Annotated in this window: 51 protein-coding genes and 1 tRNA gene (2 of these 52 cut by a window edge); 15 read left to right on the forward strand and 37 right to left on the reverse strand. The window is 69.9% G+C overall.

Annotated features, from left to right (window positions below; translation table 11 throughout):
- Positions 1-535, reverse strand: partial view of a glycosyltransferase family 2 protein gene (locus ACI2L1_RS10475; protein ID WP_404738909.1) — the 5' portion only. 374 nt of this gene lie to the left of the window's left edge; the window shows 535 of its 909 coding nt (coding positions 1-535); it begins with the start codon at positions 533-535; the stop codon falls past the left edge of the window.
- Entirely contained in the window at positions 532-2,568 is a 2,037-nt protein-coding gene (locus tag ACI2L1_RS10480; RefSeq protein WP_404738910.1) for an O-antigen ligase family protein, read from the reverse strand. Before ACI2L1_RS10480 ends, ACI2L1_RS10475 begins: the two co-directional genes overlap by 4 nt.
- A gap of 80 nt (positions 2,569-2,648) precedes the next feature.
- Here ACI2L1_RS10480 and ACI2L1_RS10485 point away from each other — a divergent pair, with 80 nt between their 5' ends.
- Positions 2,649-3,311, forward strand: a complete 663-nt coding sequence (locus ACI2L1_RS10485; protein WP_404738911.1) for a hypothetical protein — start codon at positions 2,649-2,651, stop codon at positions 3,309-3,311.
- Positions 3,312-3,334: 23 nt separating this feature from the next.
- Here the strand turns inward: ACI2L1_RS10485 and ACI2L1_RS10490 are convergent, their stop codons facing one another.
- From ACI2L1_RS10490 to ACI2L1_RS10525, 8 genes are all read right to left on the reverse strand, one after another.
- Positions 3,335-4,381, reverse strand: a complete 1,047-nt coding sequence (locus ACI2L1_RS10490; protein WP_404738912.1) for a glycosyltransferase — start codon at positions 4,379-4,381, stop codon at positions 3,335-3,337.
- A 72-nt stretch (positions 4,382-4,453) separates the two neighbouring features.
- The gene (locus tag ACI2L1_RS10495) at positions 4,454-8,014 is read right to left on the reverse strand and encodes a DUF4082 domain-containing protein (RefSeq protein WP_404738913.1); all 3,561 of its coding nucleotides are present in this window, start codon (positions 8,012-8,014) and stop codon (positions 4,454-4,456) included.
- A gap of 117 nt (positions 8,015-8,131) precedes the next feature.
- A complete protein-coding gene (locus ACI2L1_RS10500) occupies positions 8,132-9,250 on the reverse strand; it encodes a DegT/DnrJ/EryC1/StrS family aminotransferase (RefSeq protein WP_404738914.1) in 1,119 nt (372 codons plus the stop codon).
- Positions 9,247-9,936 carry an acetyltransferase gene (locus tag ACI2L1_RS10505; RefSeq protein WP_404738915.1) on the reverse strand — a complete coding sequence of 230 codons (690 nt, stop codon included), beginning with the start codon at positions 9,934-9,936 and terminating at the stop codon, positions 9,247-9,249. The genes ACI2L1_RS10500 and ACI2L1_RS10505 overlap by 4 nt, the downstream gene beginning before the upstream one ends.
- Positions 9,933-11,072 (reverse strand): DegT/DnrJ/EryC1/StrS family aminotransferase, encoded by a 1,140-nt coding sequence (locus ACI2L1_RS10510; RefSeq protein WP_404738916.1) that lies wholly within the window; start codon positions 11,070-11,072, stop codon positions 9,933-9,935. The genes ACI2L1_RS10505 and ACI2L1_RS10510 overlap by 4 nt, the downstream gene beginning before the upstream one ends.
- Positions 11,069-12,055, reverse strand: a complete 987-nt coding sequence (locus ACI2L1_RS10515) for an NAD-dependent epimerase/dehydratase family protein (protein WP_404738917.1) — start codon at positions 12,053-12,055, stop codon at positions 11,069-11,071. Before ACI2L1_RS10515 ends, ACI2L1_RS10510 begins: the two co-directional genes overlap by 4 nt.
- Positions 12,056-12,085: 30 nt before the next feature.
- The gene (locus ACI2L1_RS10520; protein WP_404738918.1) at positions 12,086-13,141 is read right to left on the reverse strand and encodes a Gfo/Idh/MocA family protein; all 1,056 of its coding nucleotides are present in this window, start codon (positions 13,139-13,141) and stop codon (positions 12,086-12,088) included.
- A 23-nt stretch (positions 13,142-13,164) separates the two neighbouring features.
- Positions 13,165-14,604 (reverse strand): sugar transferase, encoded by a 1,440-nt coding sequence (locus ACI2L1_RS10525; protein ID WP_404738919.1) that lies wholly within the window; start codon positions 14,602-14,604, stop codon positions 13,165-13,167.
- 248 nt (positions 14,605-14,852) lie between these two features.
- Here ACI2L1_RS10525 and ACI2L1_RS10530 point away from each other — a divergent pair, with 248 nt between their 5' ends.
- Genes ACI2L1_RS10530 through ACI2L1_RS10540 form a run of 3 tightly spaced genes read left to right on the forward strand, consistent with a single transcriptional unit; the run spans position 14,853 to position 18,159 of the window.
- Complete coding sequence (locus tag ACI2L1_RS10530) at positions 14,853-15,704, forward strand: glycosyltransferase (RefSeq protein ID WP_404738920.1); 852 nt, start codon at positions 14,853-14,855, stop codon at positions 15,702-15,704.
- Positions 15,705-15,731: 27 nt separating this feature from the next.
- Entirely contained in the window at positions 15,732-17,078 is a 1,347-nt protein-coding gene (locus tag ACI2L1_RS10535; protein ID WP_404738921.1) for an MFS transporter, read from the forward strand.
- Between the two features lie 58 nt (positions 17,079-17,136).
- Complete coding sequence (locus ACI2L1_RS10540; RefSeq protein ID WP_404739018.1) at positions 17,137-18,159, forward strand: TolB-like translocation protein; 1,023 nt, start codon at positions 17,137-17,139, stop codon at positions 18,157-18,159.
- A gap of 15 nt (positions 18,160-18,174) precedes the next feature.
- Here the strand turns inward: ACI2L1_RS10540 and ACI2L1_RS10545 are convergent, their stop codons facing one another.
- Positions 18,175-19,287, reverse strand: a complete 1,113-nt coding sequence (locus ACI2L1_RS10545; RefSeq protein WP_404738922.1) for a sensor histidine kinase — start codon at positions 19,285-19,287, stop codon at positions 18,175-18,177.
- The gene (locus tag ACI2L1_RS10550; protein ID WP_404738923.1) at positions 19,280-19,975 is read right to left on the reverse strand and encodes a response regulator transcription factor; all 696 of its coding nucleotides are present in this window, start codon (positions 19,973-19,975) and stop codon (positions 19,280-19,282) included. Before ACI2L1_RS10550 ends, ACI2L1_RS10545 begins: the two co-directional genes overlap by 8 nt.
- Before the next feature lie 165 nt (positions 19,976-20,140).
- Between ACI2L1_RS10550 and ACI2L1_RS10555 the strand changes: the two genes are divergently transcribed.
- Both ACI2L1_RS10555 and ACI2L1_RS10560 read left to right on the forward strand, forming a co-directional pair.
- On the forward strand, positions 20,141-20,707 hold the full coding sequence (locus ACI2L1_RS10555) for a M15 family metallopeptidase (RefSeq protein WP_404739019.1): 567 nt from the start codon (positions 20,141-20,143) through the stop codon (positions 20,705-20,707).
- Positions 20,708-20,811: 104 nt separating this feature from the next.
- Positions 20,812-21,816, forward strand: a complete 1,005-nt coding sequence (locus ACI2L1_RS10560) for an endonuclease/exonuclease/phosphatase family protein (protein ID WP_404739020.1) — start codon at positions 20,812-20,814, stop codon at positions 21,814-21,816.
- 64 nt (positions 21,817-21,880) lie between these two features.
- On the opposite strand, the gene ACI2L1_RS10565 is transcribed toward ACI2L1_RS10560, so the two are convergent.
- Positions 21,881-23,722, reverse strand: coding sequence for an ABC transporter ATP-binding protein (locus tag ACI2L1_RS10565; RefSeq protein ID WP_404738924.1), 1,842 nt, complete (start codon positions 23,720-23,722; stop codon positions 21,881-21,883).
- A gap of 433 nt (positions 23,723-24,155) precedes the next feature.
- The gene (locus ACI2L1_RS10570; RefSeq protein ID WP_404738925.1) at positions 24,156-25,055 is read right to left on the reverse strand and encodes a hypothetical protein; all 900 of its coding nucleotides are present in this window, start codon (positions 25,053-25,055) and stop codon (positions 24,156-24,158) included.
- A gap of 508 nt (positions 25,056-25,563) precedes the next feature.
- Between ACI2L1_RS10570 and ACI2L1_RS10575 the strand changes: the two genes are divergently transcribed.
- The 4 genes from ACI2L1_RS10575 to ACI2L1_RS10590 are packed head-to-tail and all read left to right on the forward strand — an operon-like array spanning position 25,564 to position 29,151.
- Complete coding sequence (locus tag ACI2L1_RS10575) at positions 25,564-26,529, forward strand: branched-chain amino acid ABC transporter permease (protein WP_404738926.1); 966 nt, start codon at positions 25,564-25,566, stop codon at positions 26,527-26,529.
- Between the two features lie 12 nt (positions 26,530-26,541).
- Positions 26,542-27,534 carry a branched-chain amino acid ABC transporter permease gene (locus tag ACI2L1_RS10580; protein ID WP_404738927.1) on the forward strand — a complete coding sequence of 331 codons (993 nt, stop codon included), beginning with the start codon at positions 26,542-26,544 and terminating at the stop codon, positions 27,532-27,534.
- A complete protein-coding gene (locus tag ACI2L1_RS10585) occupies positions 27,524-28,405 on the forward strand; it encodes an ABC transporter ATP-binding protein (RefSeq protein ID WP_404738928.1) in 882 nt (293 codons plus the stop codon). Before ACI2L1_RS10580 ends, ACI2L1_RS10585 begins: the two co-directional genes overlap by 11 nt.
- A 5-nt stretch (positions 28,406-28,410) precedes the next feature.
- Complete coding sequence (locus tag ACI2L1_RS10590; protein WP_404739021.1) at positions 28,411-29,151, forward strand: ABC transporter ATP-binding protein; 741 nt, start codon at positions 28,411-28,413, stop codon at positions 29,149-29,151.
- Between the two features lie 24 nt (positions 29,152-29,175).
- Here ACI2L1_RS10590 and ACI2L1_RS10595 read toward each other — a convergent pair whose 3' ends face one another.
- Complete coding sequence (locus tag ACI2L1_RS10595) at positions 29,176-30,432, reverse strand: ABC transporter substrate-binding protein (protein ID WP_404738929.1); 1,257 nt, start codon at positions 30,430-30,432, stop codon at positions 29,176-29,178.
- A gap of 234 nt (positions 30,433-30,666) precedes the next feature.
- Between ACI2L1_RS10595 and ACI2L1_RS10600 the strand changes: the two genes are divergently transcribed.
- The gene (locus ACI2L1_RS10600) at positions 30,667-30,897 is read left to right on the forward strand and encodes a hypothetical protein (RefSeq protein ID WP_404738930.1); all 231 of its coding nucleotides are present in this window, start codon (positions 30,667-30,669) and stop codon (positions 30,895-30,897) included.
- Positions 30,898-31,060: 163 nt separating this feature from the next.
- Entirely contained in the window at positions 31,061-31,843 is a 783-nt protein-coding gene (locus ACI2L1_RS10605; RefSeq protein WP_404738931.1) for a BTAD domain-containing putative transcriptional regulator, read from the forward strand.
- A gap of 64 nt (positions 31,844-31,907) precedes the next feature.
- On the opposite strand, the gene ACI2L1_RS10610 is transcribed toward ACI2L1_RS10605, so the two are convergent.
- Positions 31,908-31,981 (reverse strand) — tRNA-Pro (locus tag ACI2L1_RS10610).
- 81 nt (positions 31,982-32,062) lie between these two features.
- Positions 32,063-33,490 carry an MFS transporter gene (locus tag ACI2L1_RS10615; protein ID WP_404738932.1) on the reverse strand — a complete coding sequence of 476 codons (1,428 nt, stop codon included), beginning with the start codon at positions 33,488-33,490 and terminating at the stop codon, positions 32,063-32,065.
- Between the two features lie 177 nt (positions 33,491-33,667).
- On the opposite strand from ACI2L1_RS10615, the gene ACI2L1_RS10620 reads away from it, so the two are divergent.
- Positions 33,668-34,246, forward strand: coding sequence for a TetR/AcrR family transcriptional regulator (locus ACI2L1_RS10620; RefSeq protein ID WP_404738933.1), 579 nt, complete (start codon positions 33,668-33,670; stop codon positions 34,244-34,246).
- A gap of 106 nt (positions 34,247-34,352) precedes the next feature.
- Here the strand turns inward: ACI2L1_RS10620 and ACI2L1_RS10625 are convergent, their stop codons facing one another.
- The 5 genes from ACI2L1_RS10625 to ACI2L1_RS10645 all read right to left on the reverse strand — a co-directional run bounded on the left by ACI2L1_RS10625 (position 34,353) and on the right by ACI2L1_RS10645 (position 40,893).
- Entirely contained in the window at positions 34,353-35,405 is a 1,053-nt protein-coding gene (locus tag ACI2L1_RS10625; RefSeq protein WP_404738934.1) for an Ldh family oxidoreductase, read from the reverse strand.
- 114 nt (positions 35,406-35,519) lie between these two features.
- Positions 35,520-37,229 (reverse strand): thiamine pyrophosphate-dependent enzyme, encoded by a 1,710-nt coding sequence (locus ACI2L1_RS10630; protein WP_404738935.1) that lies wholly within the window; start codon positions 37,227-37,229, stop codon positions 35,520-35,522.
- Between the two features lie 13 nt (positions 37,230-37,242).
- Entirely contained in the window at positions 37,243-38,103 is an 861-nt protein-coding gene (locus ACI2L1_RS10635; RefSeq protein WP_404738936.1) for an amidohydrolase family protein, read from the reverse strand.
- Between the two features lie 122 nt (positions 38,104-38,225).
- Positions 38,226-39,434 carry an L-2-hydroxyglutarate oxidase gene (lhgO, locus tag ACI2L1_RS10640; RefSeq protein ID WP_404738937.1) on the reverse strand — a complete coding sequence of 403 codons (1,209 nt, stop codon included), beginning with the start codon at positions 39,432-39,434 and terminating at the stop codon, positions 38,226-38,228.
- Positions 39,427-40,893, reverse strand: a complete 1,467-nt coding sequence (locus tag ACI2L1_RS10645; RefSeq protein ID WP_404738938.1) for an aldehyde dehydrogenase family protein — start codon at positions 40,891-40,893, stop codon at positions 39,427-39,429. Before ACI2L1_RS10645 ends, lhgO begins: the two co-directional genes overlap by 8 nt.
- A gap of 136 nt (positions 40,894-41,029) precedes the next feature.
- Here ACI2L1_RS10645 and ACI2L1_RS10650 point away from each other — a divergent pair, with 136 nt between their 5' ends.
- On the forward strand, positions 41,030-41,308 hold the full coding sequence (locus ACI2L1_RS10650) for a putative quinol monooxygenase (protein ID WP_404738939.1): 279 nt from the start codon (positions 41,030-41,032) through the stop codon (positions 41,306-41,308).
- 56 nt (positions 41,309-41,364) lie between these two features.
- Here the strand turns inward: ACI2L1_RS10650 and ACI2L1_RS10655 are convergent, their stop codons facing one another.
- From ACI2L1_RS10655 to ACI2L1_RS10710, 12 genes are all read right to left on the reverse strand, one after another.
- Entirely contained in the window at positions 41,365-42,342 is a 978-nt protein-coding gene (locus tag ACI2L1_RS10655) for a methionine synthase II (cobalamin-independent)-like protein (RefSeq protein WP_404738940.1), read from the reverse strand.
- Positions 42,343-42,345: 3 nt separating this feature from the next.
- Entirely contained in the window at positions 42,346-42,822 is a 477-nt protein-coding gene (locus tag ACI2L1_RS10660) for a heme-binding protein (RefSeq protein ID WP_404738941.1), read from the reverse strand.
- On the reverse strand, positions 42,819-43,604 hold the full coding sequence (locus ACI2L1_RS10665; RefSeq protein WP_404738942.1) for an alpha/beta fold hydrolase: 786 nt from the start codon (positions 43,602-43,604) through the stop codon (positions 42,819-42,821). The genes ACI2L1_RS10660 and ACI2L1_RS10665 overlap by 4 nt, the downstream gene beginning before the upstream one ends.
- 27 nt (positions 43,605-43,631) lie before the next feature.
- Positions 43,632-44,003: a VOC family protein gene (locus ACI2L1_RS10670; protein ID WP_404738943.1), complete on the reverse strand. Its 372-nt coding sequence runs from the start codon at positions 44,001-44,003 to the stop codon at positions 43,632-43,634.
- On the reverse strand, positions 44,000-44,770 hold the full coding sequence (locus ACI2L1_RS10675; protein WP_404738944.1) for a fumarylacetoacetate hydrolase family protein: 771 nt from the start codon (positions 44,768-44,770) through the stop codon (positions 44,000-44,002). The genes ACI2L1_RS10670 and ACI2L1_RS10675 overlap by 4 nt, the downstream gene beginning before the upstream one ends.
- Entirely contained in the window at positions 44,767-46,215 is a 1,449-nt protein-coding gene (locus tag ACI2L1_RS10680) for an NAD-dependent succinate-semialdehyde dehydrogenase (RefSeq protein ID WP_404738945.1), read from the reverse strand. The genes ACI2L1_RS10675 and ACI2L1_RS10680 overlap by 4 nt, the downstream gene beginning before the upstream one ends.
- Positions 46,216-46,228: 13 nt before the next feature.
- A complete protein-coding gene (locus tag ACI2L1_RS10685) occupies positions 46,229-47,143 on the reverse strand; it encodes a VOC family protein (RefSeq protein WP_404738946.1) in 915 nt (304 codons plus the stop codon).
- A gap of 97 nt (positions 47,144-47,240) precedes the next feature.
- Positions 47,241-48,152, reverse strand: coding sequence for a LysR family transcriptional regulator (locus tag ACI2L1_RS10690; RefSeq protein ID WP_404738947.1), 912 nt, complete (start codon positions 48,150-48,152; stop codon positions 47,241-47,243).
- 12 nt (positions 48,153-48,164) lie between these two features.
- Entirely contained in the window at positions 48,165-49,127 is a 963-nt protein-coding gene (locus ACI2L1_RS10695; RefSeq protein ID WP_404738948.1) for a sugar ABC transporter substrate-binding protein, read from the reverse strand.
- A 91-nt stretch (positions 49,128-49,218) separates the two neighbouring features.
- A complete protein-coding gene (locus ACI2L1_RS10700) occupies positions 49,219-50,226 on the reverse strand; it encodes an ABC transporter permease (RefSeq protein WP_404738949.1) in 1,008 nt (335 codons plus the stop codon).
- The gene (locus tag ACI2L1_RS10705) at positions 50,223-51,710 is read right to left on the reverse strand and encodes a sugar ABC transporter ATP-binding protein (protein ID WP_404738950.1); all 1,488 of its coding nucleotides are present in this window, start codon (positions 51,708-51,710) and stop codon (positions 50,223-50,225) included. Before ACI2L1_RS10705 ends, ACI2L1_RS10700 begins: the two co-directional genes overlap by 4 nt.
- Complete coding sequence (locus tag ACI2L1_RS10710; protein ID WP_404738951.1) at positions 51,707-52,264, reverse strand: carboxymuconolactone decarboxylase family protein; 558 nt, start codon at positions 52,262-52,264, stop codon at positions 51,707-51,709. Before ACI2L1_RS10710 ends, ACI2L1_RS10705 begins: the two co-directional genes overlap by 4 nt.
- Before the next feature lie 202 nt (positions 52,265-52,466).
- Here ACI2L1_RS10710 and ACI2L1_RS10715 point away from each other — a divergent pair, with 202 nt between their 5' ends.
- Positions 52,467-52,877 carry a cupin domain-containing protein gene (locus ACI2L1_RS10715; protein WP_404738952.1) on the forward strand — a complete coding sequence of 137 codons (411 nt, stop codon included), beginning with the start codon at positions 52,467-52,469 and terminating at the stop codon, positions 52,875-52,877.
- A gap of 614 nt (positions 52,878-53,491) precedes the next feature.
- On the opposite strand, the gene ACI2L1_RS10720 is transcribed toward ACI2L1_RS10715, so the two are convergent.
- The 3 genes from ACI2L1_RS10720 to ACI2L1_RS10730 all read right to left on the reverse strand — a co-directional run.
- The gene (locus ACI2L1_RS10720) at positions 53,492-54,817 is read right to left on the reverse strand and encodes an MFS transporter (RefSeq protein WP_404738953.1); all 1,326 of its coding nucleotides are present in this window, start codon (positions 54,815-54,817) and stop codon (positions 53,492-53,494) included.
- A 114-nt stretch (positions 54,818-54,931) separates the two neighbouring features.
- A complete protein-coding gene (locus tag ACI2L1_RS10725; RefSeq protein WP_404738954.1) occupies positions 54,932-55,882 on the reverse strand; it encodes a catechol 2,3-dioxygenase in 951 nt (316 codons plus the stop codon).
- Positions 55,879-56,398, reverse strand: partial view of a 4-oxalomesaconate tautomerase gene (locus ACI2L1_RS10730; protein ID WP_404738955.1) — the 3' end only. The gene runs 575 nt beyond the window's last position; 520 of the gene's 1,095 nt are visible here — the last part of the coding sequence; its start codon lies off the right edge, out of view; the stop codon is at positions 55,879-55,881. The genes ACI2L1_RS10725 and ACI2L1_RS10730 overlap by 4 nt, the downstream gene beginning before the upstream one ends.

The following is a 56,398-nucleotide window of genomic DNA, read 5'->3' on the forward strand; positions in this document are numbered from 1 at the left end:
TCAGCGCACCCGTCGCCCAGTCCGCCCGAGTCGGCTCCCGATAAGCCGCAGGATCGGTGACCAGCTCGCTCAGCAACGGAAACCGCCCGGCCCGCCGGTTGCCTATGACCGCCTCTCCCAGCGCCCGCAGCACGCTCGACTCACGCCGTAGCGAGAAGTGCGGTGTGTCCCGGCCCTCTTCGTACAGCAGGGGTACGGCGATCCCGACCCCGCCCCCGAGGCTGTCCACGAGTCGTTTCGCACAGCCCTGCCGCATGCGGATGTCAGGGTTGCAGATCAGTGCCGTCTCGTACTCCCCGGCAGCGGACAGCGCCGCGTTGACCCCGGCCGCGTACCCCGCGTTGCGCCCGGTCTGCACGACCTCCGCGTCCGGGGCCAGCGTCCGCAGCACCTCGACGGTGTCGTCGGCGGAGTCGTTGTCGGCGACGACGAGCCGCCAGTCGAGCCCTGCCATGCCGTCGGGCAGCGCGGCGAGGAACCCGGGTAGCACCGAGGCGCTGTTCCAGGTGACGACGATGACGGCGACGGTGCTCATCGGGACTCCACGAGTTCGGGAAGCTTGGTGTCGGACACCTCACGGGACACGGGGACCTCGGCCACCGAAGAGGCTGCCGCCTCCCGGCGCACGAAGCCGAGATAGCTCCCGCCCGCGCCCAGCACCAGGAAGAACATCCCGGCGTACATGGGGAAGCTCAGCGCGTCGAAGGTGGCGCTGATGACCAGGGCGACCAGAGCGGACGCGAGGAATGCCTGTCCCAGCTCTCGGTCCGAGTCGTTCCGGGCCAGCCGGCGGATCGCGCCGCCGGTGTGGATCCCGGTGATGAACAGGGCGGCCAGCGCGACCAGTCCCAGGATGCCCATCTCGGCCAGGGTCAGCATGTACTGGTTGTCCGTGAAGAAGTACAGGTCGGGAGTGAAGGTGCCGAATCCCCGCCCGAACCAGGGGTGTTCGTGGAAGTAGGGGACGATCGCGCTGTACTTCACGGTGCGGGCCTGGGTGCTGCTGTCGGAGTTGGACAGGAAGCTGGCGAACAGGTTGGTGATGGTTCCGATCAGCCCGGGGATGATCACCTTGAACCCGGCCACCGAGCCCGTGATCAGGCCGATCGCGGCCCAGCGGCGCTGCGGCTTCCAGCGGGGCACCATCACCAGGATCACGATGAAGGCGCCGATGATGGACGTCCTGGACACGGTGAGCGGGAGAGCTCCCGCCATGATCGCCACGGGGGCCCAGCGGCGCAGGGCGCCGGCGTGCCGTCGTACCGGATCGAAGGCCTGATGGACGGCGAAGGGCACCAGGATGGCCAGCATCCCGCCGAACTCCAGCGGGTGGGCCGTGGTGGAGCGCGGCCGGGTGAACGAACCGCGGTCCATGGCGCTGATCCCGGCCGTGCTCGACTGGAGGCCGGGGATGTGGATGGAGTCGGCGATGTTGGTCGCGGCGAAGAAGTCGTAGTAGCCGATGAGGGCGACCACCGTGCCCAGGACGACGAGCCGGCGCATCAGAGTCTCCAGCCGGCTGCGTTCCTGGATGCCGGCCGAGGCCAGCACGACCAGCGCCACCCAGACCCCGAGTCCGATCAGGCCCCGGTCGGCTCCGAGGACCTCCTCGTGGGAGCTTTCACGGGTGGCGTCGGCGAGGTAGGACAGCAGCACCGCCGCGGCGAGCAGGCACATCACCACGCGTGGCAGTCGGGTGCCCGGTGCCGGGAGGATGCGTCCGCCGAGCCAGGTCGCGAGGTACCAGAGCAGTCCGAGCAGGGCGAAGACGTTGGCCGGGGTACCGACACCGCCCAGCGCGGGCAGGGTGAGGTTCGACGGCACGAAGAAGGCAAGGCCCAGATAGCCGGTAAGGATCGTCGTGGCGTCCAGGCGGCGGACCAGCAGTCCTCTGGGCGCCTGCTCGGGCGGCTGGGCGCGGTGTCGGCGGGGGACGTATCCGGCCACGGCCCGTCCCCGGCGGCGGACCACGGCGACGCCCTCGGCGAGGATGGACAGCAGGAAGGCGCTGCCGAGTCCGGCGATGACGACCGCCGCGATGCTCTGGTACCGGCTCTTCGGCTCCGAGACCGGCGTCTGCGGCAGGACGACCGGCGCGGTCTGCACCAGGTATGTCTTCGGCACCTTGGAGGCGGCCTGAAGGGCCTTGAGCTGCTCACCGGTGAAGTCGGTGAGGATGGTGGTCTCCTTGAGCACCTTCGCCTGGTCGGTACCGGTGACGCTCAGGGTGAGCAGCGGGCTGTCGGCGTCCGGGGCGAAGCCGACCGTGTAGCGGTCGGTGACCCCGCGGGAGTGCAGTTCCTTCGCCGAATCGCTGGACTGGAGCGTCCTGATCAGTACATCGGCCGTGACGACCAGCGAACCGCCCGCGTTCGACAGGGGGTTGCCGAAGGTCGGCGCCAAGTCCGCGATCGCCGTGGAGTCGAGCAGGGTGACGGAGCTCTGGGACTCGTAGGACACGGGGACGGTCCGGTAGAGGTACCCGCCCGCGAAGAGACTGAGCAGGGTGAGGGGCACCATGAAGTACCAGCGCCTGCGCATGATCGCCAGAAGGTCGGCGAGACTCATGAACTCTCCTTCCGGCCCGGCGATCGGGTGGCGGCCCGCTCCGGCGCCTGCGAGGATCGGTGCCGACGGAAGGAATCCCTGTGTCGCCTCGTGACGTCGCCGAAGCGCTGCTCCGCCGCTGGTACGTGCTGCTGCTCGCGCTCCTGCTGACGGCCGCCGGAGCCTACCAAGTGCTGCGCCCCGCACCGCAGTACCTGAGTTCGGCGGTGGTCGTCCTCAAGCCGCCGGTGACCGGGAACCAGCCGAACCAGCTGACCAACCTCCAACCACCGCTTGCCTCGTTGTCGTACGGCGTCATCCAGCAGCTGGAATCGGCTGCCGGGCACAAGGAGTTGAAGGCCGCGGGGGTCGAGGGGACGTACCAGCTGATCCCGCGCAACAGCGGCACCAGCGCGACACCCGCCTATCTGATCCCTTCGGTACAGGTGCAGGCACGGCGGGGCTCCGCCGCCGAGGCCGACGCGGTGGTCCGGCAGGTCATCGAGGTGTACGGCAAGCACGTGGCGGCCCTCCAGGAGGCACAGGGGGTCGCGACCGGGGCGCGGATCAGCGCCTCCGTCCTGGTCGCCCCGAGCTCCGCCCTGATGCAGGGCACCAGGAGCCGCGCACTGGCCGGTACGGCACTGCTGGGCGCGCTCACCGGAATCCTGGGCGCGCTGTGGTTCGACCGGTTCGCGCGGCGCCGTGGGAAGGACTTCCCAGGGCCACGGCTCTACTCGGACGAGGTTCCGGTGACGGGCTGAGCCCCGGGAGCTGAACGTCTTCATCAGATTCCGCGGCGCTTCCAGGACTCCCACCACAGCCACTCGCGGCCCCGCTCGGCGACGGCCGAAAGGATCAGCGGCTGGAGATACGGCATCGCCTTCGGTCCGATCCGTCGTCTGAGCCGCAGCGCGCGGTACTCGGGCAGGGTCCGGTATCCCGGCAGGCACTGCTCGGCGAACGCCACGCACTCGTCGACCGGGACGACGGCGGTACGGCCCCGGTCGTAGGCCCGGTAGGCGCGGCGCAGCGCGTAGCGGGCGAGCCGGGTGTGGACCTGTTCGGCGAGGCGGTCGGCGTGGGGCAGCCGGTCGGCGCACTTGGCGAGGGCGGAGTCGTAGGCGACCAGGCGCTGGCGCAGGTCGTCGAGCTGGCCGCCGAAGTCGGTGGTGGACATGTTGTTCCCGTGGACGCGGTAGAAGGCCTGGTCGGCGCCGCGTATGTAGCCGACGTCGGCGTGGGCGGCGAGCCGCATCCACATCTCGATGTCGCCGGCGTGCGGCAGGGCCGGGTCGTAGCCGCCGACCTCGCGCTGGAGGCTGGTGCGGACGACGACTTCCGGTGAGGTGATACAGCCGGTGCCCTCACGGAAGCGCCTCTCCAGCCACCACTGGCCGGGGTAGACGACCGAACCGGTGCTCCGGGTGCGGGCCGCGGGCAGCGGGCCGCCATGCTGGAAGCGCAGGGGCCGCCCGTAGGCGAAGCCCGCCTCGGGGTGGGCGTCGAGCAGTGCCGCGGCCCGGACCAGCGCGCCGGGCACCAGGCGGTCGTCGGCGGAGAGCAGGGCCACGTAGTCGCCGTCGGCCCACTCCATGAGGCCTTCGTTGTACGTGGCGATGTGGCCCTTGTTGGTCGCGTGGACGAGGACGTCGATCCGTGGGTCGGAGGCCGCCAGTTTCTTCGCCGTCTCGGCCGAGTCGTCCGGTGAGGCGTCGTCGATGATGAGCACCCGGACGTCGACGCCGTCCTGCTCGTCCAGGACGCTGCTCACACAGTCGGCCAGGAAGTGGCCGTACTTGTAGCAGGGGATCACAACACTGACGGTGCTCATGTGTGGGGGCCAATCCCCGGTGGTGGCCCCCGCCGCAGCGGGCGGAGGCCACCACCGGTGGGTTCTGGTCGGTCAGTTCTTCTTCGTGCGGACGGTCTTGCTGCTCAGGGTCCAGGTCCTGGACTTGACCGTGTGGCGCTGCTTGTCCCTGGCCACGACCGAGATCCTGAACCGGGTGCCGTCCGGCAGCGGGGTGGTGAGGTGGACGGACACCTTGTGGGTGGCCCGGTCGTAGGAGGTGACGGCCTTGACGTGGAGCTTCCTGGCCGCGGCCGCCTTGGCGCCGGGCAGGACGACCAGGGTCGCCTGGACGGATGTCGGCTTGGCGGTCGTGGGCAGGCTCATCACCAGGGGGCTGTCCGCGTCCGCGGTGTACTGCACCGAGAACTCGGTCACCTCCGAAGCGGTGGCCGACGCCAGGGACGCGCTCGGGTCGTCGGCGGTGAAGAGCGGGCCGACCCAGTAGTTCGCGGATCCGTAGGACCCGTTGGGGAAGGCCGTTTCGCTGCCGTACTTGTAGAGCCCGTTGTGGTGCGCGGTGGTGTCGGCGGTGGCGGTCAGCGGATAGGACTTGTGGGCCGACGCGAAGTAGCCGCCGTCCACCGCGTAGTTGCCGTTCGGCGCGTGGTAGGAGGCCACGTACGCGGTGCCCGCGGTGACCGCCACCGGTGTCGCGAAGGTCATCGTCTGCCAGCCGGACGCCGTCTCCGCGGTGAAGGTGCCGGTGGCGAGCAGCGTGCCGTCGTCGGACCACAGGCTGCCGGTGTGGGTGCCGGTGTTGGTTGCGCCCTTGTAGAAGGAGACGCCGGTGATCCAGCCGTCCGCCGAGGACGTGAACCGGGTGCCCAGCTCCACGGAGTTGGGGTCACCGGTGACCGCGGTGGTGGCCGGTACCGCGCTCGCGTTCCACAGGGTGCAGGGGCAGGTGACCGCGGGCGGGGTGGAGCTGGTGGTGAAGCTCCAGGTCACCGGATCCGCCATGGCGTTGCCCCAGACGTCCGAGGCCTGCACGGACGCGGTGTACGTGGTGTGCAGTTCCAGTTCCGTCGACGGGGTGAAGGTCGCCTTGTTCGACGCGGGGTAGGTGAGGGCGCCCGGCACGTTGTTGCCGTCCGGGTCCTTCAGGGTGAACGTCACGTTGTCGGTGTCGACGGCCGCGCTGAAGGTGGCCGACACCGGCGCCGTGATCGACGCTCCGGTCGCCCCGGACGTCGGGGAGGTGGAGGAGACGGTGGGCGGGGTGGTGCTGGCCGTGGAGGTGTCCAGGACCACGTCGACCCAGTAGTTGCTGCCGGAGGAGGCCGAGGACGGGAAGGCGCTGGTCGAGCTGTAGCGGTAGACGCCGTTGCCGCCGTCGGTGCCGGACTTCAGGGCGGTGAGCGGGGCGAGGCCCGCATCGCTGTTGGAGAAGTAGCCGCCGTCGTAGGAGTATCCGCCGTTGGGGGCGAAGTACGAGGCGACGTAGGTGGTGTTGGCCTTGACGGTGACCGGGGTGGCGAAGTTCAGCTGCTGCCAGCCGGAGGCCGTCTCGTTGGTGAAGGTGCCGGTGGCCAGGCGGGTGCCGGAGGCGGTCCACAGGCTGCCGATGTGGGTGCCGGTGTTGGCGGTCGACTTGTAGAAGCGGACACCGGTGACCGAACCGGCCGTCGTGGTGCGGAACTTGACGCCGAGCTCCAGGGGACCGCCGTCACCCGCGTTGACGGTGCCGGGGACCGCGGTGGCCGGCCAGACGGTGCAGGGGCAGGCCTGGGGGCCGACGGTCACCGGGATGGTGGTGACCGCGCCGATGTTGACGCTGTCGTCGACCGCGCGGACCTTGATGGACGCCGAACCGGGGGCCGTCGGGGTCCAGCTGTAGTTCCAGGACGTCAGGCCGGTGGCGGCCTTCCAGGTCGATCCGCCGTCGGTGGAGACCTCCACGCGGGACACCACTCCGCCGCCGGAGTCGGTGGCTGTGCCGCTGATGGTGACCGGCTTCAGCGCCGGGACGGTGACCCCGGAAGCCGGGCTGGACACGGTGATCGCCGGGCCCGTGGTGTCGGTGGAGGCCGTGGCGGCGACGAGGTTGCTCTGCCGGGTCAGCGGCTGTACGCCCATGTCGGCGAGGATGTTCACGGTCGCCTGCTGCATGCGGACGTCCTCGGTGACCACCACGTCCTCGGGGTCGTACGTCGGCAGGTTGGTCAGACCCCAGGACCACTGCACGGTGCCCGCGCCGAACACCAGGGCTCCCGAGTCCTGGTCGCGGAACTCGACGAGGTTGTGGGTCGCGGTGCCGTTGCCGTACATGTTGCCCCAGTCGAGCCGGAACTTGCCGTCGTTGATGTCCACGGTCGTGGACGACACGTCGATCGCGCCGGCGGGTCTGGTGCTGTTGTCGAGGTCGCTGTCCCACTCGTAGCCGAGGGTGCCGGTCGGGAAGGTGGCGGTCTGGCTCGAAGTGAGGCTCGCGATCGAGGTGTTGCGCCAGATCCGGTTCTTGCCGTACGACCCGGGGACGGTGATGGCGTCGGCGCGGTAGCCGTTCACGGTGAACATGGAGCCGGTGAGGATGTTCGGCGGCTGGTAGGACTGGCCGTAGTTGGTGCTGGTCGGGTCCATCCAGGTGCCGGTCCACTCGCCGCTCGGGTCGGCGACGCCGTTGTTCTGCGCCATCTTGGTCATCTTGTAGCAGACCAGGGTGCGGTTCGAGGTGCTGGTGCCGTCGATGCTCGGGGTCAGCCGGGTCTTCCAGAACACCTCGTTGCCACTGAAGAACCCCTGCCGCACGCCTGCCTTCCGGGCCGCCAGGACGTTGCTGTACTGGCTCTGCGTCCAGTACTCGTCATGGCCCGAGGACAGGTACACCTTGTGGTTCTTCAGCAGGGTGGCGCCATTGGTCGACACGTCCACGCCGGAGAGGTAGCTGACGTCGTAGCCGTTGCGCTCCAGCCAGGACAGCATCATGTACTCGGAGCCGTAGATGCCGTTGTCGCCGCCGATGTCCAGCGGCCGGTTGTAACTCACCTCGTAGGCACGGCCGTCGGGCGCCGGGCCCGCGCCGCCGTAGAGGTCCTGGCCGCCGTAGTCGTTGTAGGCCTGCCAGGTCTGGTCACTGGTCTGCACGACGATGTCGGAGGTGCTGGAGTCCTTGCGGACGACGAACGGGTACGGCATCAGGCCGTCGCCGTCGGTCTGCGTGAGGTTGGCGATGTACAGGCCGGACACGGCGTCGCTGGGCACCGTCCAGCTCGCGGTCACGGGCCAGTTGCCGCAGTCGACCAGTCCTGTGCTGCTCTTGGTGGTGCAACTGGCGGGGCTGCTTGTGAAGTTGGCCGGGTAGGTCACCGCGGCCTGGGCCGCCGTCGACATCTGGCGGGCGCCGTCGCCGCCGTACCAGCCGAGGCGGTAGATCTGGATCTGGTACGACGTCTTCGACTGGACCTTGAACTGGACCGTGTCGCCCGCCTGGACGCTCTCCTTGGTGGTGAACCCCTGAATGTCACCGTAGGAGTTGGGTGCGTACCAGTCGGACATCGGGCTGCCCGTCTTGGAGTTCTCGCAGACCACGGGGTTCGAGCCCGACCCGCACGGATCGGACGCCGCCTGGGCGGACCCGGCCACCGGGAGCACCGCCCATATCAATGCCGCCACGACGGCGAGGCGACCGCCTCTGATCCGTCTGGTCCATCTGTTCATGTGTACCTCTCAGCGGTGCTGTGCCGGCCCGACCGGGGAAAGTCGGGGTGAAGCGGTGAAAGCGGTGACCGATCAGCGTCCGAGAGCGTCGATGAGCGTGTCGACGACGCGTTGCTGCTGGTCGGGGGTGATCTGGGGGTAGAGCGGCAGCGACAGGATCCGTTCCGCCGCCTGTTCGGCGTGCGGGAAGTCGCCCCGGGCGTGGCCCAGATCGCGGTAGGCCGGGGTGAGGTGGACCGGGGCGGGATAGTGCACCCCGGCACCGATGCCCTCGGCATTGAGCTTGCCGACGATGTCGTCGCGGTCGGCTCCGGCCACCTGAACGACGTACAGGTGCCAGACGTGGACGTTGCCGGGCTCCGTCACCGGGAGGACGACCCGTCCGGCGGCGGCCAGGTCGGCGAGGAGTTCGTCGTAGCGGGCGGCGGCCCCCCGGCGGGCCGCGTTGCCCTCGGCCAGCCGTTTGAGCTTGGCCCGCAGGACGACGGCCTGGAGTCCGTCGAGGCGGCTGTTGAAGCCGGGGACGTCGTGGCGGTACTTGGCGACGCCGCCATGGTTGGCGATCGCCCGTACCAGGCCGGTGAGTTGCTCGTCATCGGTGAGGACCGCGCCCGCGTCGCCGTAGGCACCGAGGTTCTTGCCCGGGTAGAAGCTGGTGGCCGCGATCCCGCCGCTGCCCGGTGTCCGGCCGTCGCGAGTCGCGCCCTGGCACTGGGCGGCGTCCTCCACGACCCGTACGCGGTCGGGCAGTTGGGCGGTCAGCTCCGTCACCTCGGCCATCTGCCCGTACAGGTGCACCGGCACGACCGCACGGGTGGCGGGGCCGACCGCGGCCAACGCGGCCTGGGGGTCCAGGAGATGGCTGTCGGGGAGGCAGTCCGCCAGGACCGGGCGTGCGCCGATCCTGGCGACGGCGCCCGCGGTGGCGATGAAGGTGTTGGCAGGTACGACGACCTCGTCACCGGGGCCCACTCCGCTGGCCCGCAGGGCGAGTTCGACGGCGTCGGTGCCATTGGCGACTCCGACGCAGTGCGCCACCTCACCGAACTCCGCGTACTCGCGCTCGAACTGCCGGACCTCGTCGCCGCCGACGAACGCGGTGTTCGCCAGGACCCGCTCGAATCCGGCTCGTACCTCGTCGGCGACCTCCTCATGGGCCGCCTTGAGGTCCACAAGCGGTATCTGGTTCATGTCAGCGGTCCCCCCACTGTCGGTGTCGCGAGTTCTTCCAGTGCGGGAGCGCCCGCCTCCCGCAGCCGTCGGGCCGGGCTCCCCACCCAGACCTCGCCCGGCGGAACATCGCCGAGCACGGCACTCCCCATCCCGATCTGCGACCAGGCGCCGATCGTCGTGCCCTCCCTGACCAGGGCCCCGGAGCCCACATAGGCCCCGCGCTCCAGTCGCACGTTCCCGCCCAGCCGGACACCGGACGTGACCGTGACGTAGTCCCCGACCACGTCGTCATGGGTGAGGACGACGTGGGGCATCACAGCGACATGGGCCCCGACCCGTACGGCGGCGGTCAGCGCGCAGTGCGCGAGCAGCACCGAGCCGGGACCGATCTCGGAGGTCGCCGACACCACCGCGGTCGGGTGGACCACGGTGGCGTAGCGGTCCGCGGGCAGGCCGAGGCGGCGGACCAGCCGGGCGCGGACCGCGTAGTCGCGTGGGTTGCCCACACAGATCACCACCCGCGCCTCGGGCAGTTCGTGGACCAGGTCGCAGCCGCCGAGGACGGGCACACCGTCCACCTCGGTGCCATGCAGGTCGGCGTTGTCGTCGAGATGCCCGAGCAGCTCGAACTCGCCCAGGTGCGTCACGGCCTGGGCCGTCTCCCGGGCGAAGCCGCCCGCGCCGACGATCACAAGTCCGGTCATCTTCGGGCCTGTTCACGCAGTGCCGCGACGACACGGTCCTGCTGGGCCTCGGTCATCGTGTGGAACAGCGGCAGGATCAGCGAGTCACGGCTGATCCGCTCGGTGATCGGCAGCGGAACGCCCGGGTGGCCCGCGTAGGCGGGTTCGAGGTGCGCGGCCATGATGCCGCGCCGGGCGGAGACTCCGGCGTGGGCGAGCGCGGCGAGCAGGTCGTCCCGGCCGACGGGGAAGTCCTCGTCGAGCAGCACCCAGTAGGACTGGAAGTTGCTCTGCCCGTGCGCGGGGTCGCGTACGGCGGTGAGGCCATGGATGTCGTGCAGCAACGCGTCGTAACGGGACGCCAGTTCGCGACGGCGGGCGATCATCGCGTCGAGCTTGTCCAGCTGGACCAGACCCACCGCGGCCTGGATGTCGGTCATCCGGTAGTTGAAGCCGACCTCCAAGTAGCTTTCCAGGACCGGCTTGTTGCTCGCATGGCGTTCCGCGGCCGAGGCGTTCATGCCGTGCTCGCGCAGCCGCCGCAGCCGGGCCGCCCACTCGGCGTCGTCGGTGGTGACCATGCCGCCCTCGCCCGTGGTGACGACCTTGCGGGGGTGGAAGGACCAGGCGGCGAGCAGCGCGCCGTGGCCGACGGGCTTGCCGCCGACGGTGGAGCCGATGGCGCAGGCCGCGTCCTCGACCAGCGGCAGGTCCCAGTCGGCGCAGGCGGCACGCAGGGCGTGCACGTCGGCCGGTACGCCGCCCTGGTGGACGGCGAGGACGGCCTTGGTTCGGGGGGTGCGGACCTGGTCCACGGTGGCCGGGGTCAGGTTGCCCGTGGCGAGCTCGACGTCGGCGAACACCGGCTCGGCGCCGACGTACCGTACGGCGTTGGCGGTGGCGATGAACGACAGTGAGGGCACCACGACCTCGTCGCCGGGGCCGACGCCGAGGGCGACGAGGGTGAGATGCAGGGCGGTGGTGCAGGAGCTGACCGCGACGGCGTGCTCGGCGCCCACCCGCTCGGCGAACGCCTCCTCGAAGGCGACGACTCGGGGACCCTGCGCGACCCAGCCGGACAGTACGGCGTCGGAGGCGGCCTTGGCCTCCTCCTCGCCGAGCCAGGGGATCATCACGGGGATGCGGTCGGTGCTCACTTGTCGGCCTCCTTGGCGGCGGCACGCTCGGCGCGCCACCACTGGACCAGGTCCCTGAGACCCGTGCGCAGGTCGATCTCCGCGGTGAAGCCGAGCCGTTCGGCGGCCTGGGTGGTGTCCGCGAGTCTGCGCACCACCGAGTTCACCGAGCGGGCGGGCCCGTGCACCGGCTCCAGGCCCTCGGCGCCCATCGCCTCCAGCAGTCCGTCGGCGAGTTCGCGCAGTGAGGTCTCGGTGCCGCTGGCGACGTTGAACACCTCGTCGGTGACGTCCGACTCGGCGGCCAGGATGTTGGCCCTGGCGATGTCGCGGACGTCGACGAAGTCCATGGTCTGGGTGCCGTCGCCGAGGATCAGCGGCGGCTCGCCCGACTCGATGCGCTCCATCCAGCGGATGAGCACCTCGGTGTAGAGACCGTGGATGTCCATCCGGGGGCCGTATACGTTGAAGTAGCGCAGGGCCACGTAATCGAGCCCGTACATCGCGTGGAAGCTGCGCAGCATGCCCTCGTTGAAGGCCTTCGCGGCGCCGTAGAAGGTGTCGTTGTTGTACGCGTGGTGCCGCTCTGTCGTCGGGAAGACCTCGGCCATGCCGTAGACGGAGGCCGAGGAGGAGGCGACGACTTTGCCGACGCCGGCCGCGGCCGCGGCCTCCAGCACGTTGAAGGTGCCGTCGACGAGGACCTCGTTGGCGAGCCTCGGCTCCTCCGCGCACTGCGTGATGCGGATCGCGGCGAGGTGGAACACCAGGTCGGCGCCCTCGGTGACCTTCCGTACGGTGTCGACGTCCCGTACGTCGCCCTCGACGACCTCCACCACACCGCTGGGCAGGGCCTGCGCGAGGTTGGCCCGCCGCCCGCGCACGAAGTTGTCGAGTACGACGATCTCGCGGGCGCCGCCCTCGGCCAGCAGGTCGACCAGGTTGGAGCCGATCGTGCCCGCTCCCCCGGTGACCAGGATCTTCTTGCCACGTACGCTGCTCAACTGCGGTTACCTCTCAGCGAATTGGTTCTGTCAACGCCCGGCGCGCAGGCCGACGACCGCGCCCTTGAATTCGAGGCTTCGGGAAGCCGCTTCGAGGATGTCCAACACCCTCAGACCCGCCCGGCCGTCGGTCAGCGGCGCGCGGCCCGTCGTGATCGCGTCGGCGAACTCGTCGACCATGCCGCGCAGCGCTTCCTTCTCGCCGATCGCGGGCGCGACCATGTCTCCGGAGCGGTACGAGATGAGCATGTCCCGGCGCTCGTCCGCGCCGATCTCCTGCGGTGCGGCCATGTCCACACCCCGGTCGTAGACGGCCACCCGCTGAAGGGGGTTGAGGTCGTCCCAGAGCAGGGTGCGCTTGGAGCCGCCCACCATGGTGGTGCGCACCTTGGTCGGCGACAGCCAGTTGACGTGCACGTGGGCGATGGCCCCGGTGTTGAGCGTGAGCGTCAGATAGGCCACGCAGGCCTGTCCGGCGCCGATCGGGTCGGCCCCGTGGGCGGCGACGGCGACCGGCTCGACGCCCGCGGGGAGGATGAAGTCGAGGATCGACAGGTCGTGCGGGGCGAGATCCCACAGGACGTCGATGTCCTTCTGGACCAGGCCGAGGTTGATCCGCACCGAGTCGACGAAGTGGATCTCGCCGAGCTCGCCGGAGTGCACCAGTTCCCTGATCCGGCCCACGGCCGGTGTGTAGCAGTAGGTGTGGTCGCACATCAGGGTGAGCCCGCGCTCCTCCGCCTCGGCGACCAGGCGCATCCCGTCGGCGTAGGTCGCCGCGAGCGGCTTCTCCACGAGGACGTGCTTTCCGGCGCGCAGGGCGGCCAGGGCGATGTCGAGATGCGTTCCGGCGGGCGTGGCCACGGCGACGGCGGCAACCGTCGGGTCGGCGAGTACGGCCGCGTAGTCCGAGGTGGCCTCGACCGTCGAGTAGCCGCCGAGGACCCGCTTGGCGCGGTCCACGTCGAGGTCGCACAGCCAGCGCAGCCGGAACCGGTCGCTGGCCTGGAAGTTGCGGACGAGGTTGGGCCCCCAGTAGCCGGCCCCGACGACCGCGACCCCCAACGGCCCACTGGTCTCAGTCACTTGGTTCCTCTTCCTTCGGTCCATCAGTAGGCCCCCGTTCCGCGCACCACCGCTGTCGTGGTGCGCGCCAGGATGGACAGGTCGAGGCTGGTCGACCAGTTGTCCACGTATGCGAGATCGAGCCGGACGGCCTCGTCCCAGGGCAGGTCCGAGCGGCCGCTGACCTGCCAGAGCCCGGTGAGTCCGGGCTTCACCAGCAGTCGGCGCTTGACCTCCGCCGGGTACTCGTCCACTTCCTCGGGCAGCGGCGGACGGGGGCCGACGAGCGACATGTGACCCCTGACCACGTTGATCAGCTGCGGGAGTTCGTCGAGCGAACTGCGGCGCAGGAACGAGCCGACCCGGGTGATCCGCGGGTCTCCCTTCACCTTGAACAGCAGGCCGTCGCTGTTCTGGTTGAGGTGTTCCAGTTCCGCCTTGAGGGCCTCCGAATCCGGCCGCATGGTACGGAACTTGAACATGGTGAAGTGGTCGCCGTACCGGCCCACCCGCTGCTGCCGGAAGAGCGCGGGACCGGTGCTGTCCAGGCGGACGGTCAGGGCGACCAGCAGCAGGGGAAGGGCGAGCAGCAGCAGGAGCGTCGCGGCGAAGGAACGATCCATCAGCTCCTTGGGCAGCCGCGAGGCCCGGGAGAGGTTGGGCGCCTGGATGCGCACCAGCGGCACCCCGTTGACGGGTCGTACCGCGAGCCGGGCGGCGGACACGTCGGCCAGCACGGGGGCGAGCAGGAAGTCGACGCCCTGCACGGCCGCGGTCCAGGACATCCGGCGCAGTACGGAGGCGTCGAACTCGGGCGCGGGCAGCACCACCAGGGTGCCGATGCCCATGGCCCGGATGACGTCGTCCATGGTGTCGACGCCGCCGAGCACGGGGATGCCCAACTTCCGTACCTCCGCGGCGTTTCGCGGATCGCTCAGACACACTCCGGCGGCCCGGAGCTCCTGTGCGCCGCTCCGCCGCAGCACGGCGACGAGTTCCACGATGCCGTGCGACGGGCCGACCAGAAGGGTCGCGCTGCGGCCCCGGTCCCTGGCCCATCGCCGGTGCAGTCGGCGGCGGAGCGTGTACCGCACCAGCAGGGCGAGGACGGCGACGGGTATCGAGGCCATGGTCATGTCATGGAGGAGACCCGAATCGCGGGTGAACGACCAGTGCGCGACCGCGGCCAGCGCCGGCAGCGCGACGGCGCCGCGCAGTACCCTGCGGTACTCCTCGGTCCCCAGCCCCAAGGCGCTGCGGTCGTAGGAGCGGTGGGCGATCATTGCCACGATCCACGTCGGGGGCAGCACCAGGGCCACCGCCCAGCGGCCGTACGCCGCGTGGATCACGAAGGCCGCGGCAACAGCGGCGAGGCTGTCCGCGACCAGCAGGACCATCCGGTACTTCTGCTCCCAAGGTCTTCGACGACCTTGTGGAGTTCTGTGTTCCACAAGCAGTTGCTCATGCGTGACCTCAATGGTCATGCGCCCCCCACGACGTGCGCGGTTTCCCCTGACCGAACACCGATGTGCCCCCAGCACAACGGCAGTTGAAAACAAAGAAGCCTCAGCGGTTCCCCAACCGCCTCATGTCCCCATACCTGCGGGCTAGTGCCTCATGTTCCCCACCCAAACCGGTTCGGCGGCCCTCAATCTAGACCACCGACCGCAGTCACGGGAACAGTTGGACGAAACACACATCGCAATAGTGACATCGACTGCATACTGCCCAGGTGACGAGCATCGTGATCCCGGCCCACAACGAGGCGCAAGTCATCGGCCGGCTCCTCGATTCACTTCTGGCCGATTCCATCGAGGACGAGACAGACATCGTGGTCGTGTGCAATGGCTGTACGGACGACACCGCGCACATCGCGGCCGCTCGCGGCCCGCGCGTGCGAGTGGTCGAGACCCCCGTGCCGTCCAAGCACGCCGCCCTGCGGACCGGCGACGAGCATGCGCGCGGCTTCCCGCGTCTCTACGTGGACGCCGATGTCGTACTCGGGAGCGGCGACGTACGGGCGTTGGCCGAGCCCTTGAACGACGACTCCTCGGGCGTTCTCGCCACCGCCCCCGAACGGCGGATTCCGCTGGCCGGATGCGCCTGGCGGGTGCGTGCCTACTACCGGGTGTGGCAGCGGCTGCCCGCCGTGCGCGAGGGGCTGTTCGGCCGGGGTGTCATCGCGGTGTCCAAGGCCGGGCACACCCGGATCGCCGCGCTGCCGCCACTGATGGCGGACGACCTGGCCGCCTCCCTGGCCTTCGCACCGGAGGAGCGGCGGGTGGTCGAAGCGGCCCGGGTCGTGGTCCAACCGCCACGAACATGGCCGGATCTGATCAAGCGTCGGATCCGGGCGGCGGTCTCCACCGCCCAGGTCGAACAGCAGCATCAGAGTCCGCAGGAGGCTTCGGCGCGTACGAGCAAGGCGGATCTGATCGCCCTGGTCCGCGGCGAACCGAAGCTGGTCACGAGTGTCGTGGTCTTCGTCGCGGCGGCGGTCGTCGCCCGGCGCCGGGCCGAGAAGGCCATCCGGGCACAGGACTTCGGCACCTGGCTGCGGGACGAGAGCAGCCGACAGAACTGACGCACACCCGATCCGGAGTTCTCGAACATGTACCTCACCGACCGCTCCGCGCCTCCGGGGGCAAGCCCCGACCAGGGCCGAAGACGCGGCTCACGGCCCCGGGTCGCCCCGGTCGTGCTCGTCCTGGGCACGGTCAGTCTGATCACCGACATCTCCTCGGAGATGGTCACCGCCGTCCTGCCGCTGTACCTCGTCACCACGCTCGGCTTCAGCCCGCTGGCGTTCGGCACCCTCGACGGCGTCTACAACGGCGTCAGCGCGCTGGTCCAGCTGACCGGCGGCCACCTCGCCGACCGGATCCGCAACCACAAACTGCTGGCCGGCCTCGGCTACGGCCTCTCCGCACTCTGCAAGCCGCTGCTCCTGCTCGTGAGCAGCATCGGCGCGCTCGGCACGGTCCTCGCCGTCGACCGCACCGGCAAGGGCCTGCGCACCGCCCCGCGCGACGCGATGATCTCCCTGTCCACACCGCCCGGGAAACAGGGCCGCGCCTTCGGCGTGCACCGGGCCATGGACACCACGGGCGCGATGCTCGGCCCGCTGGCGGCCTTTCTCATCCTGAGCGCGGCGGCCGACGGCTACGACGCGGTGTTCGGCGTGAGCGCGTGCGTCGCCGTACTCGGGGTCGTCGTGCTGGTCCTGTTCGTACCGGGCAGGCGGACATTCCGTGGCAGCGGGGAGGACGGCGGTCAGCGTGTCCTTGCACCCGAAGCACACGAAGCACACGAAGCACACGAAGCCGGTACGGCGGACGACAAGCCCACCGCCGACGCCAAGCCTCCCGTCCGCGTCCGCGAAGCGCTCGCGCTGCTACGGCTGCCCCGTCTGCGTGCCCTCGCCGGCTGTGCCGCGTTGCTCGGCCTCACCACCGTCAGCGACGCCTTCGTCTACCTGCTCCTGCAGCGGCGCGCGGGCATCGGCGAGCAGTGGTTCACCCTGCTGCCGCTGGGCACCGCCGTGGTGTTCCTGCTCCTCGCCGTGCCCGTCGGCGCGCTGGCCGACCGGGTCGGGCGGCACACCGTGTTCCTCGCCGGACACCTGGCCCTGCTGACCGGCTACGCCTTCCTGTTGTGGGCCCCGGCCACACCGGCCCTCCCCTTCCTCGTACTCGGACTGCACGGTGTGTTCTACGCGGCCACCGACGGCGTCCTCCCGGCCGCCCTCGCCGACATCGTGCCCGAGCAGCTGCGTGCCAGCGGTCTCGCGATCGTGGGCACCAGCCAGGCGCTGGCCCGCTTCTGCTGCTCGCTGGCCTTCGGCGCCGCCTGGACGGTGTGGGGGGACGGCCCGGCGCTGGCCGCCTCCGCCGTCGGCCTGCTGTGCTGCGCGGCCGTGGCGGGCAGGGTGCTGCGACCGACGGGCGGCGCCCGATGACCACGACCGCCACAACACTCCACGGAACCCCATGACCAGCACAGCCTCGAAGGTCCGGATGACACCTCTACGCCGCCGCCTGATCGTCCTCGTCACCGCGGTCCTGCTGCTCGCGGGCGTGGGCACGGGCATGGTCCTGCACGCCGCCGACCGCGCGGACCGGGCCAACCAGCCGCAGGCGGGCGGCCCCGCCGTCAGCACGGGCAAGCTGACGCTCGACCAGAAGAACCGCCTGACGTTCGTCAACGCGGCCGCGGGACCGCACCGTACGGCGGTCGCTTCGGTGCCGTCCGCCGACCCGAAGGCCGGGCGGACCGCCTCGGACCTCAAGTGCGCGCGCTTCTACGCGGCGGCCGGCACCGGTATCTGCCTCCAGTCCAACCCGGGCGTGCTCAAGCAGAGCAACCGTGCCCTGCTCCTTGACGCCGACCTGCGCACCCGGCACACCTACGCGCTCGCGGGCACCCCCAGCCGGGCCCGGGTCTCCCCCAGCGGCCGCTTCGTCGCCTGGACCGTGTTCGTCTCCGGCGAGTCCTACTCGTCGGCCTTCTTCTCCACCCGGACCTCGGTCCTGGACACCCGCACCATGAAACTCACGCCGAGCCTGGAGACGTTCGCCATCACCCTGAACGGCAAGGCCTACCAGGCGGCGGACGTCAACTTCTGGGGCGTCACCTTCGCCTCCGACGACGACACCTTCTACGCCACCCTCAACACCGCCAACAAGACCTATCTGGTGCGGGGTTCGCTCTCACGCCAGTCGGTCACCACCCTGGTCGAGAACGTGGAGTGCCCCTCGCTCTCCCCCGACGGAACCCGGGTCGCCTTCAAGAAGCGGGTGCTGTCCCGCACCGACCTCTGGCACGAGTACGTCCTCGACCTGCGCACCCTCAAGGAGACCCCGCTCGCCGAACGCCACAGCGTCGACGACCAGGCGACCTGGCTGGACGACAAGACCGTCGCCTACGCCCTTCCCGCCGAGGGCAAGGTCGGCACCAGCGACCTGTGGAGCGTCCCCGCGAACGGCACGGGCACGCCCCGGCTGCTGATCGCGGGGGCGTCCTCCCCGGCACCGTTGTGACGGAGCGGCTCCTTGTCAACTTCCGGTGTCCGGCCCCGCCGCGGGCAGTTCCACCGTGATGCGCAGCCCGCCACCGGAGCGCGGGGTGAGGGTCAGCGTCCCGTCGTGCGCCTGCGTGATGGAGGTGACGATCGACAGGCCGAGGCCGACGCCGGCGTGGTCGGTGCGGATGCGTTCCGTGCCGCGCCGGAACGGCTCGGTGAGGGTCGAGACGAGCTGCGGGGTGAGTTCCTCACCGGTGTTCTCGACGGTGAGCAGCACGGCTCGTGGACGGACGCCGGTGGTGACCCACACCGTGCCCGGTCCGGACAGGTTGTGGACGATCGCGTTGTGGACGAGGTTCGTCGTCAACTGGAGCAGAAGCGCCGGCGATCCGGTCGTGGGAGCGATGTCGCCGGAGGTCTCGATGATGACGCCATGCTTCTCGGCGAGCGGGAGGAGCGTTTCGGTGGCCTCTTCCGCCATGAGGGAGAGATCGACGTGTTCACGGCTGAAGGACTGCTGGTCGGCACGGCTGACCAGGAGCAGGGCCTCGGTGAGATCGATCGCCCGGGTGTTGACGGCGTGGAGCCGCTCGACGAGTTCATGTGTGTCGTGGTGGGGATCGGCGCGGGCCACGTCGAGAAGTGATTTCGAGATCGCCAGCGGGGTGCGCAACTCATGGGAGGCGTTGGCCGCGAATCTCCGCTGTTCGGCGACGTGTGCTTCGAGGCGGGCGAGCATCTCGTCGAAGGCGTCGGCGAGTTCGCGGAACTCGTCCTCGCGGCCCGGCAGCCGGATCCGGTGGGAGAGCGATCCGTTCGCGGCGGTGCGTGTGGCGTCCGTGATCCGGGTCAGCGGGGCGAGCATCCGACCGGCGAGAACCCACCCTCCCACGAGTCCGAACACCAGCAGAAACGCCAGTACCGCGGCCGCCCTCGGAGCGAATTCGTCCAGGAGGACCGAACGGATGGGAAAAACACCGTTCAAGGACTCGTCGTCGCGGTTGGTGAGCATCGCCCGATCGGGGACGTAGCGCAGGAGGAACAGCCATACCGCCGCGAGCAGCAGAAAGCCCGCGACCATGAGGAATCCGGCGTAGCTGAGGGTGAGCCGGAAGCGAACACTCAACCCGGACTGTCTATCCACGATCTCCTCCCCCACGTCCGGCCTCCGATTGCGCGTCGATGCGGTAGCCGACGCCCGCCACGGTGGCGATGATCCAGGGTTCGCCAAGACGTTTGCGCAGTGCCGAGACGGTGATGCGCACGGCGTTGGTGAACGGGTCGGCATTCTCGTCCCACGCACGTTCCAGGAGTTCCTCGGCGCTCACGACTCCGCCCTCGGCGGCGACAAGGACTTCGAGCACGGCGAACTGCTTCCTGGTCAGCGCGACATAGCGGCCGTCCCGGTAGACCTCTCTGCGGAACGGGTCGAGGCGCAGACCCGCGATCTCCCGTACGGGAGGCCTGCTATGGGCACGTCTGCGGTCCAGTGCCCGGAGTCTGAGCGCGAGTTCCCGGAGTTCGAAGGGTTTCGTGAGGTAGTCGTCGGCGCCGAGTTCGAACCCGGAGGCCTTGTCGTCGAGACGGTCGGCCGCCGTGAGCATCAGGATCGGCATGCCGCTGCCGGAGGCGACGATGCATTGGGCGATCTCGTCACCGGAAGGTCCGGGGACGTCACGGTCGAGGACGGCGATGTCGTACGCGTTGACGCTCAGCAGTTCCAGAGCGGTGTCTCCGTCACCCGCGAGGTCGGCCGCGATCGCCTCCAGGCGTAGTCCGTCGCGGATGGCTTCCGCCAGATAGGGCTCGTCCTCGACGATCAACACACGCATGTCATCGATGCTACGAGTCGGCGCATATCGTCGGCGTATCGAAAACCGCATACGGGGCGGCAACACCCCGCTGCCTTGACTGGCGGTATGACTCGAATCCCACCGCCGGCACGAACGACTTCCCGCCGGATTCACTACCTCTTAGCCGTCGGTCTGGCAGCCGTGATCGCAGCGATCGTCGCCCTCCTCGGCCACCAGCTGCTGAAGTCCTCTTCCGCTCCGTCCGCCGCGGCCCCGGCGACCCTGAATTCTCTGCATCGTGAGAACCGTGAGCCCCCTGTCGCGGTCGACGCGGACGACGGTGTGGTCCCCGACGGCGTGACGGTCCTCGATGACGACATTCCGGCTGTGGCCAACCTCGATCCAGAGCTGCTCAAGGCCCTTCGCGCGGCTGCGACGGACTCCGGAGTCGCATTCCGCGTCAACAGCGGCTGGCGTTCACCGGCGTATCAGAATCAGCTTCTTCACGAGGCCATCGCCACCTACGGCTCGGAGGCCGAGGCCGCCCGATGGGTGGCCACCGCGACGACATCACCTCATGTGTCAGGCGACGCGGTCGACATCGGACCCTCCGCAGCGGCGGCATGGCTGTCCGAACACGGCGCCGAGTACGGGCTCTGCCCCCTCTACCGCAACGAACCCTGGCACTACGAACTGCGCCCCGCAGCCGTCGACCACGGCTGCCCGCGGATGTACGCCGACCCCACCCAGGACCCCAGGATGCAACAGTGACCGAAAGCGAGCGAGGACAGACGGTGGTACAGGTCGACACGACGGAGACGGTTCAAGGCAGCGACGCCCGCCGGGACACCCGCTCCGGAACCTGGCGCGCGGGCATCCGCCGCGCGGTCCACGTCGTCTCCCGGCCGGGGCCCTGGAGGCGCGGCCCGGTGCTCGCGGCGCTGGCGCTGCTGCTCGGCCTGCTCATGCTGCTGCACGCGCAGATCCCGGACGGGTTCAAGAACCTCGGCAGTCTGGTGGAGACCTTTCTGCCGTGGTTCGGCGTCTTCGTCCCGGTGCTGCTGGTCGGCGCGGTGTGGCGCCGCTCCGCCTCCGCCATGCTCGCGCTGCTGCTGCCGGTCACGGCATGGCTGAGCCTCTTCGGCGGACTGCTCGACGACAAGTCCCACGCGGGCGGCGACCTGACCGTGGTCAGCCACAACGTCAGCGCCGAGAACCAGGACCCGGCCGGCACCGCACGCGCTCTGACCGCCTCAGGGGCTGACATTCTGGCGCTGGAGGAGATCACCGAGCAGGCCGCGGTCACGTACGAGAAGGACCTGGCGAAGGCGTACCCGTATCACGCGCTGCGGGGCACGGTCGGGCTGTGGAGCAAGCTGCCGTTGTCGGACACCCGGACGGTCGACGTCGGGATGCAGGGCATGGCCGGCCCGCTGGCGGAGCGCCTGCCGGCCGCGGAGAGGGCGCCCACGCCCCGGGCGCTGCGCACCACGGTGGCCACGGACCGGGGGCCGCTCGCGGTGTACGTGGCCCACCTGGGATCCGTCCGCGTCAATCCCAAGGCGGGCATGTCGTCGAGCCAGCGGGACGAGGGGGCGCTGGAGCTCGGCAAGGCGATGGCCGCCGAGACGAACGAGCGGGTCGTGCTGCTCGGCGACCTGAACGGCACCCTGGACGACCGCAAGTTCGACAGCCTCACCTCGCGACTGGACTCGGTTCAGGAGGTGGCCGGGGACGGCTTCGGCTTCACCTGGCCGGCGAAGTTCCCGGTGGCGCGGATCGACCAGATCCTGGTCAGGGGCCTGCAGCCGGACAGCTCCTGGGTGCTGCCGGCCACCGGCAGCGATCACCGGCCGGTGGCGGCCCGGGTCAGCTGGTGACCACCACTGGTGACCACCACGCAACCGCCGCGGACCGCCCCTGTCTCCGTCATCGGCTCACCGATCACCGCTGTACCGAGGTCTCCCCGAGGCCGTGCACCTCGTCCTCCACGAGGCCGTCCTCCAGGAAGCCGCCCGACTGGTGGTGCCACAGCTTCGCGTACGGGCCGTCCAGTGAGAGCAGTTCCTGGTGGCTGCCCTGCTCGACGATCCGCCCGCGGTCGAGGACGACGAGCTGGTCCATGCCCGCGACCGTGCTCAGCCGGTGCGCCACCACGAGCGCGGTCCGCCCCTCCATGAGCCGCCACAGCGCCTCCTGAACCAGGAGCTCGCTCTCCGAGTCCAGCGCGCTGGTCGCCTCGTCGAGCAGCAGGATCGGCGCGTCGCGCAGGATCGCCCGGGCCAGGGCGACCCGCTGGCGCTGCCCACCGGACAGCTTGACGCCACGCTCGCCCACCAGGGTGTCGAAGCCCTCCGGCAGCGCGTCGGCGAACTCCGTGACGTGTGCCGCCTCGGCCGCGCGGCGGATATCGGCATCGGTGGCGTCCGGGCGGGCGAAGGCGATGTTGTCCCGCAGCGTGCGGTGGAACATCGCCGGGTCCTGCGGGACGTACGCCATCAGACCGCGCAGGTCGGTCTGGCGCAGCCTGCTGATGTCCTGGCCGCCGATCAGGATCCGGCCGCCGTTGATGTCCTGCATCCGCAGCAGCAGCCGGGTGAGCGTGGTCTTGCCGCCGCCGGAGCGCCCGACGAGGCCGATCTTGGTCCCGCAGGGCACGACCAGGTCGAGCCCCTCGAAGAGCGGCTCCGCGCCCGTGTGGGCGAAGTTCACCTGGTCGAAGCGGACGTCGGCGGCCCCGGGCAGCAGTGGCTCGGGCGACGGCGGGTCGAGCACGGTCGGCGGGGTCAGCAGCAGTTCGGTGAACTGCGCGGCCTCCGTCATCGAGCTCTCCAGACGCCGGTAGATCTGGTTGAACTCGAACATGATCCGGGTCGCGTTGGAGTAGTAGGTGAAGGCGACCACGACCGCCTCCACGCCGTGCTCGCCCCCGCCGAGGGTGACCGCGAGCAGCAGGCCAAGCGCGTTGGTGAGTACGGACATCGGTGCGACGAAGGTGTCGATGCGCAGGTTGCCGTAGTCCCAGGACCTGAGCATGAGCCGGCGTGAGGTCGCGACGCGGGTGCGGTGTTCGGCGGCCTCGCGTTCCTCGGCGCCGAACGCGCGGACCGTGTCCATGTTCATCAGACTGTCGGCGACGTGCCCGGACACCCGGGCGACCGCCGCCTCCCGCTCGGCGACCAGCGCCTGGCGGCGCCGGATGAGAGGTGCCGCGCACAGTGCCGTCACCGCGATCATCGTCAGCAGCCCGACGACGAGCAGCGGTTCGTACTGCCACAGCACCACGGATCCGAAGAGCAGCGGCACGACGTTGCCCACGACCTGGAACGCCAGCGTGTCGACGAACGGCTCGAAACGGGTGGCGAAGCTCAGGACGCGCTTGGTGAGCGACCCGGCGAAGTTGTCGTGGAAGAACGTGGCGTCCTTGGCGAACAGTTCGTCCATCCCGATCACGTACAGGTGCTCGATCCCGAGGGCGTCGAGACGGTTCAAACAGTGCAGGGCAACCCGCCACAGTGCCTCCGCGAGCAGCAGGACACCGGCGAATCCCAGGACGTACGGCAGCGCCGAGCCGACCGTGACCTCGTCGCCTTCGGCGATGGCGCCGGCCAGCTTCGCGACGATCAGCGGGGCGATGTAGTTGAGGCCGATGCCGCCCAGCGCGAACAGCAGCATGGCGGGAGCCGTCAGCCACCTGAGCCGGGCCAACTCCCGTCCGTAGTAACGAAGTGCGAGGAGCACCGCGCCCTTGCGCGGCGGGACTTTCTCTAGCTCAGGCGTCTGCATCCTAACCCTGTGTACATGGGGAGTAGCGGTCCGAGTTCGACAGTGTCCCGTGAGGGCGGCCTCGCGGTCCACGCGTTTTCCGGCAGGCGACGACTCCCGGGCGCTATCAATTCTCAAGTGACGCAAGGGCTGGGCGGGCCGCGGCTGCCGCCTCTGCCGCCGGCCAGGCGGGGGAGCGGGACCCTGGCCGGGGCCGCGGTCGGTCTCGGCCAGGGTCGCCGTGCCAGCCGCGCTGAGCCGGCCGACGGCGGTGGCGGTCGGCGGCCCGGCCGGCGGCCTGCTCGAATCCGTGATCAAAAGAGTGTGCAGACGAAGGAAGCCGGCCGCTGGCTGCCCGGCTCCGGCCGCCTGCTGGACCGGATCGACTCGCTGCTCATGGCGTCGGCCGTCCTGCTTGTCCTGCGCTGGCCCTCATCGGCCCTGGGCCTGACACTCAGTCGTCCCGTGTCGTGTGCTCGATCGGCACCAGCGTCCGGCGTGCCCAAAGGCCCAACAGCACCGTCCCGCCGACCGACAGCGACACCGGGTCGCAGGCCAGGGGAGCCAGCGCGTAGCTGAGCGCTGTGACGGTACAGACGGTCAGGACGATGAAGGCCGCGGCGCCCTCCATCCCCAACCGCAGCGTCGGGCGATCCGTGCCAAGCAGGCTTCCCCCGCCGGGAACCCAGGGACTGGCGGAGATCACCAGCAGTCCCGCGGTGACGCAGGCGTCGGCCAGGTGGGACGGGCCAGCCCGCCACAGGCGCACGGTGTCGCCGATCAGCATGAGGGACAGCCCGACGACCCCCACCACCACCGTGGCCCGCTGGTCGCTCCGGACGAGACGGCGCAGGGCCAACAGAAAGCCGACGAACACGACTTCAGCGGTCCACAGGACGCCCACCATGCCGGTCTCCAGCCGCCAGCCCGCACCGGTCCCGCGCAGCAGGAGCCATCCCGTCATGAACCCGGATCCGGCTGCGACGACCCCGTCGAGCACGCGCCGCAGCCACATGTGCCGGCCGGTACCGGCATCGGCCGCCACCACCAGACCCGCCATCCCCAGGCCCACCGCCGCGGTCACCGCGGTGACCACCAGCGCACTGAGCAGCGGCCGCGCGTCCGAGCCCGGCGTCGGAGGGTGGGTCGACAGCATGGTGACCGATGCCCGGTACACGCCCCCGGCCGCCGCTGAACCCGCCATCAGCAGCAGACGCGTCCGCACCCGGCCACGTGCCTCCCGGGCACGGAGGATCAGCGACACCGTCAACGCCCAGCAGCCGACGGACAGCCCGAAACCCGCCCTCCGCGCGGACAGGCTTTCGGCCGCCCACCACGCGGTGACAGCCAGCATCGCCCCCGCAAGGCATGCCACTCCGACCGCGGCCCGGATCTCCGTCCTGGTCCAACGACAGCCGGCCGACCGGACCCCGGGCACGTCCGGCGACTTCCCCAAGCCCAACATCAGGTGCGCCTCTCAGCCGGCGCCCGCTCGCAGGGCCTCCCCTGCGTCCGCCGGATCCATTCGGAGACCGTAAGGGACCCGCTACCTGCGCCGAAGGGAAAAGTCCGTTGATTCACCCGCAGTGCGTACGCGGCCGGAAGAACGCCTGGACGGTGCGAGTGCCGTGCCGTAACGGGACACTGCGATTACCGGATGGGATTGCCTGAATCGCGTGACGTTGCGGGTACACGTGCCGGCAGCGAGCCGTCGGGCGGTCCCCGGGATGGATTCGGCCGCCCGAGCGGTCATGACGATGCAGGCTGACCGTACCGCCGCGCCCGAAGACTCTTACACTGGGTGACAGGGACATTCGGGGCATACCGGGAGCATCATGCGCCGTCCGTGGATTCTCCTTCCGGTGCTCGCTCTGGCACAGGTGGTGCTGTGGGCATCCCCCGCCTGGGCGCAGGACGAGGTTCCGCACGGCCGCGGATTCGGTGCGCGGCTGCTGCAGGCGCTGATCGACGGCGTCCAGTTCGGTGTGATCATCGCGATCACCGCTGTCGGACTGTCACTGATCTTCGGCACCATCCACCTGATCAACTTCGCGCACGGCGAGTTCGTCACGATCGGCGCCACCTTCGCCTTCTTCCTCAACGTCTCCCCGGCGGGCCCCGGGTGGCACCTCGTGCCGGCCACGATCGCGGCGGTCCTCGTCGGAGCGCTGCTGGGCGGGGCCGTGGACCGCGTCATCTGGCGCCCGCTGCGGGCACGGGGCACCGGGCTGATCAATCTGTTCATCGTGACCATCGGGCTGTCCCTGCTGCTGCGGCACGTCGTGCTCATCCTCTTCGGGACGCGGCCCGCCTCCTTCGCCCAGTACGACATCCAGGAGGCGTTCGACCTGGGACCGGTCGGCATCACCCCGCGGGATCTCACGGTGACCGTGCTCTCCGTCCTGGTGCTGTTCGGCGTCGCCGCACTGCTGCAGAGGACACGGATCGGCACCGCCATCCGTGCCGTCTCCGTCAACCGCGACCTCGCCGAGGCCTCCGGCATCAATGTGCAGCGGGTGGTGCTGGTGGTGTGGATGCTCGGCGGAGCCCTGGCCGCCCTCGGCGGGGTCTTCTTCGGGCTGGAGGAGATCATCACCTGGGACATGGGGTTCAAGCTGCTGCTGCTCATGTTCGCCGGGATCATCCTGGGCGGCCTGGGCTCCGCCTACGGCGCGATGGTGGGCAGCCTGGTCATCGGGATCGTCGCCCAGGTCTCCAGCCTGTGGTTCCCGGTCGACCTGCAGTACGCCTGGGCGCTGCTGGTCCTCATCGTCGTCCTCCTCGTCCGGCCGCAGGGCATCCTCGGCCGCCCGGAACGCGTGGGATGAGGAGGCGGGCTCATGGACTGGTCGGTCATCTTCTCCGACGCGCTGCGGTCCGGGATCGGCCCCATCGCCGCCGTCTACGCGCTCGCCGCGATGGGGCTGAACCTGCACTTCGGCTACACCGGCCTGCTCAACTTCGGCCAGGTCGGCTTCATGCTGGTCGGCGGCTACGGGCTCGCGGTCACAGTGTCGACGTACGACGGGCCCATGTGGCTCGGGGTACTGGCCGGACTGGCCTGCGCGGTCGTACTGGCCCTCCTGCTGGGCATCCCGACGCTGCGGCTGCGGGCCGACTATCTCGCGATCACCACGATCGCCGCCGGGGAGACGCTCCGGATCTTCTACCGCTCCAGCTGGGCCGAGGACGTCACCGGCGGGGTGTTCGGTCTTCAGCGGTTCGCGAACGACTTCTACGACCTCAGCCCGATAGCGAGGGGCACCTACGGGGTGTGGCTGGTGGAGTTCAACGCACGGGACGTGTGGGTGCTGATCGTCGGCTGGGGACTCGTGGCCGTCACCGCCGTACTGCTCGCCCTTCTGCTGCACAGCCCGTGGGGACGGGTCATCCGCTCCATCCGTGACGACGAGAACGCCCCTCGCAGCCTCGGCAAGAACGTCTACGTGTACAAGATGCAGAGCCTGGTGCTGGGCGGAGTGATCGGGGCGGTCGCGGGCATGCTGCAGGCCATCCAGGTGCAGTCGGTGAACCCCGACAGCTTCGATCCGGCCGTCACCTTCTTCCTGTACACACTGCTGGTGCTGGGCGGCGCCGGGCGGATCCTGGGACCGGTCGTCGGCTCGATCCTGTTCTGGTTCGTGCTCACCTTCCTCGACAGCATGCTGCGGCAGGCCATCGACGCCGGGTACATCTCGTCCGATGTGATCAGTACGTCCGAGATCGGGGCCGTGCGCTTCGCGCTGGTCGGTCTCGCGCTGATCCTGCTGGTCGTGTTCCGGCCGCAGGGCATTCTCGGCAGCCGGAAGGAGATGCTGCTCAGTGAACGATGACCACGCCCCCACCCCTGGCCCGTCCGCCGAGGCCGGCCGACGGCTCACCGCGACCGCGCCCGAGCCGGGGGTGCCCAAGCCCGACGCGCTGCTCGTCCTGGACCAGGTGACCCGCAGCTTCGGCGGACTCGTCGCCGTGCGGGTGGACCATCTGGAGGTGCAGCGGGGGGCCATCACGGCGCTCATCGGGCCCAACGGCGCGGGCAAGACCACGCTGTTCAACATCGTGAGCGGATTCGACCGGGCGGACGACGGCCGCTGGTCCTTCGACGGACGCCCCCTTACGGGCCGTCCCGCACACCGGGTGGCACGGGCCGGCCTGGTCCGTACGTTCCAGCTCACACGGGTGATTCCCCGGCTGACCGTGCGAGAGAACATGCTGCTCGCGGCCACCGGGCAACGCGGCGAACAGCTGCTGCCCGCTCTGCTGCGGCCCCTGTGGCACGGGCAGGAGCGGGAGGCCCGAGACAGGGCGGACGAGCTGCTGGAGCGGTTCCGGCTCGGGCGGCTCCGCGACGACTACGCCGGCATCCTGTCGGGAGGCCAGCGCAAACTGCTCGAACTGGCCCGTGCGTTGATGGCCCGGCCCGTCATGGTCCTGCTCGACGAGCCGATGGCCGGCGTCAACCCGGCCCTGACCCAGAGCCTGCTCGGGCACATCACCGAGTTGCGGGACGAGGGCATGACCGTCTGTTTCGTCGAACATGACATGGACGTGGTGATGGGCATCAGCGACTGGGTCGCCGTCATGGCGGACGGCCGTCTGGTGGCGGAGGGCCCGCCGCACACGATCGCCCGCAACTCCGCCGTGGTGGACGCCTATCTGGGCAAGCGGCACGACGAACCCGGAACGACGCAGGAGGAGAAGTGACCCAGATGCCCGACGACGAGCACGTACCGGTGCTGACGGCCGAGGACGTCGTCGCCGGATACCTCCCGGGAGTCGATGTGCTGCGCGGGTGCAGCCTCCGGGTGGAGCCCGGTGAACTGGTCGGTGTGATCGGCCCCAACGGCGCCGGCAAGTCGACCCTGATCAAGGCCGTCTTCGGACTGCTGCGCGTGCGCGGCGGGATCGTACGACTGCTCGGCGAGGACGTCACCAACCGTCCGGCGCACGAGCAGGTCCGCCGGGGCGTGGGCTATGTACCCCAGCTGCAGAACGTCTTCCCGGCGCTGACCGTCGAGGAGAACCTGCGGATGGGGATCTATCTGCGGCCCAAGGACTTCGCCCGGCGGGCCGCGAAGTTGGAGGACCTCTTCCCGGTGCTGGCCGCCCGCCGGAAGCAGAAGGCCGGCTCGATGTCGGGCGGCGAGCGGCAGATGCTCGCCATGGCACGGGCGTTGATGATGGAGCCACGCCTGCTGTTGCTGGACGAGCCGTCCGCGGGACTGTCCCCGGCCCACCAGGATCTCGTGTTCGAGCGAGTGAAGGGGATCAACGGAGCGGGGGTCGCCGTGCTCATGGTCGAGCAGAACGCCCGCCGCTGTCTGCAGATCTGCGACCGCGGCTACGTCCTGGACCAGGGCCGCAACGCGCACACCGGCACCGGTTCCGCCCTGTTGCACGACAAGAAGGTGATCGAGCTCTACCTCGGCACCCTGGCCCGCGTCCGTTGAACCTCTTCCGCTCCCCTCAGGCCATCAGCCCTGGGCTGTGCTCACTTCGGTGCGGACCGTGGTCAGCTTCCCCTGGTTGTTGTAGGCGTACACCTCGATCGTCGCCTGACCCGGCTCACCCTTGTCGGTGAAGTCCAGCGGGCCGCTCACGCCGTCGTAGTCGATGTCCTTGCCGGCTGCGATCAGCTTCTTGCACGCTGCGAAGTTGTTGCACTTCTCCCCGTCCTTGGTGATCCCGACCATCTCCTCCGCGAACTTCTCCGGGCTGTCGGACTTCGCCTGCTCCGCGGCGAGCGCGATGGTCGTCGCGCAGTCGAACACCTGCGGCGCGAACTGCAGCTCCTTCAGCTTGGGCGCGAACGCCTTCAGCTCCTTCACGAACTGCGGGTTGCTCGCCGACGCAGGCGCCGTTCCCTTCATGCCGGCGAGGACCGCCGGGTTGCGCGGGGAGACGAGCGAGGCCAGTTCCTCGCTGCGCAGACCATCGGCCCCGTACACGCCGATCTTGTCAGGACCGAGCCCTGCCTCGATCAGATTCTGCAGGACCTGTGTGCCTTCCTCGAAGGCGATCACCGCGACCGCGTCCGGCTTGGCGTCCTTCACCTTCTCCACGATCTGGTCGAAGTTCGTCGACTTCGGGTCGTAGGTCTCGGCGAGCGCCACGGTCGCACCGTCGTCCTCCAACTCCTTCTTGGTGGAGTCCACCAGGCCCTTCCCGTAGTCGTCGGCCCGCCCGATCAGCGCCACCCGTTTGTGGCCGTCCCCGCGAATGACCTTCGCCAGGACAGGTGCCTGCAGGACGTCGCTCGGGGCGGTGCGGAAGTAGAACCCGCCGTCGTCGTAGTCGGTGAAGGTGGGTGCCGTGTTCGACCCCGAGCACTGGACCACGCCGGCTCCGGTCACCCGGTCGATGAACGCCAGCGACATCCCGGAGGCCGCCGCGCCGATGATCGCGTCCACGCCGGAGGCGAGGACCCGGTCGGCCGACTGGGCTGCGACGGCTTCCTGACCTGACTCGTCGCCGCCGACCGGGGCCGCAACCTGCTTGCCGAGGACACCGCCCGCATCGTTCATCGTCTTGATCGCGAGCTTCAGGGCCTCGATCTGGGGTGGACCGAGGAAAGCGAGCTGCCCGGTCTCCGGCAACACGTAGCCGAATTTGAGCTCACCGTCTTCATCGGCCGGGGCCACGGCCTGCGCACCGCCCGTCCCGCCGATCGCCGCCACCAGCAGAGTCGCCGCGCCTGTGAAGACCGCGGACCGCCGTATTGACGCCTTCATGTCCGCCTCCTCTCGTCGAGGCAGGCGCCGGTCGAGAGGCCGGCCCTCGCCCGCCCTCACTACCGAGGGTAAAACTCGCACGTCGCGGACGGCTACGGAGCCGCGCGCGAGGAGAGGCTCCCGGGCGTGGATTCGAAGATCGGCCGTGCATGCGTGGCGCATGCGTGAACTGGGGATCCGGTTGCTCGGCGGTTTCGGGGTACAGGTGGGCCCACGGGAGGTCGCCGACGGACAGTGGCGGCTGCGGAAGGCGAAGAGCCTCGTCAAACTGCTCGCGCCGGCGCCGGGCCACCGCTCCAACGCGAGCAGGTCCTGGACCTGCTGTGGCCACAGCTCGATCCGGTGGCCGGCAACAACCAGTTGCGCAAGGCGCTCCACGAGGCCCGGCGCACCCTCGATCCCGACCCGGCGGCGATGTACCGCTACCTGAATCCGGCGAGCGGCTGGGGCTCTGCCGGGCGGTGACCTGGATCGATGTCGAGGCATTCGAGGACGCGGCGCTGTGGGCCCGGCGCGCCGGGGACCCGGCGCCGTACGAGCGGGCGATCGCGCTCCACGGCGGGGACCTGCTTCCGGAGGACCGCTACGAGGAGTGGGCCATCGAGCGCGAGGAGGCCCTGCGGTCCGAGTGCCTCCCCCTGCTGGCGGAGCTGGGCCGCCGCTCGGGGCGCGCGCCGACTTCGACACGGCCGCAGCGGCGGCCCTGTCCACGGCGGTGGGGGCCAACCCGGCGCACGAGGACGCGGCCGTGGCCCTGATGCGGGTGTACGCCTCGCGGGGCGACTGGCAGGAGGCGCTCGCCGAGTACCGGCGGCTGCGTGCGGCGCTGGAGCGCGCGGCGGGGGCGGGCCCCGGTCCGGCCGCAGAGCGGGGGTACGAGCAGATCCTGACCGGCCAGGTCTTCCAGCCGGACCTCACCGGCGATTCGCGGATGCTGTCCGGGGACGTCGCCGGGACGGCTGCCGGGTACGCCTCAGCGCTGGACGCGGCCCGGCCCGGCGCGCGCGGCCCGGCCGCCGTCAGGCTGCACCGCAAGGCGGCGACGGCGTACGTCCAGCAGCACGACAGCGAGGCCGTCGGATCACAACTGCGGGCCGCCGAGGAGGATCTGACGACTGACGGCGACCGTGCCGACGCCGGTCGGGTGCGCGGCGTGCGGGCCAACTGGCTGTGGGAAGTGGGACGTTACGCCGTGGCGCAGCAGGCGGCCGAGGCCAGCCCAAGACGCACAACGGCAAGCGGGTGCTGCCGCTCCCGAAGCCCGTCCACACAGCGCTCGTCGCCTTCCGTACCCGCCAGGAGCAGGAGAAGCAGCAAGCGGGCGAGGCCTACGAGGGCAGCGGTTACGTCGTGGGGGACGAGCTGGGCCGAGCGTTCGAGACGGATCGTGAGACGAGCGCCCAGAAAATGATCGAGGGCCTTGCCTCACGTGAGTGAAACAAGACCCTGACCTGCGACTATGGAGCGAGCTCCAGTCGGGACGACAGGATTTGAACCTGCGACCCCTTGACCCCCAGTCAAGTGCGCTACCAAGCTGCGCCACGTCCCGGCCGCGTCTCCCACGGGTGTTCCGTGTGATCGCGCAGGTAAACCCTACCTCACGCGCGCAGCCGGACCGACTGGCGGGACGTCAGCCCCGGGTGGCGACGGTCTCGCGGACTTCGGTGCTCTCCGTGACGACCCGGCGCGCGGCCCGCCGTACCGGAACGAGCAGGGCGGCCAGCGCCGCCGCCAGGCACAGCACGGCCAGCAGGGTGAAACCGTGCAGGTAACCGGACTCGTACGGCAGTCCCGAGGACTGCAGGTGACCGGTGACCAGGACGCTGGTGACGGCCGCGCCGATGGAGCCGCCGATGGTGCGGATGTTGGCGTTCATGCCGGTCGCCGCGCCGGTCTGGTCGGGCGGGACACTGCCGACGATCAGGTTGGCCATGGAGGCGAAGGCGAGTCCGATGCCGAGGCCGAACAGGCCCGCGACCACGGCGATCTGCCACCGCTCGTCGTGCCAGAGGGCGAGGAAGCCGCAGGCCACCGCGCCCAGCGCGGCTCCGGTCACCAGCAGGGACTTGGCGCCGACCACCGGCTCCAGACGGCCGCTGAGCACGCCGGAGAAGAACATCGCCACCAGCATCGGCAGCATCAGCAGCCCGGCCGCGGTGACGCTCGCGCCGAAGCCGTAACCGGCCGACGACGGTGTCTGGACGAAGCCCGGCAGGAAGGACCAGATCGAGTACATCCCGGCGCCGAAGAGCAGGGCCGCGGTGTTGGTGGTCCAGACAGCGGGCAGGCGCATCACCTTCAGGTCGATCAGCGGGGTGCGGGAGCGGGCCTCGGAGAACAGCCACAGCGCGAACAGCACGACGGCCGCGCCGAACAGACCAAGCACCCGGGCCGAGCCCCAGCCCCACTTGCTTGCCTGGCTGAGCGGCAGCAGCAGCGCGACCAGCCACGCGGACAGCAGGACGGCACCGAGCCAATTGACGTTCCCCTTCGCCCTGTTGAGCGACTCGGGCACATACCGTACGGCGATCAGCGTCGCGGCGATCACGATGGCGACCGGGATCCAGAACAGCCAGCGGTAGTCGAGCGCGGTCACGATGGGACCGGCGGCGACCATGCCGACGCCACCGCCGGCGGCGATCACGGCGGACAGGTTGCTGATGGAGCCGCTCACCTCGGACGCGTCGAACTCGTCCCGGATGATGCCGAAGGAGAGCGGGAACAGGGCGCCGCCGACGCCCTGGACGACCCGGGCGACGATCAGCACGCCGATGGTCGGCGCGAGCGCGGCGAGGAGACAGCCGACGGCCACCGTCACCAGGACGCCGACGAGGGTGCGCTTCTTGCCGATCAGGTCGCCGACGCGGCCGAGGATCGGCGTGAAGATCGAGGCGGACAGCAGATACGCGGTCATCACCCAGGTCGCGGTGGACTGCGAGGTGTGCAGCGCGTGCTGGACCGTCGGCAGGGCCGGCGCGATCAGCGACTGCAGCATGGAGAACACGCCGGCACCGGTCGCGAGGACCGCGAAGGTGAGGCGGGTGGACTTGCGGGGCATGGAGAGCCTCTCCGAACGAACGGGGTGCGGCCGGAGCCTCGTGGGAAGCGGTCGCGGAAAGGGCGATGGGAGCACCTCGACTGCTAAAGTGGAGGTACGCCTCCACTCTAGCGGAGGCGTACCTCCGCTTCAACCGTTCCGGAGGTACACCTCCGTTTCGCCTCCCGGGAGGCAGTCGTGACCGCCCCGTCGTCGTTCCCCGTCAGCGAGATCGTCGCGTCCCGTCGGCCCCACCGGAAGGACGCCGCCCGCAACTACGACGCCCTGCTCGCCGCCGCGCGTGAGGCATTCGCCGAGCACGGCGCGGAGGCGTCCCTGGAGGACATCGCCCGACGCGCGGGCGTGGGCATCGGCACGCTGTACCGGAACTTCCCCACCCGCCGCCATCTCTTCGAGACCGTGTACGCGGACGAGGTCAACACACTCGTGCGGGTGGCCCAGGAGCTCGCCGACCAGGAACCCTGGCAGGCCCTCACGGCCTGGCTCGACCGGTTCGCCGGCTACATGGTGACCAAGCGGGCGGTGCGCGAGGCGCTCAACGACGAGTCGGAGATCTTCGCGGCATGCCGGGAATCGATGTACGCGGCGGGCGGGCCGCTGTTCGAGCGGGCGCAGGCGGCGGGGCAGGCACGCGTCGACATGGACTTCGTCGATCTGCTGCGGATGGTCGCCGGGATCACGGCGACGGCCTTCGACGACGACGTCCAGCGCGATCGGGTGCTTTCGATCGCGCTGGACGGAGTGCGGGTTCATTGACGGTACGCCCAAGAACGCGGGGCGGCCGGTCGTTTCGCGGGTGCGGGTGATGGGGGCCGGTCGCGCCCACGCGGCGGTAGCCGCAAATCGATACAGTCCCGCGCCCCTAGGCAGGTACGGCCACCCCTAGTTCCGATGCTCGGTCGGTCAGGTCCTGCCAGACCTTCCGGGGGACCGGGATGCCCTTCTGGCCACGCGCCGAGGCCACCCCTGCGCTTCGCTCGCCCGGGTAGAACACGCCCTCGGCGCCCTCCGCCACCGGCAGGCCCTTCAGCGTGCCCAGTGTCGCGTCGACTCCCTCTGCGAAAGCCTCCGCGCCCCCGAAAGCCGCCGGGTCCACCGCGATGAGCAGGGCGTTCTGGCGGTGCTTGCGGCCCTTCGGGTCGTCCGAGTGGAACTGGGCGAAGATCGGGGCGCCGACCAGGACGCTGGTGAGGAGTTCGAAGGCCAGGGACATGCCCGACCCCTTGGCGCCGCCCAGCGGCAGGGGCATGACCGCTGCCGAGGGGTCCGTGGTCGGCGTGCCGTCCTCCGTGGCGGCCGCGCCCTCCGGGAGGGGCGTGTCGCTCGCCTTCGCCTGGCGGATCTTGCCGAGGGCGATGGTGGCGGTGGCCATGTCGAGCAGCAGGGGCGCATGACCTTCGGACGGTACGGCGATGGCGAGCGGGCTCGTCGCCACGGCCGCGCCCTTCACTCCCGTGTAGCCCATGTTCGGCATACCGGCGACGAACCCGATCCCGACCAGCCCCTGCTCGGCGATCTTCGACACGTAGTAGCCGATGGCCCCGGTGTGCACGGTCTCGCGAACACCGACGGAGGCGATACCGGTCGTACGAGCACGGCTCACCGCCTCATCGGCCGCGGCGGACAGGGCCACGGGACCGGGCGCACGGTCGGCGTGCAGGACAGCCGCGGCCGGGGTCGTCGACTCCACCTTGATCTCCGCCTGGGCGTTGGCCACGCCCTTGGCCAGCAGATCCAGGTAGGCCGGCACCCGGGCGATCCCGTGCGAGTCGACACCGCGCAACGCGGCCCAGACGAACACGTCGGCGGTGGTGGCTGCGTGCTCCGGGCTCAGCCCGCCCTTCTCCAGCAGGGCAGCGGAGAAGCTGCGCAGGTCATCGGCCTGAACCAGAACCTTGGGGGGTGTATCGGACATGACGACAAAGCCTCCTGGGCGTGGAGCGCCCCTCCAGGGGCGCGGGACTGTATCGATTTGCGGCTACCGCCGCGCGGGCGCGACCAGCCTCAAACGGCCCGCAGACGAAAGAATTCAGCGCGTTACCAGCACATCGACAACCGCAGTCGTCCCCTCCGCCACAGCCTTGAACGCCCGCTCCAGCGCAGGCCCCAACGCATCCCGCGTATCGACGGTCTCGGTATGCATCCCGAACGGCTCGGCGAACGAGGCCAGCCGAGGCAGTCGCCGAAGATCCGTCCCCAGCCACTCCCCCGTCTCCGCGGCCGCCCCCTCCGGATAGAACCGCCGATGGTTGAGGTTCATCGACTTGTAGACCCGGTTGTTGAACACCACGATCAGCAACGGGAGTTCATATGCCTTGGACGCGTCGTACGACGGAATCACCGGGTTGTAGGTGAACGCCCCGTCCCCGACCGTGAGCACCACGGGCCGCTCCGGCGCGGCGAGTTTGACGCCGAGCGCGACCGCGATGCCCTGCCCGAGCCCGCCCTGGACGTAGAAGTACGAGTCGGGAGCCGAGGTCCGGACGTGCCGCTTCACCACCCGGCTGTGCGTGATGGTCTCGTCCACGACGACCCCGTCCGTGCCGTCGAGCAGCTTGCGCAGACTGGCCGCCACGAACACCGGATCGACGCCCTCGGCCTCCGCGGCCCGCGCCTCCGCGGCAGCGATCGCGGCCTGTTCCGCGGCGAACCGGGTCTCCTGAGCCGCCCGGCGTTCGCCGAGGGCCACTTCGTCGAGATCCTTGGCCCGCTTGGCCAGCTGCCGCAGCGTGTTGGCGACGTTCCCCTCCAAGTACCGGTCCGCGAACAGCACTTGGTAGACCACATGCGGTCGCTGCGGCACCTCGTCGATCACCACGACCTTCGCCTGGGAGGGGCGGCGCGACGGCGGATAGAAGGGGGCGCGGCAGTTCACGAGGAGGATCAGGTCCGCCTCGTCCATCCACGGCCCGATGTCGCTGCCCGCGTGCAGCGGATGCGTTCGCGGGAAGTTGCCGCAGACCGCCGAGTCCGGTTCGACGACCGGGATGTTCCATGCCTCCGCGAAGGCGACCAGCGCCTCGAAGCCGCCGGCCTCCCGCCCCGCGGTCTCCGTGACGATCACGGGATTGACGGCCTTCCGGATCATCTGCGCGACCGGATCGACCTCCTCCGGTGAGCTGTGCGTGGAGCCGGGAGCGACGATGGGCCTGGCCTCGCGGCCGTCCCACTCCTCCAGGAGGATCTCCAGCGGGATGTTCAGGTACGACGGCCCCGCGGGCGCCCGCCAGGCCAGCTCCGCCGCCCGCGTGATCATCGTGGGAAGGGTGTGGACGCTGGCCGCCTCGGTGGCCCACTTGGTGAAGGGCTGAGCCACTCCGTGCGGGCCGCCCACGATGGACAGGTTGCGGTACCACTGCCCGCCCGGGTCCTGACCCGGCCCGTCGCCGTAGGTCGTCGACTCCGAGGAGCTGACCACCATCGGCACACCGGCCAGCAGCGCCCCGTGCACCGCCATCGAGCCCTGGAGCAGACCGGGCGCCGCGTGCAGCAGCACCCCCTGCGGCCGGCGCTTCAGCAGGCCGTACCCGGTGGCCATGCCGACCGCCACGGTCTCGTGGGTCAGGTCCAGGTACTCCGGACAGGGCAGCCCGTCCCGGTGGCGGCGGGCCAGGGACTCCCACACCGGGGCCCACTCGGACCCCGACGAGCAGAAGAGGTAGTCGGCGCCGACGGCGTTGAAGGCGGTGACGAGAGCGTCGCCGCCGTCGGCGCCCGGGGAGTTGGTCGTGTCGGTCATCTCTCGTGCTTCCTCAGCCCTCGATCGGCCAGTTCAGGACCTCGGAGATACCGCGGCCCATCATCCATTCAAGCTCCTCGGGCGTGAAGTCCCAGTGCTTGGTGAACTGCTCGATCGTGTCGGTGTAGGTGATGCCGTGCCCCAGCAGGCGCGTGATGTCCGTGCCGTAGAAGCAGCGCTGCGGGCCCATCTTGTCGACCATCTCGCGCACGTACTTCTGGATGTTGTTGTTCGGGAAGGGCTGCGTGGAGTAGCCCGGCAGCGCGGAGACCTTGACGTAGATGTTGGGGTGGGCGGCCAGGTCGGCGGTCTCCTGGACCCAGTAGCCGATCGCGTCGTCGACGCAGCGGGCCATGATGCCCATGTGGTCGATGATGATCTTCAGCTCGGGGTGCTTGGCGGCGATCTCGCCGAGCTCGCGCTTCCAGATGGGGGCGTGGACCATCGTCGGGATGCGCAGCTCCTCGGCGATCGGCCAGTACCAGTCGTTGGTGCCGTCGATCATCCAGTTGCGGTCGATCGGCCGGTGGAAGGTCAGGCGCGTGCCCTTGACGTGCGGGTTCTGCGCGAAGTCCTTCAGCATGGCCTTGCCCTCTTCGGGCTTGTTCTGCGGGATGCGGGCCATGATGCCGAAGCGGTCCGGATGCGCCTCGCAGGCCTCCAGGGCGTAGTCGATGCGGTCGCCCTCCCAGGACGGCGGCAGGATCAGCGCGCGGTTGACGCCGGCCTCGTCCATCAGCTCCAGGGCCTCCTCGTAGGAGAAGGGGTCCTCGCGGTGGCCGTTGAGGCGGATGCGCTCCCGCGCGCCCGGCACCCAGGGGCGGTCCGGAGTCTCTTCCTTCCAGATGTGGATCTGGGTGTCGACGACGAACATGGCTTCAACTCTTTCCGTTGAGCGGGGTGGTGGGGTGGTGCGGAAGGAACGCTAGGCGGGCGGCGAGGACTTGCGGAGCCCCCTGGAGCGCAACCAGTAAGTGCGCCGTACGCAGGGAACTTTCAGATTGCGGACGGGTTCCGGAACACCGCCTCGACGATGTGTTCGGCGATCGCCATCGACGCCGTCGCGGCGGGCGAGGGCGCGTTGCGTACGGCGGTGACCCGGCCGACCTGATGGATGCGGAAGTCGTCCACGAGGGTGCCGTCGCGGTCCAGCGCCTGGGCGCGTAGGCCCGCCCCTCCCCGTACGACGTCCTTGGCCGTGACCCCGGGCACGTACAGCCTGGCGTCCTTCATGAAGGCCGTGGCGGAGAAGGAGCCGCGGTACTCCTTGATTCCGGTACGCCAGTGCTGGGCCGCCATCTTCCAGGTGCCGGGGTAGGCGGCGAGGCCGAGGAGGTGCTTCGGGGAGACCCTGGTCCGTGTGTAGCCCTCCCGGGCCAGTGCCAGGACGGCGTTGGGGCCGACCTCCACGGAGCCGTCCACCCGGGGCGTGAAGTGGACGCCGAGGAAGGGGTACCGAGGGTCGGGCACGGGGTAGACGAGCCCGCGCACCAGATCCACCCGATCGGGCCTGAGCAGCATGTACTCACCGCGGAACGGGACGATGCGAGGTTCCCGCTTGTCCTGCGCAAGCCCCGCCAGCACGTCCGACTGGAGACCCGCGCACAGGATCAGCCGGTCCACCCTCAGGCGCTCCTGCCCGGATGCCACCTCGATGCCCCCGGGCACGGAGGTGATGGAGGTGATCGGGAAGCCCAGCCGCACCTCGCCGCCGGAGTCGACGACGTCCTTGGCGAAGGCGCGGGCGATCGCCGGGTAGTCGGTGATCGCGGTGCGCGGGGAGTGCAGGGCGGCGAGACCGCCGGCGTTCGGCTCGATCTCCCGTATCTCCTCGCGCGAGATCTTCCGCAGATCGGGCACATGGTTGTTCTTGGCCCGGTCGTAGAGGTCGTTCATCCTGCCGAGTTCGTCCTCGCGTACGGCCATCACGAGCTTGCCGATCTCGCGGTACGGCAGTTCGCGGTCCTGGCAGTACTCGCGCAGCAGACGGACGCCTCTGACTGTGAGGTTCGCCTTGAGGCTGCCGGGCTTGTAGTAGATGCCGGCGTGGACGACTCCCGAGTTGTGGCCGGTCTGGTGGAGCGAGATCTCCTGCTCCTTCTCGAAGACCACGACCCGGGTGCCGGGGCGGCTCAGGGCGATCTCACGGGCGGTGGCCAGGCCCAGGATGCCGGCGCCGACGATGCCGACGGTCGCGTCAGCCACGGGGCCGCTCCGGAGCGCCGAGGTTGATCGCCACGGTCTTCACCCGGGTGGAGAAGCGGAGCACCTCGTCGCCCTGCTCCTTGTAGGCCGTACCGGAGTCCCGGAAGCCGCCGAAGGGCAGGTGGACGTCCCAGCCGGTGGTCGTGGTGTTGACGGCGACCTGGCCGCACTCGGCCTCGTCGGCGAAGCGGTGGGCGTTCGCCAGGTCGCGGGTGAAGACGGCGGCGGCGAGGCCGAAGTCGGAGTCGTTCACGGCGTCGACGGCTTCCGTGAAGTCCTCGACGGCGCGGACCGCGAGGACCGGTCCGAAGACCTCCTCGCGCCAGATCGCCATGGCGGGGGCCACCTCGGCGAGGACGGTCGGCTGGACGTAGCAGCCGTGGGCGCGGTCGCCGTCGGTGTCGGCGCTGCCGCCGGTGAGGACGGTGGCGCCCTGCTCGACGGCCCTCGAAAGGTCGGCGAGTACGGCGTCCCGCTGCTTCGGGCTCGACAGCGGGCACAGCGTGGTCGACGGGTCGCTGCCCGGGCCGACCTTCAGGGTCTCGACCTCGGTGACGAGGAGGCGGGTGAACTCGTCGTACACCGGCTGCTCGACGATCACCCGGCTGGTGGCGGTGCAGCGCTGGCCTGCCTGGCCGAAGGAGGCGGCCACCACGGCCTTCGCGGCGGCGGGCAGATCGGCGTCGCGCAGGACGACCGAGGCGTTCTTGCCGCCCAGCTCGCCCTGGAAGCGGACGTTGCGGTCGGCGAGGCGGCGGCGGATGCGGTTGCCGACGGCGTTGGAGCCGGTGAAGGTGATGCCGGCGATCCGCGGGTCGTCGAGGAGGGCCTCCTCGATCTGGGCCGTACGGCCCGTGACGACGTTGAGCACCCCGGCCGGCAGACCCGCGTCGTGCAGGGCGCGGGCGAAGTGCAGGCCCGCGAGCGGGGTCTCGGTGGCCGGCTTGAACACGGCCGCGTTGCCTGCCGCGAGCAGCGGGGCGAGCTTGCGGGCCGGGGTGATCAGCGGGTCGTTCCAGGGGCTGATCACGAGGATCACGCCGATCGGCTCGCGCTGGGTGTGGGTGCGGTGGTGCGGGCGGACGTCGTGCAGGAGGGTGCCGTAGCCCTGGCGGGCGAGACCGGCGTAGTACTCCAGGAAGTCGGCGGCCTTGAGGGTCTCGCCGGTGGCCTCCGCGAGGGTCTTGCCGTTCTCGGTGGTGACGTCCTTGGCGATCTCGTCCACCCGCTCGCGGATCAGCCGGGCCGCGTCGGTGAAGATCCTCGCCCGCTCGAAGGGGCTGGTGCGCTTCCAGACGGCGAAGGCGCGCTCCGCGTGGTCGTAGGCGCGGGTGACGTCCTTGGTGGCGAGGGCGGGGATCCGTGCGATCGGAGTGCGGACGTCGGCCGGGTCGTGGACGTCGATCCAGTCGCCGGTCGTCACCCACTCGCCGCCGGAAAGGGTTTCGAGAGTACGCATGCCGTTCACGACACCTCACCGAGCAGGGGTGGGACCAGCCCCGGGGCGGCAGACATAGGTTGCGCTCCGCGCGAACCGCCCATCAGGGGATTCATGCTGGAATCGGCGGGCCGAACCAGCGACCAGGAGGAATCAGATGGCCTATGCAGTCGTCGCCCGCTACCAGTGCGATCCCGCCGACGAGGACGCTGTGCGGGCCGCCCTGTTGAAGGTGCGGGAGCATACGCGTGCGGAGCCGGCGAACCTGATGTACGAGGTGCATGCCGTGGAGGGCGGGTTCCTGCTGTACGAGCAGTACGCCGACCAGGACGGATTCGAGGCGCACAAGGTCGCGGAGCACTTCAGGGGGTTGATCGTGGAGACGGTGTGGCCGTTGCTGACCGACCGGTCGGTGACGTTCGCCGAAGTCCTCTGAGCGTCTTCTGAACGTCCTCTGAACGGATGAGGGGCCGGTCTCCCGGCCCCTCGCTGTCAGAACTCGTTGCCCCAGCAGTAGCGGGCGATCGTCTCCACCAGGACCAGCTTTCTCCGTTGCCACTCCGCTGTCAGCAGCGGGTGCGACGCCGCGTCCGCGAAGCCCCTCGACGGTGATACGGCCCCGTCCTCCAGGTCCTTGAACTCGCCCACCGCGTCCATGCGGGACATCACCGTGTCGATGTCCTCCAGCTCCGGCCTGGTCGCGTCGACCACGCCGAGGCAGAAGTCGCGGTCGTCCGGCAGCACCCTGACGAGGTCGAGCTCGGCTTCGGTGCCCTGGTCGAAGGGGAGGATCCAGCGGTCGGCCGGGATACCCGCGTACAGCCGCTCGGTGCGGGCCCTGTCCACGTCGACGGGGGCCGACCAGCCGGGGCAGACGCCGATCCGGACGCCCTCGGGGCGCTCGTCGAGCCGGACCGCCTGTGCGTCGACCGCGAGGGCGTCCTCGAAGGACAGTGCGCCGGGGTCGCCTCCCAGCAGGAGGGGGTTGTTGAGCTGGATCAGGCGTACGCCCCGGGAGACCAGGAGGACGATCTCGGCCTGGATGATCTCCGCCAGGGCCTCGCCCAGCTCGCGCGCCGAGGAGACGCCGAGGCCGGGCTCGTAGGTGGTGGCGGCGAGGTAGGCCGGGGAGGGCAGGGAGGCCTTCGGGGCGATCACCGTCAGGTCGGCGAGCTTGGCCGCCCAGTCCGCGAGCAGCGGGCCGTTGGCCTTCGGGAGGGACTCGGCGACCCAGCGGGTGAGCCCGTCCGCGTCCTCCTCGTCCGTACGACGGAAACCTGACACGCCGTCAAGGACCGCGCTGCGGAAGTCCTCACGGGGATAGTCGCCGTCCGTGACGACGGTGGAGCGCAGCTGGCGCTGGTAGGCCACCGCGTTCTCGACCGCCTGATCCACGCCGGTGGTGGCGAGGTCGGTCGGCCGGACGAGGCTGCCGTGGTGGTCGATGCGGTAGTTGAACGTGTCCGCCATGGGTCATGCGTCCTTTCCGGACTCGGCCGGCTTGCCCGCGACGCCCCAGGCGGCGAACTCCAGCTCGTAACCGAGGGACTGGAGGACCTCCTCGGCGATCTGCTGGTCCTCGTCGGCGGTGCCGCCGGCGATGCCGAGGCCGCCGATGATCTCGCCGTCCTTCTTGATGGTGACGCTGCCCTCGGTGGCCATGATCGGCAGGGCGGCGCCGGGGAGTTGGGAGAGCTGGGAGAAGAAGACGGGCTGGCTCTCCTGCCACTTCTTGAGCATCTTGCCGGGGCGCTGCATGATCGCCGCGGTGTAGGCCTTGGCGCGGGCGATGTCCGGGGTGAGCGGGCGGGCCCCGTCCGGGCGGCGGATCGCGATCGGGAATCCGCCCGCGTCCACCACGGCCACACTCACCGCCTTCCCGATGGCCTGGGCGCGCTTGTGGGCGGCGTCGATGATCTCCTCGGCGGCGTCCAGGGTGAGGGTGGTCATACGGCTTCCTTCGGTGCGGTGAGGGTGCGGCGCAGGCGGGCGATCGCCGCGTTGTAGGGGCCCGGTGTCTCCCAGTACATGGAGTGCGGGGCGCCCTCGACGATCTCCAGATGGGAGCCGGGGAGCAGTTCGTGGGCGCGGGTGACCGTCTTCACGCTGAGCACCGCGTCCTTCTCGCCGGCGAGGAAGGCGACACGCACGCCCGAGGCCTGGATCTCCTCCAGTGACGGGCCGTTGGTGTCGAGGTTGCGCAGGTCCTGCATCTTGGCAACGTTGAACGTGCCCATCTGCTGGAACAGGAAGGTGAGATCGGCGCGCTGCGACTGGAACGATTTTGTGAGAAGCCGGTCGATCACCGGCAGCTTGACGGCCTCGGCACGGTCGGCGGCCGCGAGCTCCTTCAGCTCGGGGTGGCTGATGCCGCCGAGGGAGTGGCCGAGGACGACGGAGGAGACCCGCTCGGGGCGCATCAGGCCGGCGCGCAGTGCGGCGACGGAGCCGATGGACTGGCCGACCAGCATCGCGTCGGTGATGTCCTCGGCGTCGAGGACCGCGACCACGTCACCGGGGAAGTCCTGGCCGTCGAACTCCGGCATGGACGAGTCGGACCCGCCGAAGCCGCGCAGGTCCACGGTGAGGACGGTGAAATCGGTACGCAGCGCGGCGACCTGCTGCCACCAGGCGGCATGGTGACCACCGCTGCCGTGCACGAACAGGATCGCCGGTCCGCTGCCGTGGCGCTCGTAGTAGATGGAGGTGCCGTCGGAGTCGGCAATGGGCATGAGAATGAACTCCCGTACGTGAGCGGGTCAGTTGGGGCGCTTGCCGTGCCAGACCAGCTCGATCATGGTGTGGTCGGGGTCGTGGATGTAGCAGAACTTGGACTGGTTCTCGGGGCGCTGGATGGGCCGGGTGTGCCGGATGCCCAGCTCCCCCAGGTGCTCCAGGAACTCGTCCCAGTCATCGACCTCGACGGCGAAGTGATAGGGCGCCATGCGCTCCATCTCCTCGACGGGCGTGAAGTGCAGATCGAAGTTGCCCCGGGTCATCAGCACCACCTTGGTGTTGGACTTGGGCATGATCCGCTTCATCCCGAAGACCTTCGTGTACCACTCGGCCGTACGGTCGGGGTCGGTCGTGGGGAAGTTGACGTGGTGGATGTAACGGGGTTCCTTGCTCATGCTCGATTCCCTTCGAGGTGTACGGGGTTGGACAGCACACCGATACCGCTGATCTCGATGTCCACGGTGTCGCCGGGCTCCAGTTGGCAGGTCGACTCGGCGCCCATCCACAGCACGTCACCGGGGTGCAGGGTGAGGTGGCGGGTCATCTCGACGATGTGGGCGAAGGGGTCGTGGACCATGTCGCCGGTGGGAAACCGCGCGCGCTCCGAGCCGTTGACGCTGAGGGTGGTCGTCTGCGCGAGCGCGTCGACGTCCGTCTCGATCCAGGGGCCCATCGGCTTGAAGGTGTCGCTGTTCTTGCTGCGCCAGAACGTGCGGTCCTGGTGCTGCCAGGCGCGGGCGCTGACGTCGTTGCCGATCGTCCAGCCGAAGACGGACTCGCGCGCCTCCTCGTACGTGGCGTGCCGGACCGTACGGCCGATGACGGCGACGAGTTCGGGCTCGGCCTCGAAGCGGCCCTCGACCTCGACCGGTTTGACGATGGGCGAACCGTGGCCGGTGAGCGCGTTGTTGGCGCGGTAGCCGACCTCGGGGCGCTCGGGTGTGGCGGCTCCCGCGTGCGCGATGTGGCGCGGGTAGTTGTAACCGACCGCGTAGAAGACGGGGGGTACGACGGGCGGCAGCCATACGGCCGTTGCGCGCGCCACCGTGCCGATGACGTCCGGTGTGCCTTCCAGCGGGGAGCCGGACAGCAGCTCGATCTCCGACTCCCCCACCCGGCTCCACACCGGCCGGCCGGCGACCGAGACTCGCGCGTACCTCATGGCACCAGCAGATGGGAGACGCGCTTGGTGACCAGGTAGGCGTCCAGGGCCTCGGGGCCGCCCTCCCGGCCGTAGCCGCTGTCCTTCACCCCGCCCGAGGGGGCCTCGTGGACCGAGCCGCCGCAGTGGTTGAGGGACAGGATGCCTGCCTCCAGTTCGTCGGAGAGCCGTTCGGCGGTGGCGGCGGAGCGGGTGAAGCCGTAGGCGGCGAGGCCGTACGGCAGCGCGTTCGCGGTCGCGAGCGCCTCGTCGAGGTCGGCGAACGGGACGATGGGCGCGAGGGGGCCGAACGGCTCCTCGTGCAGCAGCTCCGCGTCCTCGGGTACGTCGGTCAGGACGGTCGGGGCGAAGAAGTACCCGGGGCGGTCGAGCCGTTCGCCGCCGGTGAGGACCTTGGCGCCACGGGCGACGGCGTCCGTGGTGAGCCGCTCCATCGCCTTGAGGCGGCGTTCGTTGGCGAGGGGTCCCATCTTCGTGCCGTCGGCCAGGCCGTCGCCGACGACGACCGCCTCGGCGGCTTTCACGAACTCGGCGGTGAAGGCCTCGACGAGGCTCTCGTGGACGAGGAAGCGGCTCGGGGAGGTGCAGACCTGGCCTGCGTTGGCGAACTTGGCCTGCGCGGCCTTGCGGGCGGCCTGCACGGGGTCGGCGTCGGCGCACACGATCACCGGGGCGTGGCCGCCGAGCTCCATCAGGGAGGGCTTCATCACCTTGCCGGCCTCGGCGGCGAGGAGCTTGCCGACGGGGACCGAACCGGTGAACGCGACCAGGCGGGTGAGCGGGGACGCGATGAGGTGGGCGGAGACCTCGGCGGGCTCGCCGAAGACGAGGTTGAGCACACCGGCCGGGAGGCCTGCGTCGGCGTAGCAGGCGACCAGTGCGGCGGCGGTGGCCGGGGTCTCCTCCGAGGCCTTGATGACGAGGGAGCAGCCGGCGGACAGGGCCGAGGAGATCTTCCGGTTGGGGCCGCCGACCGGGAAGTTCCACGGTACGAAGGCGGCGACAGGGCCGATCGGCTCACGGCGCACGGTCAGTACGGTGCCGGGGGCCGACGGGATGATCCTGCCGTAGGCGCGGCGGGCGTCATCGGCGTGCCAGCGCAGGGTCTCGGCGGTGCGGCGGGCCTCGCCGGTCGACTCGGCGAGGGGCTTGCCCTGCTCCAGGGTGCTGATCCGGCCGATCTCGACGGCGCGCTCGGCGATCAGGTCGGCGGCGGCGTGCAGGATCTCGGTGCGCCGGGCGACGGGGGTGCCGCGCCAGACGCGGAAGCCCTCCTCGGCGGCGGCGAGGGCCCGGTCCAGGTCGGCCGTCGTGGCCAGCGGCACCTCGCCGATCGCCTCTTCGGTGGCCGGGTTCACGATCGGGGCGGTGGTGCCGGTTCCGCCCTGGCACCACTCGCCCGCGATGTACATGCGGACGGCGGGGTAGCCGTGGTCGGTGGTCATGGGTGCGTGCCTCTCAGGCGGGGGCGTCCTGGTCGCGGTTGGTGCGCAGGGCCCAGATGTGGTGCGGCGGGGTGGTCTCGTGGACGCGGGTCTCGTAGGAGTCGTCGACCCGGTCCATATCGGCGGCGTACTCCACGCGGCCGCCGCAGGGGGCGTGCAGGAAGCGGAAGACGTTGGAGCCGATGGTGTGGCGGCCGAGTCTGCGGGCTTCGCGCCAGCCGCGCTCGATCATGAAGTTGCCGCCCTCGATGACGTCGTCGAAGCCGGGGACCTCGTAGGCGATGTGGTTGACGCCGGCGCGGTCGGGGCGGTGGCAGAGCAGCATGGTGTGCTGGTCCTGGTCGCCCGGGGCCTTCATGAAGACGCCCATCGGCTCGACGACGTCGGTGGGGCGGAAGCCGAGGCGCTCGGTGTAGAACGCGACCGCCTCGTCCTTGCCCGGCTTGGGGATGTTCAGGGCCACATGGCACATGCGCAGCGGGTACGCGCGCCCCAGCGGCTCAAGGGCGGTGTTCCAGCGGTTGACGCTGCCCAGCGCGTTGGCGGGGCGCGGGGTCACCGGTGCGTCCTTGGGCCGGGCCAGGGTCAGTCCGACGCCGAAGCCGGTCTCGTCGACGGTGTGGTGGACGCCGTCGGCGCTCTCCCGGACCTCCCGGTCCTTGCCGGCGGCGGCCACGAGTCGCTCCAGCTCCTCCCGGGTGTCGACGCCCCACACCACCTCACGCAGGGTGGGCCCGCCCTCCACGGGTGCCGGCAGCAGCGGTCCGGGCTCGGTGTCCAGACGCAGTGTCTGGCCGGTGAGCGTCTCGAACACGGCGTGCTCGTCGGTCCGCTCCAGCAGGAACAGCCCGAAGTCCTCGAAGAACCGGACACACTCGCCGAGGTCGTCGATGCCGTACGTGACCGATTCGATTCTCTGGATTCCCATGGACTCCTCGTTTCCGGGTCGCCTCGTGAGCGTAGGTTTCGGATCGCCGGACCCTCAATGACCCGAGCCGCACGAGGTGCGCAATCGTTTGTTGCAGTTACGGCCGGATCGCCGGGATCGGGTTCTGCGAGAACCACTCGCTGAGGAAGTCCAGGAAGACGCTCACCTTGCGCGGGGTGTCGTGTCCTGGGCCGTAGATCGCGTACAGGGGGCGGTCGGGGACCGCGAGGTCGGGAAGCAGGACCTGCAGGGCGCCGGAGACGAGGTCGTCGTAGGCCGGACGCTGTGGGAGCAGGGCGATGCCCCGGCCGTGGACGGCCGCCTTCTGGAGCGCGATGTAGGAGTTGGACGCGAAGGCGATGTTGCGGATCTTGTGCAGGGTGCTCGCGTGCCCGTGGCCGATGCGCCAGACCGGGTCGTTCACATGGACCAGGCAGTCGTGGTGGGCGAGGTCGTTCGGGTGCGCGAGGGTGCCGTGCCGGTCGATGTACGCCTTCGACGCGCACAGTACGAACGGCAGCGAGGAGACCTTCTTGAGCCGGACGCTGGAGTCGCGCAGATCCCGGGTGTGGAATGCGACGTCGAATCCGCTGTCCAGAAAGTCGTAGGTCCGGTCGGACATTCCGCCGAGTTCGAAACGGATCTGGATTTTGGGGTGCGCGGCGGAAAAGGCGGCAATGGCGTCCCCGAGGTCCAGGCTGCCTATCCATTTCGGGCAGATGATGCTCAGCGTGCCTTCGGCGCGGTCGTGCGACTGGGCTATTCCGGCGTCCTCGGCCTCGATCTCGTCGAGGATGCGCGCGGCGAATTCGGCGTACCGCTGGCCCGGCTCGGTGAGGCTCACCGAGCGGGCCGTGCGATTGACCAGACGTACGCCCACCTGCCGTTCCAGCTCGGCGACGTGCCGTGACACCAGCGAGCCCGAGGAACCCAGCTTTTTGGCGGCCCCGCTGAAACTGCCCACCTGTGCCACGGTGACGAAGCTGTGCATGAGAAGCAGGCGGTCCATGGGTGGTGCTCCTTACTTGGGGCAGTACTGCGGCGCTTCGTCCACGTTGTCATCGGTCACCAAGACAAGAGGAATGTTGGCAATTTTGTCAACAGTCGTGTCCTTGTTGAGCAGGCCGATTGTGTTCTTGACGGCGGTCTGGCCGATGGTCATCGCCGAGTTCGCGACGGTCGCGGAGAACTGGCCGCTCTTCACCGCGGCGAGCCCTTCGTCCGTGCCGTTGGCGGTGACGATCTTCACGTCCTTGGCACCCGCCGCGTCGAAGGCCTTGCGGACCGCGAAGGCCATCTCCTCGTTGGCGACGAAGGCGTAGTCGAGGTCGGGCTGGGCCTGGATCATGTTCTCGGCGACGTCCTGGGCCTTGGCCGGGTTGAACATGCCCGGCTGGTTGGCCACCACCTTCGCGGTCGCCGGCAGGGCGCCCTTGAAGCCGCCCACCATCAGGTCGGAGGCGGCGCCGGGGGCACCGGCGACGATACCGACCTTCACGGCCTTGCCGGCGGCGTCCTTCTCGATCCAGCCGGCGTCCAGCGCGCCGAGCTGCTTGAGGTCGACCTTGGCGACCCCGAGGACGTCGGAGGTGTCCGAGGTGGCCACGGAGGTGAGGTAGATCGGGATGCCCGCGCTCTTCGCCTTGGCTATGTCGCCTTCCAGGGCGTCGACGTTGACGGTCTGCACGATCAGGGCGTCGACGTTCCGGGCGATCATGTCCTCGATGTTGGACAGCTCGGTACCGGCGTCCTGCTTGGAGTTGGCCGAGTAGACGGTGGCCTTCTCCGTCTTGGCCGTCTGCTCGACGGCCTTCAGCAGGCACTGGTGGAAGTTCGTGTTGGCGCCGTTGACGAACCCGAGGGTGACCGAGCTGTCGACGTCGCCCCCGGCGTCGGACTCGGAACCGCAGCCGGAGAGCACCAGGGCGGCGACGCCGGCGAGCGAGGCCGCGGCGGTGCGGCGGGAGCGGATCGTGGGCTTCATGGAGTTGGCCTTTCCTGCATCGTTGAAGAGAAGGGTGTGGGCGTGGGGGGGCGCACTGGGGGCTGCGGAAGTGTTCGAGGTCCGTGCGGTGCTAGTGGCCCGGTACGGACTTTCGCTGGAACTCGTTGATGACCGCGGCGACGAGCAGCACCCCGCCGGTCACGACGTACTGGTAGTAGCTGTTGACCTGGAGCAGGTTCAGCGCGTTGGCCACGACGCCCAGCAGCACAACTCCGAGCACGGTTCCCACAACGGTCCCGTGGCCCCCGGCGAGCGAGGTTCCGCCGATGACCACCGCGGCGACGGCGGTCAACTGGAGTTGCAGACCCCCGGTGTTGGGCGCGGCAGCACCCAGTCGGGACAGCAGCATCAGTCCCGCCAGCCCGGCGAGCGCGCCCGCGAGGGCGTACAGCGCGAGCTTGCGTCCGGAGACGTTGATGCCGCTGAGCCGGGCCACGTGCTCGTTGCCGCCCATCGCGAAGGCGTCCCGGCCGAAGGTGGTGAACCGCATGGCCAGGCCGATCACGGCGAGCACCAGGACGGCCACGACGCACAGGTAGGGGATGCCGAGCACCTTGTCGTTGCCAAGGGCCCACATCCGCTGCCCGATGGTGATCGACTCGCCGTCGAGGACGAGCAGGGCCACTCCGTCGAGCAGCATCGCGGAGGCGAGCGTGGCGACGAAGGGCGCGACCCGGGTGAAGGTGACGACGAGGCCGTTGACCAGGCCTATGAGGGTGGCCAGCAGCAGGGTGAGCACCACGGTCACGAAGGTCGGCCGGCCGTCGTGCAGCAGGGTCGCGCCCACCGACACGGTCACCGCCGCGTTGCTGCCCATGGAGAAGTCCATGCCGCCCGCGGTCATCAGCAGGGTGAGCCCGGCCGCGATGACGGCGGTGACGCTGATCTGGCGGAGCACGTTGAGCAGGTTCTGCGAGGTGGTGAAGGAGTCCGCCTGGACGGCGGTGAACACGCACACCAGGACCAGGACGACGACGAGTCCGCCGTGCGGGATGTGCAGCAACTCCCTTGGGGACCATCGGGATTCGGTGCGCTCGGCCACGGTGTCCGGGGCGGCCGAGGGGGTCTTGAGGCTCACTTCGGCTGACCTCCGAGTGCGGTGGCGACGAGCTCGTCGCGGGTGATGGCGGTGATGTCGTGTTCGGCGACCGTGCGGCCCGCGCTGACCACGACGACCCGGTCTGCGAGGCGCATGACCTCCTCGGCTGAGGAGGAGGCGAGCAGTACGGCGACGCCGCGCGAGGCGAGGTCGTCGACCAGGGTGTGGATGTCGGCCATGGCGGCGACGTCCACGCCGTTGGTGGGGTCTTCGAGGAAGCAGGCGACCGGATCGGTCTCCAGCCACTTGCCGAGCAGGACCTTCTGCTGGTTGCCGCCGGAAAGCGCGCCCACGGGCGGGTTGCCGGTGAGCGCGACCACTCCGTAGTTCTGGCGCAACGGGGCGGCGCGGCGGGCGAGTTCACCGCGGCGGTGCAGTCGGCGGCGGGCGAAGCGGTCACCGGCCAGCATCAGGTTCTCGTCCAGGGTCAGCCCCTGGACCAGGCCGAGGGTGCGACGGTCGCCGGTGACACAGCGCAGCCCGCCGGCGAGTGAGGCGGCGACCCGGCCGAAGGGCACGGCCCGGCCGTCGACCAACAGCTCGCCGGTGTCCGGGCGTTGGCGTCCGGACAGCAGGTCGAACAGCCGTGACTGGGCGTCGCCCGCGGGTCCGAGGACGGCGACGATCTCGCCCCTGCGGACCTCGACGGAGAAGTCCCGGACTGCCCGCCCATGGGTCAACCCCCGTACGGCGAGGCCGTGTTCGTCCTTGGGCGCGGGCCGCTCGGGTCGCCGGGAGACGACATCCCGGCCGACCATGCTGCGCACCAGCGAGGCCGGGTCCATCTCCGCGGCGGGCGCACTGGTGACCACCGCCCCGTCGCGCAACACGGTGAGGCGGTCGGCGACGGCCATGACCTCGTCGATGTAGTGCGAGATGTAGACGACGGCGACCCCGTCGTCCCGCAGGGTGCGCACCAGTGAACGGATGCGGTCCGCGTCCTTGGCGCTCAGACACGCGGTCGGCTCGTCGAGGATCAGGATCCGGCCGCCGCGGCGCACCTCGCGGGCCACCTCGACCATGGTCTGTTCGGCCACGGTGAGGGTGCCGGCGACCCGCTGCACATCGATGTCGATGCCGAGCCCGGACAGGGCGGCGCGGGCCTCGTCCCGTACGGCCTTCCAGTGCACGGTACGGCCGCGGGTGGGCAGGTCGCCCAGCATCACGTTCTCGGCGACGGTGAGCCCCATCGCCAGCTCGCGGCGCTGTGGAACGCAGGCGATGCCCAGCCTGCGGGCCTTGCGCACGGTCAGCCCGGAGTGCTCCTTGCCGCCGACCTCGACGGTGCCGCCGTCGGCCTGGTGCACTCCCGAGAGGACCTGCACCAGCGTCGACTTGCCGGCCCCGTTCATGCCCATCAACGCGTGGATCTCGCCGGGGTACAGGTCGAGGTCGACTCCTTTGAGGGCGGCGGCCCCGCCGAAGGACTTGGTGACGCCTCTGACTCGTAGGACCGGAGTCATGGCCGGTCGCCCTCGGGTGCCACCCGGCCGTAGCCGCGGATGTCCGGGAACGGGGGCTCCTTGTCGGCCTGGAGGTCCACCTGGAAGGTGTTCAGGCACATGCCGAGCATGGTGAAGTTGCCGAGCGCGCCGATGGTGTCGACCAGGCCCTTGGAGCCGAAGTGCGCAAGGGCGGCCGCGAAGGTCTCGTCGGTGACGAAGTGCTCCTCCAGGATCTCCCGGCAGAACCGGTAGAAGGCCTGGTCGGCCTCGTTGTCGAAGACGGCCTCGCGCTTCTCCGCGATCGCCTTGACGGCGGCCTCAGGGATGCCGGCCTCGATCGCCTGGTGGACGTGTGCGTTCCAGGAGTACTGCGCGTCCCAGTTGCGGGCCGCCATCAGCAGCGCGAGTTCACGCAGATGCTTGGGGAGGGAGCAGTCGAAGCGGGCGAACGCGCCGAGGGACTCGGCCCGTTCGCACATCTCGGGGCTGTGCAGCCAGACCCGGAACGGCCCACGGACGGCACCACGGCGACCGGCGATCCGGGCGGCGAGTTCCTGCTGCCGCGGGTTCATTTCCTCATCGCTGAGAACGGGGAGCCTCATCTGGCCGTTACCTGCCTTTTCTTTCCGGCGCGTTACCCGCACTGACCGAAAACCGTGCGGTGCCAGGTGAAGGTACAGCCGCGTCAGGAAAGCTCACCCCTCCCGGAGTGCAAGGTAAAACTGCACGCCGGAGGCCCCCCGTCCCACCGGCGGCGACCTAACGTCGTTCACCATGACCACCATCATCAAAGTCACGTCGGTCCCCCCGCTCGACCGCGGCGGAGCCGTCGTATCGACCCCGTTGATCACCACCCCGTCGGCCGGCGGGGAGAACCTGATCACCAGCGGGATGAGCGTGTACCCGGTCGGTTCCGGGGCGCCGCTGCACTCGCACAACTGCGACGAGCACGTCACGATCCTGGAGGGCGAGGCGGAGGTGTGGGTCGACGGCGAGGTGACCAAGCTGGAGCAGTACGACACCACCTACGTCCCCTCCCCGATCCCCCACCTCTTCCGCAACATCGGCGACACTCCGCTGCGCATCCTGTGGGTCTACTCCTCGGGCCACGTCACCCGCACCTTCACCGAGACCGGGGAGACGGTGGAACACCTCTCGGCGGAGGACCAGATGAGCTCGGACTGACCGCTTCCCGGCCGCCTCGCTGACATGGGCGGCAGCGGGCGCGGGACCGCGCACCCCGAGCAGGCCTCTCAGCGTCCGTCGGACCGGCTGAGGGGCCTGCGCCTTTCGTGGGCCCACGAAAGGGAACGCGAGGAGCCTCGCGCGACGCTCCTGCGCGCCGACAACGAGTCGGCGGTCGGTCCGGGCCACGCGGGCACCTGTCACCCCGACACCACTCAGCCCGCCCTTCGACGCGGCCGACATCAAGTTCCCACGGGGCGCGTCCGCCCAGCGATCAGAGCAGCGCCCCCAAGACTCGCGCGGCCGCATGCATGCTCCCGCACGACAAGGAACCGGCGATCGGTCCGGGCCACGCGGGCACCTGCCACGACGGGGCCACCCCCACCCCGACACCCCTGAGCCCGCCCATCGACGCGGCCGACACCAGGATCCCCCAGAGTGCGTCCGCCCAGCGGTCAGAGCAACGCCCCCCAAGACTCGTGGGGCCTCCACGTGCGGCTGGTGCCCCAGGGCACCGAGCGGCCCTGCCTGCGGAGCAGCACGCCGAACGCCGGCTCCCGCGTCCTCGCGGTGGCCGGCGTTCGTCCTCGCCCCTGGGGCGGCCGTTCTTCGGGTCAGTGCGCGGCGACCAGCTCCTGCTCGCTGCCACTGGCCGCCTGCTTGGAGCTGCGCAGGGCGGCGATGCCGATGAAGACCATGGACGACAGGCCGGCGATGGCGAAGGCGGTGAAGCCCCAGTCGCCGTTGCCCGAGGCGAGGAGCTGGCCGCCGAGCCACGGGCCGAAGACGGCGCCGAAGCGGCCCATGCCGGAGGTCCAGCCGACGCTGGTGGCGCGGTTGTCCGGGGTGGAGCGGATCGAGACGGTAGCGTAGATCATCGTCTGGGCGCTGTTGAGGAAGACACCGGTGAGGAAGACCACGATCATGGTCACCGTCTGCGCCATGTGGACGCTGAGCAGGAAGACTCCAGCTGCGGTCAGCGCGAACCACAGGGCAGAGATGCGCGGGGCCCCGAACCTGTCGGCGGCCCGGCCCGCGACCAGCATGCCCACGATGCCGCCGAGGTTGAAGACGACCACGAAGGACAGCGCGTCGCCGAGCGCGTAGCCCTCGGTGCGCATCAAGGTGGGCAGCCAGGTGGCGACGCCGTAGACGAGGAGCAGGCCGCCGAAGGAGGCGATCCAGTACAGCAGGGTCTGGGTCCACTCGCCGCCGCGGAACAGGTTGAGCAGGGCGTCCCAGCGGTCGGCGGCGGTCTTCTTGCCGGCCGCGGCGGGCAGTTCGACGTCGTAGCGCTCGGCGAGCGCCGCAGCCTCCGTGCTGCGGCCCTTGGCAACCAGGAAGCTCAGCGACTCGGGCAGGAACTTCGCGAGCACCGGGGCGAAGAGCAGCGGGAGCACGCAGACCCAGAACGCGGCACGCCAGCCGACCGGGTCGATGAGCCACTTGGCGACGTAGGCGGAGAGGATGCCGCCCGCGTGGTGGGCGGTCATCAGCAGGCCGATGATGAGGGCGCCGCGGCCGCGGGGGGCGTAGTCGGAGACCATGCTGATCGCGGTGGGCAGCAGGCCGCCGAGGCCGACGCCCGCCAGGGTCCGGCCGAGGCCGAAGACCTCGACGCTGCCGGATATCGCGCACAGGCCGGAGGCCAGCGAGAAGAGGATCACACAGCCGACCATCAGCTTCTTGCGGCCGACCCGGTCGGCGATGGTGCCGGCGGTCAGCGCGCCGACCAGCATGCCGAAGGTGGCGTAGCTGCCGAGGTCACCGGCCGTGTCGGGGGTGAGGCCGAAGGTCTTGGTCTCCAGCAGGTGCGGGAGCACCGAGCCGTAGATGAACATGTCGAGACCGTCGAAGAGCACGGCCAGCCAGCACAGACCGACGACCAGGAGAGCCAGTCTGCTGCTGCGAGCGGACAGCAGGGAGGGGGAGGAAGACATCGTTGGTTACCTCTCGTACTTGGTGCGCTAGACGCTAAGGAGCCACCCCCAAGGTGTCAACGCTTTTGTCAACAATCTCATCGACAATCTGGGGGCGGCCCGGAAGAGCGCAGCTCAGGCCACCGGTGGCGTCCCGTGCGTATGGAACGACTCGATGGTCTTCAGACCCCAGGCCTGCCCCTTCTTCCGCTCTTCCTCGGTCCAGGTGACGAGCGGCCAGTCGGGTGCGAGGACCAGCCGGGTGAGCGGGTTGCACAGCTCGATGCGGTTGCCGCCGGGCTCGTAGACGTAGAGGAAGAACGTCTGCTGGATGGCGTGCTTGTGTGGACCCGTCTCGATGAACACCCCGGTGTCGATGGCGAGATCGGCCGCCCGCAGGATGTCCTCACGCGTGTCGGTCGCGAAGGCGATGTGGTGCAGCCGGCCCTCGCTGCCGGTCCAGTCCGAGGTGTAGACGACGTCGTACGACTTGTTCGTGTACGTCAGCCAGCGCGCCGCGATCTTCCCGGTGTCCAGCCGGATCTGCTCGGTGGGCCGGGCGCCGAGCACGTTCTGCTGGAACTCGGCGTTGGCGAGCACGTCCGCGGCGAGGAAGTTGATGTGGTCCAACCGCCGTACGCCGACTCCCCTGTTGGGCTTGGCCTGCGGCTGGTTCTTCAGCGCGGGCTTCAGCTCGTCGGGACAGCGGTAGTACTCGCTCTCCCAGTAGAGGGCGTGTTCGTGGCCGTCCGGGTCGGTGGTGACGTAGAGCTTGCCGAGGCCGGGTTCGTCCTCGACCCAGGTGCCGGTTCCGCCGGCCTCCTCGTTCGCCTTGATACGGCGATGGAGGGCCTCCTCGCTGGAGGTGCGCAGGGCGAGTCGGCCGAGGCCGGGCTGTTCGCGGGCGGTGAGGACCAGGCTGTGGTGCTCGTAGTCGTCGTAGGTCCGCAGATAGACCGTGTCGCCGTCCTGGCCGTTGACGGTGAGGCCCAGGTAGTCGGTGAAGAAGGCGACGCTGGCGTCCAGGTCCGGGGTGAAGAGCTGGGTGTGGCCGATATGGGCGATGTCGCCGAGCGGCGGAGTCATCGGTGACCTCCTGTGGGTCGGTCGGCGGCCCGGGGGAAGACGGTGCCGTCGAAGATCTTGCGGGCCGTACGGACCACGGCGGTACGGCGGGCGGAGGGGCGGCCGTCGGGGGTGGCTCCGAGGCTACTTTCGATATCCAGGAATCCCGTGGGATGTTCTATGCGAATTCGGTCACTTTCGGGATCGAGCACCGCGAGCTCGGCGCCCACGCTGCCGTCGATCCGCAGGCCCGCGGCCACGCTGGCCGCGCCCAGCACACCGATGGAGGTGTGGCAGCGCACGGGAATGAAGGTGCGGGTGGTGACCGCACCGCCGTCCCGGGGCGGGGCGAGCAGGGTGAGCTTGGGGACGGTGGCGTCGGACACATCACCGAGGCCCATCAGACGGCCCGCCTCCAGGCGGATGGTCCGCAGGCGATCGGCCAGGGCCACGTCCTCCTCCAGGTCCCTTGGCAGCTCGTAGCCGGTGACCTTGAGGGAGTCGGCCACTATGAGGACGGTCGGCATCCCGTTGTTC

Origin of the sequence: Streptomyces sp. NPDC019531, assembly GCF_044903305.1 — a bacterium.
Taxonomy (GTDB): domain Bacteria; phylum Actinomycetota; class Actinomycetes; order Streptomycetales; family Streptomycetaceae; genus Streptomyces.

What these genes read in the sequence shown, in the direction of transcription:
- ACI2L1_RS10565 (WP_404738924.1), bottom strand. Translation starts at nt 23,722, where the DNA reads ATGCAGACGCCTGAGCTAGAGAAAGTCCCGCCGCGCAAGGGCGCGGTG.
- ACI2L1_RS10660 (WP_404738941.1), bottom strand. Translation starts at nt 42,822, where the DNA reads ATGACCACCCTCACCCTGGACGCCGCCGAGGAGATCATCGACGCCGCC.
- ACI2L1_RS10670 (WP_404738943.1), bottom strand. Translation starts at nt 44,003, where the DNA reads ATGAGCAAGGAACCCCGTTACATCCACCACGTCAACTTCCCCACGACC.
- ACI2L1_RS10580 (WP_404738927.1), top strand. Translation starts at nt 26,542, where the DNA reads ATGGACTGGTCGGTCATCTTCTCCGACGCGCTGCGGTCCGGGATCGGC.
- ACI2L1_RS10725 (WP_404738954.1), bottom strand. Translation starts at nt 55,882, where the DNA reads ATGACTCCGCCGCTCGGCGACATCGCCCATATCGGCCACACCCAGCTC.
- ACI2L1_RS10720 (WP_404738953.1), bottom strand. Translation starts at nt 54,817, where the DNA reads ATGTCTTCCTCCCCCTCCCTGCTGTCCGCTCGCAGCAGCAGACTGGCT.
- ACI2L1_RS10645 (WP_404738938.1), bottom strand. Translation starts at nt 40,893, where the DNA reads ATGCGTACTCTCGAAACCCTTTCCGGCGGCGAGTGGGTGACGACCGGC.
- ACI2L1_RS10695 (WP_404738948.1), bottom strand. Translation starts at nt 49,127, where the DNA reads ATGAAGCCCACGATCCGCTCCCGCCGCACCGCCGCGGCCTCGCTCGCC.
- ACI2L1_RS10550 (WP_404738923.1), bottom strand. Translation starts at nt 19,975, where the DNA reads ATGCGTGTGTTGATCGTCGAGGACGAGCCCTATCTGGCGGAAGCCATC.
- ACI2L1_RS10480 (WP_404738910.1), bottom strand. Translation starts at nt 2,568, where the DNA reads ATGAGTCTCGCCGACCTTCTGGCGATCATGCGCAGGCGCTGGTACTTC.
- ACI2L1_RS10655 (WP_404738940.1), bottom strand. Translation starts at nt 42,342, where the DNA reads ATGGCGGACACGTTCAACTACCGCATCGACCACCACGGCAGCCTCGTC.
- ACI2L1_RS10705 (WP_404738950.1), bottom strand. Translation starts at nt 51,710, where the DNA reads ATGACTCCGGTCCTACGAGTCAGAGGCGTCACCAAGTCCTTCGGCGGG.
- ACI2L1_RS10625 (WP_404738934.1), bottom strand. Translation starts at nt 35,405, where the DNA reads ATGTCCGATACACCCCCCAAGGTTCTGGTTCAGGCCGATGACCTGCGC.
- ACI2L1_RS10630 (WP_404738935.1), bottom strand. Translation starts at nt 37,229, where the DNA reads ATGACCGACACGACCAACTCCCCGGGCGCCGACGGCGGCGACGCTCTC.
- ACI2L1_RS10690 (WP_404738947.1), bottom strand. Translation starts at nt 48,152, where the DNA reads ATGGACCGCCTGCTTCTCATGCACAGCTTCGTCACCGTGGCACAGGTG.
- ACI2L1_RS10680 (WP_404738945.1), bottom strand. Translation starts at nt 46,215, where the DNA reads ATGACCACCGACCACGGCTACCCCGCCGTCCGCATGTACATCGCGGGC.
- ACI2L1_RS10595 (WP_404738929.1), bottom strand. Translation starts at nt 30,432, where the DNA reads ATGAAGGCGTCAATACGGCGGTCCGCGGTCTTCACAGGCGCGGCGACT.
- ACI2L1_RS10675 (WP_404738944.1), bottom strand. Translation starts at nt 44,770, where the DNA reads ATGAGGTACGCGCGAGTCTCGGTCGCCGGCCGGCCGGTGTGGAGCCGG.
- ACI2L1_RS10535 (WP_404738921.1), top strand. Translation starts at nt 15,732, where the DNA reads ATGTACCTCACCGACCGCTCCGCGCCTCCGGGGGCAAGCCCCGACCAG.
- ACI2L1_RS10505 (WP_404738915.1), bottom strand. Translation starts at nt 9,936, where the DNA reads ATGACCGGACTTGTGATCGTCGGCGCGGGCGGCTTCGCCCGGGAGACG.
- ACI2L1_RS10635 (WP_404738936.1), bottom strand. Translation starts at nt 38,103, where the DNA reads ATGTTCGTCGTCGACACCCAGATCCACATCTGGAAGGAAGAGACTCCG.
- ACI2L1_RS10570 (WP_404738925.1), bottom strand. Translation starts at nt 25,055, where the DNA reads ATGCTGGCTGTCACCGCGTGGTGGGCGGCCGAAAGCCTGTCCGCGCGG.
- ACI2L1_RS10615 (WP_404738932.1), bottom strand. Translation starts at nt 33,490, where the DNA reads ATGCCCCGCAAGTCCACCCGCCTCACCTTCGCGGTCCTCGCGACCGGT.
- ACI2L1_RS10650 (WP_404738939.1), top strand. Translation starts at nt 41,030, where the DNA reads ATGGCCTATGCAGTCGTCGCCCGCTACCAGTGCGATCCCGCCGACGAG.
- ACI2L1_RS10590 (WP_404739021.1), top strand. Translation starts at nt 28,411, where the DNA reads ATGCCCGACGACGAGCACGTACCGGTGCTGACGGCCGAGGACGTCGTC.
- ACI2L1_RS10540 (WP_404739018.1), top strand. Translation starts at nt 17,137, where the DNA reads ATGACACCTCTACGCCGCCGCCTGATCGTCCTCGTCACCGCGGTCCTG.
- ACI2L1_RS10525 (WP_404738919.1), bottom strand. Translation starts at nt 14,604, where the DNA reads ATGACCATTGAGGTCACGCATGAGCAACTGCTTGTGGAACACAGAACT.
- ACI2L1_RS10715 (WP_404738952.1), top strand. Translation starts at nt 52,467, where the DNA reads ATGACCACCATCATCAAAGTCACGTCGGTCCCCCCGCTCGACCGCGGC.
- ACI2L1_RS10665 (WP_404738942.1), bottom strand. Translation starts at nt 43,604, where the DNA reads ATGCCCATTGCCGACTCCGACGGCACCTCCATCTACTACGAGCGCCAC.
- ACI2L1_RS10500 (WP_404738914.1), bottom strand. Translation starts at nt 9,250, where the DNA reads ATGAACCAGATACCGCTTGTGGACCTCAAGGCGGCCCATGAGGAGGTC.
- ACI2L1_RS10490 (WP_404738912.1), bottom strand. Translation starts at nt 4,381, where the DNA reads ATGAGCACCGTCAGTGTTGTGATCCCCTGCTACAAGTACGGCCACTTC.
- ACI2L1_RS10710 (WP_404738951.1), bottom strand. Translation starts at nt 52,264, where the DNA reads ATGAACCCGCGGCAGCAGGAACTCGCCGCCCGGATCGCCGGTCGCCGT.
- ACI2L1_RS10685 (WP_404738946.1), bottom strand. Translation starts at nt 47,143, where the DNA reads ATGGGAATCCAGAGAATCGAATCGGTCACGTACGGCATCGACGACCTC.